The sequence below is a fragment of the Hymenobacter negativus genome, assembly GCF_017571495.1.
Lineage (GTDB): Bacteria > Bacteroidota > Bacteroidia > Cytophagales > Hymenobacteraceae > Hymenobacter > Hymenobacter negativus.
Window position 1 is genome coordinate 1 of the sequence record NZ_JAGETZ010000025.1, and the last position, 49128, is coordinate 49128.

Here is a 49128-nt window from a genome sequence, read left to right on the forward strand (position 1 = left end):
ATGGGGAAGTGAATAGCCAAATGTGCCATTCACTTCCCCATTCCGGCTTTCCGGCCTTCGTCTTTCACTTATTGCGTCAGGCTATAGCGCAGTTGCACCCCCCCTTCGGTAGTGGAGTTACGGAAGGCATTGCTGATGCGCGGCGTGGTGATGGTCTGACTGTAGTAGAGCTGCAGATTGAGGCGGGTATTGAGCAGGTAGTCGATGGTGGGGCGTAGCTGGAAGGTTTTCGAGCCGTTGGTAATCTGGCCCTGCGCGCGGCCCACGGAGGCTGGCAAGCCCTGCGGGTTGCCGGGGTCGGCCACGTCGATGATGCTGCGCTGAATGGTGATGTTGTCGCGGATGCTCAGGTCGAGGCGGGCAGTGAGGTTGTTCTTAAGCACGCGCTGCTCGCCGCCAACCCGGAAGGGCAGCTTCAGGCTGTTGGTGGCATAGCCGAAGCCCACGATGATTTCGTTGGTGTACAGCTCTGTTACCTGGGCGTTGGTGGTGTTCAGGGCAATGTCGCGGCTGGTGCGATACTCCAGACGGCCGGTAGCCCGGCTCACGGTCTGGAAGTTGACCCCAATGAGCGGGGCAAGGCGTTCAGAGATGCTCACCTGACCCACAATGTAGTAGGGCACGAACTGGCCCGTGCTATTCTTCAGGTTGGGGAAGTCATTGTCACCGTTGAAGTTCGACTCATAATCGGTGGCCGTGGTGTAGCTGCCTACGCTGTAGATGGAGGTGTAGGCGTGGTTGAGCGTGAAAGATGAGAAATACTTTTTCACGAAGGGCAAGTCGGCAAAACCGTTGTAGTCCACGCGCCAGTTGGGCAGCGGTATCATGGAGAAGGGGTCGAAGGGCTTGGCCTCGTAGCCATCGGAGGAGCGGCCGTGGTAGGCATCCACAAAGCTCTGAATCAGGACTTCCTGCGAATTATAGCCGTATGCACCTGACTTATCCGTGTTGGCAGCGGCCAGCTTGCCACGCACAATGGGCCGGTTGTTCACGAAGCGTGTGAAGGCCTTGGAAGTCTCACCATTGGCCCCCAAATCGCCAAACAAGGTCTGAATGGTGATGGTCGAGGTCTGGAACGAGCCCGTGCCAAACAGCGGGTGCGGGGCTAGGGTAGTTAGCCCGGTAACTGCATCACGCACGGGCACCAGGGTGGTATCGTTCACTTGGTTGCGGTAGTACACCTCTCGGTTGCGAGCTAGCTGCTGGCGGGCATCTACCTGAATGTTGAAGCCACGGAAGGGCTCCAGCGCCGTGCGTAGTGTTATAGTCTGGGTCAGTAGAGAGCTGAGCGGCGTGTTGAGGTACTGGCTCTCCGGAGTGTACCAGCCTTTGCTGTTAGCAGTGTTATAAAGCTCATCGAGGCTGCTGGGCTGCTGGCCGATGATGAAGGGCAGGCCAGGCGCAGTGAAGCCGTGGTCGAAGCCAAACAGGTTGGTTTTGGGCAGGTAGCCGGGCAGCAGCGTGCCATTGGAGCGCACGTAGGTGAAGTTGATGGAGCGGGCCGTCATCAGGGAGCGCAGCACGGCTTTCACGAAGCGGTTTTTCTCCTTCGTCGTGTCCGGTACTGAGGTAGCGGGGCGCGACTGTGCATCGCCAGTCCGCAGCAAGTCGGCCGTGCGGGAAGCTTTGGGCTTGGCCATGGGCGGCGACGCGTTGTTGATGATGTTCAGGAACTTCACTTTGTTGTAAAGCTTCACCAGGTCAATCTTGCCGTTGGCACTGAGCTCGGCATTGTTCTGAATGGTGTTGCCCAGGTTCACCTGATAAGTAGCCGTATCGGTGGCACTGGTGGGGTTGCGGAGGGCGCGCTGGCCCAGCGAGGCGGCCTGCCAGTTGTAGGTAGCCGCGTAGCGCGTGTCGGCGCTCAGCCAGTCGGTGAGCGGGAACTTGTCGAGCGGCAGCCGGTAGGTCACAGCGGCCACCTGATTGAAATTGACGGTACGGCCGCCCTGAATCAGGTTGCGCTGAAGCTGGCTGCGGTTGTCGATAGCCGTCTGGCTTTCGCCGATGGTGCGGCCGGGCCCTTCGTCTACTACACCCCGGTTGGTGGCGGTGTAGTCGAAAATCAGGCTTTTGGTCAGGTCCCATTTCAGGTCGTAGATGCGGCTCACGTAGAACGACTTCTGAATGATGGCGTCGCCGGCCAGTACCGGCAGCGTACCCGGCTCCAGCACCCGCTGCAGGAACCGCTCATTATACCGCCGGTCCAAGTCGGTGCGGAACGAGAAGCGGGAGGGCAACGGCGTGAAGTTGATAGCCTGAAAAATCTTGAGATAGGGATTATCCAGGGCCTTTATCGAGGCCAGCGGGGTGTAGTTCTTGGGCGTGGTCTGGTACACGTAGGCCACGGCGGCAGTATACGACTTGGTGTAGTCGCGGTCGGTTCGGATATCGGAATGCAGGCGGTCGGTGATGGAGTAGCTCAGGGCCACGTTCTCAATGTCCCAAGGCTTGGGTTTCACGACGGGCGCGCCGGGCTTGGGCTGGCCGCGTTCCTTGCGCACGTTCAGCACGGCAATGCTGCGGCTGGTGGTCTGGTCGATGACCAGCTTGCGATACGCCGCCTGAGCCGCCGCATTCTCGCTGTCGGTGCCTTTGTTGAATTTCAGCAGGCTCTGGTCCAGCTTGGTGTCGGGGTCGAGCGGGTCGTAGAGGGGCGAGCGGCTTTCGCGGCCCACTTGCAGCAGCACCGGCACGCGCAGGTTCAGCTGGGGCGGCAGGAATTTCTCCACGGCCACGGTGGTGTTCAGGTCGCCCCGGAACACGTTGTCAATCGAGCGCTGCTGCACCTTGTCCTGCAAGCCGCCGAAGCCCACGCTGGTGAAGCTGCCGGTCGCCGTCACGTTGGCCACATCGGCCAGCTTCACGTTGAGGCGGGCAGTAGCCGCATAGCCGGCCTGCTGCTCAAAGTCGAACACCCGGAACTCATCCGCCCACAGGTTTACGGATTTGGACGAGGTGGTGGGGTCGAGGCCGCCCACCGGGTTCAACACGCCTAACATCACGCCCTGTACGGCCGAGAAGTCCGGGTTGCCCATAATAGTAATGGTGGCACCGTTTGCCAGCACCACGGAGTAAGGGACTGTCAGTGAAACATGTTCTTGGTTACGCTTGGCCTTAGCGTCGATGAAGTCCTGAAAGGCTACATCAATCTGGTTGGCAACGGGCCACACTTCCTCAGGAGTCCGCTCGCCTTCTTTGGTCAGTGTTAGGGGTAGCGAGTATTGATAGTAGTTCTGAGTATAGTCGGTGCCGATGCGGATAAAGGCTTCGACTTCACCATCGCGTACAGTATTATCGTCGCTGTCGCCGTGCAGGTACAGGCGCAGGCGCTTATAACGCAGCATGTTGATGGTTATATTCTTGTAGGCCGCTTTGGCGTAGCCGTCGCGCAGGTTGACCACAGATAGGCGCAGACTCTGCTCGTTTTGGAGGCGCGAGGTGCTGCTGCTGCCATACTCCTTATCGCGCAGAATACCAGGCGGCGACACGTACGGAATTTTATTAGAGCCAATGGCCGTAGTCAGGCCATTCTCCTCTATGCTCACCGTCGAGATGTTGAAGGCATCAGCATCTGTAACCTGACCCGGAGGCAGGGTGTTACTCTGCCGGCTATCCACGATAGGGTAAAGGAAGCGGCGCCACTGGTTAGCCACAAACTGCGGCTGTACCAAGCGCAGCACCACCGGCTCGCTCCAGCCGGTCATGTACATGCGCAGGAAGCGGATGTTTTTAAAGCCAAAATCCCGGCCACCATTGCCCTGTATTCGTGTGTACTCGCGTACTGGAATACGGAACAGGTACCACGTTACCGCATCGCCGTTGATGGGCGGCGTGGTCACCTTGTCAATTATATAACGGGAATTGGGATTGCCTATGTCAAGCCCATTGGGCCGCAACTGCATCTTGTACTCGTAGTACTGCTCCACGTCCTGCACCACGTTGTCGCGGTTCAGGTCCTCCTTGTCGGGGAAAGCAGTGGAACTGAGCTGGCTGTTTTCGGGCGAGTTGCCTTCGTAGCCATTGTAGTCTTTGTAGCGGCCCAGCAGCTTGGTGTTGCTTTGGTCGTAGCTGGGGTCGAGGTGGTGCCGGAAGTTATCGGCTGAAGGGTCGGGTAACTGGGCGAATTGCGTACCATAGCTGGTAGCCGCTTTGGCCCGCTCATTATCGTCGTTCAAGCCATCGAGGCCAACATCTTGAGCTGTCCGCGCACCGGGCGCTGCGTTGAAGGCATCAGTCAGGAACTGCTGGCGCGTCACCCGTCCCCACACGGTAGGGTTACTATTGTCGGTAATATCCTGCGGGTCGGTGGTGGTAGGCAGGCCGTTTTCGAACTCGTGCTGGTTCTGGTCCTTCAACGCATCCTCGCTCACGTTGCCCAGGTTAATTATCAGGTCGCCACCGTGAGTATTAGGGGTCGGAGTCGGGTTGTCCGGGTCCAGCACCACGCCGTTGGCCGAATTGATGAACGGGTCCATCATCCAGAATTCCAGGTATTCGATGTTGGCGTTGTCAAAGTCCGTATCGAAAGTAATGGCCCGGCTGACGCCACCAAACTTGTCCTTCGGGTCTTCGACACTTAGATTAAAGCTTTTACCATCCGACCCGATGTTCGGGTTGTAGTTGTAAGGCCCGCGCTGCTTCGGGTAGTAGGCCAAGTCGAAGGTGTACTCGTAGCCGTTGCCGGTCGAGCCCAGGTCTTTGTTGGGAAATACCTCGTCGCGCTTCACTCCACGCACGTAGTGATTCAGCAGGTCGCCAGCGCCAATGTTAGCCGGAATACTCGACCCACCTGTGTAGTAGCTCTGGTCGATGGTGTACCAGGCCAGTTTGGCACGCTTGTAGTTGTAAGACAGCCCCACCGAGTTTCCGGCAAGGGGAGCCGGCGTTGAGGCCAGACGCCAAGCCGGAATGCTAGCCAGCCCGCCCAGCGTGTAGGGCGTACGCGCATTCTCAAAGTCGTCGACGTACGACACGCCGTTTTCGCCGTTGCCCAGCTGCGAGCGGCCCGGCAGCAGCTTAGCAAATTCGCCGCTGAAGGCAATGGTCGAAATCTCCTTTGTCGACACGAAGGGCAGCATGTCGAGGTACTTGGTCAGCACGCGGCTGTCTTTCCGGATGCTGCCGTCCAGGCCCACAATGGTGTTGTTACCCGGCTCGTCGCCAATGTTCACGCGGTTGATGCCGGGGGCCTGATTCTCCAACAGATGCAGCGCCGTACCGCCGATGGTCACGTCCTGGTTCAGCTTGTAGTCGAGGCGCACGCCCACCAGCTTACGTGGCTGCACCTGTACCAGGGCATTTTTCTCAAACTCTACTTTCAACTCGTTGGCCGAGTTCAGGTAGGCTGGATTCAGGATTTTCACCTTGGCCTGGTCGTAGAACACCTGATAGTCGGTGCCCTCCGTCAGCAGCGTCGAGCCCGAGCGCACCCGCACCGACCCCTGCGCAATGCCAATGCCCGGCAAGCTGATTTCGTCCGACCCCGCCCCGCCCTGGAAGCGCCCACGCAGGAAGAACTTATCCTTCTCCTGGCGCTGCTGGGCGTCGCTCTGGGTCTGGTTGTAGAGGTCCGAGTACACGTACTTGTCAATCAAGCCGGTTTCGGTGGGGTCGAACTGCGACTGCAGGTAGGAGCCAAACGGCTGCACATTCGGGAAAATGACCTTGCCCAGTTCCGTATCAATGGTGATGCCGGGGAAAAAGTCAAAGTTGCCATCCGGCAGCTTGTCGTTGTTGGAGTTCACCTTGTCGAGGTTCAGCACCTCAATCAGCGGCCGGTTGGTCAGCCGGGCACCTTCCTTCAGCGAAATCAGGTCGACGCCTGTGGCATCGTCCTTATAAATGATTTGCAGCTGAAAGTTGTCCCGGCTCAGCTGCGAGGCGTTCAGGGGATAGATGTTTTTCATCATCAAATCCCAGGTCGGCGTGTTGCGTGTCAGCAGGTTGGTGTTCTGCGGGTTCAGGGAGGGGTCGGCCAGGCCCACGCCGGGATTGCTGGCCCGCAGCATCTTCAGAAACACCACTTGGTCGGCGCTCAGGTTGCCGTAGGCCTCCGTGAGCTCGCCCACTTTATAGGTCTTGCCGTTGAAGAGGTAGGTGTAGCTTACACCGAGCACCTGGTCGGGCAGCAGAGCCGTGTTCAGGCTTAGATAGCCGAGCTGAGGGTTGAAGGTGTATTCACGTGGGTCGAGCTTGCGGGCGCGCACCCGTTCGTAGTCTACGTTTTTGGTCAGGCCCTGCCCTATCTGCAGGAAGTTGTCCACGCCCAGGTTGTCGCGGGCGGCGCTGCCGCCGCTCACCAGGGTTTGGAACTGGCTGTTGGCCGAATTGTCGGCGGGCGTGCGGATGCTGGGATTACCGACACGGTATTTACTGGCTTGGTAGATTCGCGCCGGCTCGGCCAGGTCCATCAACGTCACCACGTTGCGCAGGTTTTCGGTGGTGCGGTTGTCGTTGGTCACGTACACCTCCAGGCGCGTGATGCTCACGCCGCTCGTGATGGTGGGCAACGTGCGCAAGGCCTCGTCGTACCGGTCGCGGAAGTACTGCGACAGGAAAAAGTGCCGGTCCTTCTCGTACTGGCTGGCCTTGATTTCGTACTGCCGGCTCTGGGCCCCGTTCTGCACGCGCACCTCGTCGGCGGTACCACGCACGGTGGCGGCTACGGCTGTCACACCCAAGCGGCCAAACTGGGTTTGAACTTTGGCGCCGAACAGGTTTTGCCCGCCCTGCACCAGCGAGTTGGTGAGTGGCAGGCTCACATTGCCCAAGTCAACCTTCTTGATGATGTCCGTCTCCTCGCCCGCGTAGTCAAACTTCATCTGATTGTCGAAGTCGAACGCAGCTTTGGTATCGTAGTTGAACACCAGCTTCAGCTTGGTGCCGATGGCCCCCGTGAGGTTGACGTTGATGTTCTGCTCAAACAAAAAGTCGCCCACGCTTTGCTGGCGCAGGGTTAGGGCCGGGTTCTCATTCTTGTTGAAGCGGGCGCCAAACTTGAGCGTAACCGAGCCCGCCGGCCGAATGTCCACGTAGCTGCCCCCAAAAATTCGGTTGGCAATCGGGCCCATGTAAATCTTCGGAATCAGGCGCTGGGCCTGGGGCGTGCCCGCCGCCGCCGCTGGGCCGGTGATGCCACCCTTGGCTTTCTGGCGGTAGTAGTCGCCAATGGCCTGCCGCCGCTGAAACTCCTCGTACTCTTTATAGCTCACCACGCTGGGGTCGCGGTAGTCTACCTCGGCGCCGACTTTCTCCTTAACGTCAAAATTTTTCAGGCTATCGTCAACCGTCACCCCCAGCTTTACGTTCTTAGGCAAGGGCAACACCAAGGGCGAGTCGCGGTGCTGCTTGCCGAAAGGACTACCGGGCCGGTCGTGCGCGCGTACCCGGGGCCGGCGGCTCGGCTTGTAAGGGCCCAAAGTATCTGCCACCGCCCCAGCGGGCCGGGGGGTATCGGAGGCCAGGGTCCGGCTGGCGCGTAGCCACAGGCGGGTAGCCCGCGAGCCGGCAACGGGTGAGGCCTGGGCCCACCACGCCAGCAACGACGCAACCACAACAACCGAAGCGGGGAGTAATTTCTGTCCGGATTTCAAGCAGGATAGGTGGATAATGGCGCAGACCAACCGGCCCACGCCAGGCACGGCATATGTAGAAGTAGTACTGAGTAATCAGTGCCCGGCAATCCGAAATTCGGTAGTCAACTTTATGCTGACTACCTGATTCTGACTACCTCACCGAGACAACCCGTGCGGCGACGCGAGCCTCAAAATTCGCGCCACGACTCAATGCGACTTCAAAGCAAATTTAATCAATTCCTCCACGCTTAGCTCCCCACCGTGCTTCTGCTGAATCTGGTCCAGCAGCTTTTCGGCGGCGGCCCGCGCAAAGCCGAGGGTCACCAAGGCTTGCAACGCTTCGGCGCGCCGCGTATTGTGCTGGCGGGCGAGTGGCACGGTATCAACGCCGGCTTTGGCCAGCAGCTCGTCCTTCCGCATCTTGTCTTTTAGCTCCAGAATCACGCGCTGGGCCGTTTTTGGCCCCACACCTTTGATGCTCTGGATGGCCCGCACATTTTCACTTACAATGGCCTCGCGGATTTCGCCCACACTCATGCTGCTGACCATCACAATGCCCGTGCCCGGCCCAATGCCCGACACCGAAATCAGCAGCATAAACAGCGCCTTCTCGCTGGGGTCGAGGAAGCCGTAGAGCGTTTGCCCATCTTCCTTGATGTGTTGGTAGGTGTAGATTTTGGTGGCCTGGCCTTCGGCCGGAAGCTTGGAATACGTGGCCAGCGAAATGCGGACTTCATACCCTACGCCGAGAATATCGACAATGGCGAGGGTGGCGTCTTTGTATGCGAGTTTACCGTCGAGGTAGGCAATCATAAACCGGGGAAAGGGGAATCGAAAGAAATGCTACTGTGGCTGGGTAACATCAGTGACGGGCTTTTTATCTCCCAAATCTACTGGCTTTTCGGCCAAAAATGTTGGGCAAAATGAGGAAGCTGTGAAGGAATAAAAAAAGAACGTCCAACTGAGCAAAGCTCCGCCGGACGTTCTTAGATGCTACTATTTTTCTATCTACAGCCCCCGGCTGCCCGTTTGGGCATCGACTACGGCAATGGCGGCCATGTTCACGATGTCGCGCACGCTGGCTCCCAGCTGCAGAATGTGAACTGGCTTGCGCATCCCCATCAGCACCGGCCCGATAACCTCGGTGCCGCTGATTTCCTGAAGCACTTTGTAGGCGATGTTGCCCGACTCTACGTTGGGAAAAATCAGTGTATTAGCGCCTTTCTCAGCCAGCGGCGAGAAGCCGTAGTGCTCCTGCAGCAGTTGCGGGCTCAGAGCTACGTTGGCTTGCATCTCGCCGTCAATCAGCAAGTTGGGGAATCGGGCTTTGGCCAGCTCAGTGGCCCGGCGGGTTTTTTCGGGCAGCACGCCGGCATTCGACCCAAAGTTGGAGTAACTGATGACGGCAATACGCGGCTCGGCATCGAAGAAACGTACTGCCCGGGCTGTAAGGCCGATAATCTCCACCATTTCCTCGGCGGTTGGATTGATGTTCACAGTAGTGTCGGCAAAGAAGTAAGGACCTTTCTTGTGCTGAATGATGTACATCGACGACACGCGCTTCACCCCTTCCTCGGTACCAATCACTTGCAGCGAAGGAATAATGCTTTTGCCGTAGTCCTTGGTGAGGCCGGTGATGCAGGCATCGGCTTCACCTGTTTCCACCATCATGGCGGCGTAGTAGTTGCGCTCACGCATCAGGCGGCGGCCTTCGTAAAGCGTCATACCACGGCGCTGGCGCTTGTGGTAAAGCAGGTTGGCAAACTCCTCACGCTTGCCGTCGTGATTCAGAATGTTGATGATTTCGCAACCTTCAAGGTCGAGGCTGTTCTCGCGGGCAATGGCGTTTATCTTTTCCTCGCGCCCCAGCAGGATGGGCCAGCACACGCCTTCATCACGTAGAATTTGTGCTGCTTTGAGAATCTTATAGTTGTCAGCTTCGGCAAAAACCACACGCTTGGGGTTCGACTTCGCAGCCGAAGTCATGCGGTTCATCAGCTTCTGGTTCACGCCGAGGCGAGCGCGGAGCTGGTCTTCGTAGGCTGCCCAGTCTTCGATGGGCAGGCGGGCCACGCCACTTTCCATGGCTGCTTTGGCCACCGCTGGGCTGATGCTGGTAATCAGACGCGGGTCGAGCGGCTTGGGAATGAGGTAGGCCCGCCCAAAAGCTAAGGTATTGTCACCGTAGGCTTTGTTCACCATTTCGGGCACGGGCTCTTTGCTTAGCTCGGCCAGGGCGTGCACGGCTGCCAGCTTCATGGCCTCGTTGATTTCGGTGGCGCGTACGTCCAAAGCACCCCGAAAAATGTAGGGGAAACCCAGGACGTTGTTTACCTGATTGGGATGGTCGGAGCGGCCGGTGGCCATTATCAGGTCGTCGCGGGTGGCCATGGCCAACTGGTAACTCACTTCCGGGTCGGGGTTGGCCAGCGCAAACACGATGGGGTTGTCGGCCATTAGTAGCAGGAAGCCAGCCGGCAGTACGTTGGCCGCCGACAGGCCCAGGAATACGTCAGCGCCCTTCATGGCTTCTTCCAGCGTAGCCACCTCGCGGTCAGTCGCGAACTGCATCTGAATGGGGGCCAAGTCGGTGCGGGCACTGTTGATGATGCCGTCCTTATCGAACACTACCACGTTTTCCTTCTTCAGGCCCAGCGCCAAGTACAGGCGCAGGCAGGAAACGGCCGCCGCACCCGCGCCGCTCACCACTAGCTTCACTTCGTCAATCTTCTTGCCCACGATTTCCAGCGCGTTCAGCAGCGCGGCCGAGGTGATGATGGCCGTGCCGTGCTGGTCGTCGTGCATCAACGGAATGTTCATTCTCTCCCGCAGCTCGGTTTCGATACGGAAGCATTCCGGCGCTTTGATGTCCTCCAAATTGATGCCGCCGAAGGTGGGCTCCAGCGCTTTCACAATGCGAATAAACTCGTCGGGGTCGGTAGCATCAATCTCAATATCGAAGCAGTCGATACCGGCAAATTTCTTGAACAACACGCCCTTGCCCTCCATCACCGGCTTGCTGGCGGCCGGGCCGATGTTGCCCAAGCCCAGCACCGCCGTACCGTTCGAGATAACAGCCACTAGGTTGCCCTTGGCGGTGTATTTGTATACGTCGTCCGGGTTGGCGGCAATGGCCTTGCAGGGCTCGGCCACGCCAGGCGAGTAGGCCAGGGCCAGGTCAAGTTGCGTGCTCACGGGCTTGGTGGGCACTACTTCAATCTTGCCGGCGGGCTCCTGCGAATGGTAGTTGAGCGCGTCTTGCTTGTTTATTTTCAGCATCGGGAATTCTTCAAAATGGAAACGGCCGCGCGGGGCAGCGCGGCCGTCTAGGGCGAAATTAGCGCCAAATGCGCGGCAAGCCCGACAATTATTAGTTCGGGATGGGTTTTTAGCTCTGTGGTACCAGCAGCTTTTGGCCCAGTTTTACCTCGTCAGAAGTAAGGTGGTTGACCTCGCGCAGCTTTTGCACGCTTACTCCAAACCGCCGCGAAATATTGAACAACGTATCGCCGGGCTGTACCAGATGCACTTGGGAGGGTAGCGCCCGCTTATCCGCAGCCGGCCGCGATGTAGCGGCCAGAGCCGGTGCCGCCGATTTAGCAGCGGCTACCACTGGTGCCTGCCGTCGGGGCATTTCAGCCTTTCCCTCGCCCGAAGCCGGCGCACGGAAAACCAGCCGTTGGCCCAGCACTACCGTTTCCGATTCCAGGTCGTTCCAAGTCACCAGCTGAGCTACCGTAACATTATGCTCGCGGGCCAGACGAGTGAGGTTATCACCCTTGCGTACAGTGTAAGGAGTAGCATCGTTGGTGGCGACGGCTGGCACTTCATCGGCCTCTTCTTCCGGCTCGGGCGCAGCTGCTGCCGTGGCCTTGGCCTCGTTGCGCTTCGCATCGGCGAGCTGGGCCTGTGCTTGACGACGGGCCGCTATGCGTGCCTGGGCTTCGGCAGCGGCCTGTTGCACGGCCTGCCGTTGCCGGATGCCAGCCAGTCGTGCTTCCTGCATCTTTTCCTGGCGCGTAAGCTCTTGTAAGCGGGCTACTTCGCGGGCGTTGGCATCGGCCTGCTCTCTGCGGGCTGCCGCTTCTTCAGCCGAAACCGAGGACCGCGCCGGGTGGGGCGCGGCTGCCACCATGGGCAGAATCTCCGTAGCCGGCGGGGCAGCGGGGGCCCGACGCAGCGCGGCCGTTGGGAGTGGCACAAAAATCACCAGTTGTTTACCTGGCTTCAGTGCGCGGCCTTTGGGCAGCTCGTTCCACCGACGCAACTGGGTCTGGCTTACCTCAAACCGTTCGGCGAGGCTGGCAAGGGTTTCGCCGCGCTTCACCTTGTGCGGCACCCGCCGGAAACGCGGTGCTTCGTCGTCAGCGCTGGCACGAGGGCCCGCAGTGGCGGCCAGCTGCTGCCGGTTCACCCAAGGCTCCACGCCATCGAGGCGGGGCGGCAGAAACACCAATGGCTGAGGTAGCGCAGCGGTAGGCTGGCAATACTGGAGTAGCGTGGTTCGGTCCACATCGCCTAAGTGCCCGGCGGCCGATGCTGGATAGCGCACCACGTAGGGCCGGTAGCCGGCCGGCAGTGCGGCCCTACGCAGCTCCGGGTTGTAGCGCGTGAGGTAGAGCGAGTCGTCGTAGCCACAAGCCCGACTCAGGCGGCGCAGGTCGAAGGCATAGCCGCGCAAGTTGAGCGTATCCAGCTGCTCGGCATATTGGTAGCGCAGGTTAGATGTACGCAGGCCGTGGGCTTCGGCGTACTTCATGCTGTACATCACGGCCGTGAAGGTGGGCACGTAATTGCGCGTTTCGGCGGGCATGTTGGGGTACATGTCCCAAAAATTCTTTTTGCCGGTGCGTCGCATTACGCGCTGCACGTTGCCTGCGCCCCAGTTGTAGGCGGCCAGCACCAGTTCCCAGTCATGAAATACGCCATAGAGGTAGCGCAGGTGCTTGCAAGCGGCTTCGGTGGCTTTTTCAGGGGCCATGCGCTCGTCAATCCACTCGTCGCGCACTAGGCGTAAGTCGCCGGCCGTGGGGCCCATAAACTGCCAGAGGCCGGTGGCGCCAACCGGCGACTTGGCCGTCGGAATCAGCGAAGACTCTACCACAGCCAGGTATTTCAGGTCCGTGGGGAGGTTATATTTTGCCAGGTATTTCTCGAAAATGGGGAAGTAAAACTGCTCTCGTTCCAATACACGCTGCATGTAGGCGCGGTTGCGGGCCGTGAAGAGCGTCACGTAGGCCATCACTGAGTTGTTGAACTGGTGCGGCACATCAGTTTCGATGCAGCCTACCCGGTCACACACCAGGTCGCGCAGGGTGGGTGGCGTGCGCAGCCATTCCAGCCGCGCCGAGTCGATGACTGCAGGGCCTACCGGTGCTGCCACCAGCGAATCGGGCTGCAGTTCCAGGCGCACCCGTACGGTGTCGCCCAGCAGCGCGGGCATAGAAGCAGCCGAATCGGGCTGCGGTACCTGTTGGGCCTTGGTTTCAGTCGTCTGCAGCAGCAGCCAAGGCAGCGCCAGGGCCAGCCACAGCCGGCCGCCCTGGGTAGTTTTCACTTGCTTAATCCCTTGCTTCATAGCACTAAGGTAAGGCAGAGGTAAAGAACTTGTAGAGATAAAATAATTTTGCTTCTACGGAAAGCTGAGTTTGATGGTCGTCCCCTCTCGTTCAGGCGCATTTTATCCGATTACTTCCAAATATTAAGCTGCTCTGGGATGTATTTCCATCGAAACAAAGGCTCCAGTGAATTCCCCGACAGACTCAACCGGCCCGTTTTAGGCAAACCTTTTACCTTGCGGCATGCAGCTTCTCTATCTGGTCTTCGGCAAGAACGTCCAAGTTCATTTCCAGACCAACTTCTCCATTCTGTCCTTCCTCCGGCAAGGCCCCGGTATTATCACCAGTATCAAGCTTGTAACCGATTCGCCGGATTTCTACCGGCACTTGGGGTCGGCCGTAACGATAGAGGCCATCGACGCGGCCATTTTGAACGAATGGCAGGGGGAATACAAGTTTTTCTGGCGGGCCAAAATCAAAGCGTTGGAGCTCGTCGCGCAGCAGCAGCCGGATATTCCACTGCTCTACCTCGATACCGACACGTTTTTGCATGGTTCGCTCAGCCAGCTCAGCCAGCAGCTAGCAACCGGCACTGCTTTTATGCACGAAGCAGAAGGTTCTCTGGCCGCCCTAACCAGCAAAACGGAGCGCCTTATGTGGCAGCAGGTGCAGGGCAAGCCGTTCGGCGGTGTCATCATTCAGGAAAAGCACCAGATGTGGAATGCGGGCGTAGTAGCCTTGCCCGCTACGCACAACCTGGAGGCCATTGCTCTGGCGCTACGCATTTGCGACGAAATGTGCGCCCTTAGGGTTACCTCACGGCTGATTGAGCAATTTTCGCTGTCCGTCGCCCTCACTGAAACCTATCCCATGCAGGAAGCCCGGCCTTACATCGGCCACTACTGGAGCACCAAGGACGAATGGAATGCCAGCATCAGCACTTTTCTACTGGAGTCGCACCTCAAGCAACGCACGGTTGCAGAGGAACTGGCGGCGCTGGCGGACTTCAATTTTCAGCAGCACCCCATTAAAAAGAAAATTCGCAATACTGAGCACCGACTTCACCGGCTGGTAAGCAAGCTACTGCCCCCCCGCAGCATCGAATTCATTGCACCAAGCCCCAAAAAATAGCCGCCGTGCCGTAAGCTCAAGCTCACAGCACGGCGGTGATTGTATTCGAGAACTGCAGGCAACTAGGCCACTACTTCCTCGGTCAGCAAGCTAGCAAAAGCCAGCAGCTCGGCCTCGCGGAATGCGCCAGCCATTACCTGCAAGCCGATGGGCAAGCCGTTTTCATCCTCCCCTACCGGTACCGAGATGGCGGGCACCCCGGCCAGTGAAGCCTGCACCGTGAAAATATCGGCCAGATACATCGAAACCGGGTCCTGCTTCTCACCAATTTTGAAAGCCGTCGTGGGCGTGGTTGGCAACACGAGGAAATCGTACTGACGCAACAACTCGTCGGTTTTGTCCTTAATCAACCGGCGCACCCGTTGGGCTTTGGTGTAATATGCGTCGTAGTAGCTGGCGCTTAGCACGAAGGTGCCGAGAAGAATTCGCCGCTGCACTTCGGCTCCGAATCCCTGAGTCCGGCTCTTTTTGTAGAGCGACTCTAGGTCGGTAGCATCCGGTGCACGGTAGCCGTATTTCACGCCATCGAAGCGCCCCAGGTTGGAGCTGGCTTCGGCAGTAGTGAGGATGTAGTACGTTGGAATCATCACATCCAGGTAATGAAAATCGACCGGCTCCACTACGTGGCCCTGGCCGCGTAGCAGGTCGAGCTGCGTTTCCATGGCGGCTTTGATTTCAGGGTTCAGGCCTTCGCTGTCGACCGCGTCGGCAATGTAGCCAATGCGGTAATGCGACGCAGGCGTAAGCTGCTGGCTGTAGGCGGGTACCTCGCGCTGGCTAGCCGTGCTGTCCATGCCATCGGGGCCGGCCATTACTTGAGTCAGCAGCGCGGCATCGGCCACAGAACGGGTAATGGGACCAATCTGGTCGAACGACGACGCAAAAGCCACTAGCCCATAGCGCGAAATGCGCGAATAAGTTGGTTTAAAGCCAATCACACCGCAAAATGCCGCTGGCTGACGTACTGAGCCGCCCGTGTCGGAACCAATCGAAGCCAGGCACATATCGGCCTGCACGGCCACCGCCGAACCGCCCGACGACCCACCGGGCACCCGTTCAGCATCAGCTGCGTTACGGGCCGGGCCGAAGTAGGACGACTCATTCGAGCCACCCATAGCAAATTCGTCGCAGTTTTGGCGGCCGATGAGGATGGCATCGGCATCGAGCAGGCGCTGCACGGCTGTACCTGTGTACAAAGACTTAAAGCCATCCAGCATCAGGCTGCTGCTTTGCAGCGAATGGCCAGCATACGCCAGCACGTCCTTAATACCGATGACCATGCCAGCCAGCGGGCCAGCCGTGCCGGCAGCCAGCTTGGCATCTACGACATCGGCTTGGGCGCGGGCTTCATCAGACCAAACTTCCAGAAAGGCATTGAGGTGCTGCTGGCGCTCGATGTTGCCCAGATAATACTCAACGAGCTGACGACAGGACGTGGTGCCTGCCGCCAGCTCGGTACGAACTTCGGATAAAGACTGAAAACGCTTCAAACTATTTGCAGATTTAGGTGACCTAATCAGGGAGTTACGCGTCGGGCGCGGCGGGAATATAGGGCTGGCGGGGCTGCGTGCCTTCGGGTGCCATATTTGGCGGCAAAGCAGGAGCTACAAAGGGAGCGTCGGCCGTGGGTGGGTGCGGCTCGGTATGTGTGGTCGTTACGGCAGCGGCGGCGGGCGTAGCCCAAGGGTCGAAGCCCGAACCGGGCTCGGTAGCCGGAGCTACTGGCGGCGCTGGAAATTGCTGCTGAGGTGCGTAGTTAGGGTTTGGCTGCTGACCGTAGTTCGGCTGCTGGCTATAATTGTTCGACTGGTTGGGCTGCCCGGCCTGCTCGAACTCGCGACGAATCTCAGTGCTGGCATCCTTGAACTCACGAATGCCTTTGCCAAGGCCCCGAGCTAGCTCAGGAATTTTGTTAGCCCCAAAGAAAATGAGGATAACCACCATAATGAGCATCAGCTCCGAGCCGCCAATGTCGCCCAGAAAGAGGATGAAGGGGGTTTGCATGACTTCTACCTAATGCGTTAAAATAATAAATCGATTAACCCAGATTGTGGTTGGGGTCGTTCGGGTTGTAAGCCGACGGCGCGGGCTGCTGATAGCCAGGCTGGCCGGGCTGCGGGTGCTGAGGTGCGTAGCCACCCTGCTGAGGGTAACCCTGCGCAGGTTGCTGAGGATAGCCCTGTTGGGGATAGCCTTGCTGCGGATACTGCTGCTGGTACGGAGGAGCTGGCTGGTCGCGGTATTCGGGCTGCCGGTCCTCCGGCTTGGTGCTGGCGTCTTTGAACTCGCGCACCCCTTGGCCCATGCCTTTGAATAGCTCCGGAATGCGCTTGGCACCGAAAAGCAGAATAACAACGAAGAGGATGAGCAGCATTTCGGTGGTACCGAAGCTACCAAGCAGGAACAGGGAATGCAGCATGAGGATAAGGGCTTAGATGCCCGATAAGGGATGAGAAAAAAGGATATACGCAGCTAAGCGCCTTTTGGCGCATCAAAGATACCAGTTAACGATGTTTAAGGAGGTAGCACCCGCGGGCTGCAATCATTTTATCTGCGGTTGATAGGCTGATAGTGGAGGTTGAACGGGTATCAGTTGCCATTGAGCGGAATCCAGTATAACCAGATGGAGTACCGGAATTAGCTTTGCTTACCTTTTTTCCTGAGTTTCCACACTTTGCGCCTACTTTAGGGGTTTATTTGTTTTACTCATAAGCTTGTTTATAGCGCACTGGTTCCTTTTCACTATCAAGCCGTGAAGCCATCTAAGTCCCCCACCGACGCCCCACTACGCCAAGTAAATGAAGCCGAGCGCATGGAGTCGCTTGCCAGCTATCAGATTCTTGATACAGAGCCTGAACAGATATTTAACGACCTGACACAGCTCTCCGCTTTCATTTGTGGCACGCCAATGGCGCTGGTTTCTCTGATTGACGACGAGCGGCAATGGTTTAAGGCCAAGGTGGGCATGGAACCTAATGAAACGCCCCGTGAGCATTCGTTCTGCCAGCATGCCATGCGGGCCAGCGATGTATACGAGGTATACGACGCGGCTTCCGACCCGCGCTTTGCCGATAACCCACTGGTGACGGGCTCGCCCAATATTCGTTTTTACGCCGGTGCTCCCCTGCTTTCGGCCGAGGGACAGCCTTTGGGCACGCTTTGCACCCTCGATACTGTGCCCCGGCAGCTCAGCACTGACCAGCGTGATGCCCTGCGCATGCTGGCCCGGCAGGTAATGGCCCATCTGGAATTGCGCCGCATCCGCCTGCAATTGGAAGACGAGCGCCAGAAGCTCGACGGTGTGTTGCGCATGGCTAATAACACCGGCGAAGCACTTTATGCCAACAGCCGCAACGAGATTTTTGTGAAGCAGGAGCAACGCCTCGTGCGCGTATCCACTGCTGACTTGCAGTACGTGGAGGCCCTGGGCGACTACGTGAACCTGCACACCACTCGTGAACGCCTCACGGTGTATGGCACTATGAAGGACCTGGAAACCAAGCTGCCAGGCCGCGATTTCGCACGCATTCACCGCAAATACATCGTTCGGCTCGACCGCATTGTGGCCATTGAGGCTGATGCAGCGCTGCTCGATGGCAATGCCGTAGCAGGTCAGTCGCGTACGCCCGTACGGGTTCCCATCGGCAGCTCCTATAAAGCGGGGTTATTAAGCCGCCTGACGCTGGTGTAAAAGAGCCGCCACCGGTCAACACCTGACGTTCGCCGGGCGCTAGCCTCACTTCACCGAGTTGCCCGGAAAGCACTCTTCCGAAAGATGCAATTTTGTTACGGTTATCGGTTGCAGCACACCAGTTAATGGTCGTTGTTGCCGACAGCTAAGTTTGTTTTCATAGCTCAGAAAGACCCGCACCTTTGGAGCGGGTTTTTTTATTTTCGCCCGCTTCACAAAAGGCATCACTGCGCGACTCGAGAGTTGTTACTTATGACCCAGCCAGGATTCCGGATTTAGGTTGGCAGAATTGTGCCACACCTGAAACTGCACTTCAGAGGTGCCCTCCGAATCGGTAGCAACGGTGCCGATGACTTCACGGGCAGTCACGCGCTGGCCTTCGTGCACGTTCACGGAGCGCAGCTTGGCATACACAGTAAAGAAGTCGCCGTGCTGAATCATGACAATGGTATTCATGCCCGCGATGTTGGTCACGGTTTGCACCTTGCCATCGAAACAGGCGCGAACGGATTCTCCAGCGCCAGTCTGAATATCTACGCCCCGGTTCTCAACGGTTACGTGCTTGAGCACAGGGTGCGGGTGCCGCCCAAAGTGCTGACTGATGAAGCCGCGCGCCACCGGCCAGGGCAGCCGGCCCCGATTGCCGGAGAAAGACGACGACAGCTGCGCTGTTTCGGGGGTAAGGGCAATGCGCACGGCGCGGCGGTCGGCGGCGGCTTCGGCAGCCGTTTCGGGCGCATCCATCTCAGGGTTAGCCGTGGCGTTGTCGGCATCCGATGACTCTTCGGCAGTGCTGGTTTCGGGGTCGCGTTGCGTGCGGGCCGGACCGGCCCCGCCACCGGCGTTGCGGGCGGCAGCGGCCCGGCGGGCAGCACGAGCGGCGGCTACGGCGGCTTCGCGGCGGGCAGCCAAACGGGCGGCACGGGCGGCACGGGCAATTTCTTCCCGTACCCGGGCCGCAATGAGGTTGTCGAGGCGATTGACAGCTTGGCGTCGCTCCTCCAGTTCCTGGCGTAAGCCCTGCTCCTGTTGGCTGAGCTGCTGCACCATCTCATCCTCTTTCGATTTGAGGGTGAGAAGGTTTTTGTTCTCGTTAAGCTGGCTGTTAAGCAAGCTGCTCTTGCGCTGCTGCTGCTGCGTAAGGCCCGAAAGCTGCTGGTGCAGCCGGTACTGCGTGCCCATGATGCGGGCCGCTTGCCGCTGCCGCTCCTCGGTGTACTGCCGGATGTAGCGCAGCCGCAGCGAGAACTGGTTGAATGACTCCGAAGCAAACAAAAACATCAACCGGTTGAAGCCATTGGACGTTTTCGAAGCCGTGTAGAGCAGCCGGGCATACTCATTCTTGAGCTGGGACAGGGTGCGTTGCGTCTGGATGACCTGCTGAGCCGTCTGGTGTACGTTGGTTTCGATGCCGTGCAGTTGAGTCGAAATCCCCTGAATAACCTGCTTTTTTTCCGTCAGCTTTTCGGTGATGACGTGCAGTTGGCCCAGACTTACCTTTTTCTTTTCCTGGGTTTGGCTCAACTCTTGGCTGGCTTTCTGAATCTGCTCCAGATTGGCGAGGCGCTCACGCTCCAGCTGCTCCTTGCTCTTGGAACGGGTACCAGTCTGCCTTGGCTGGCGGGCAGTCGTTTTCCGCTTGCTCCTCTGTGTGGTTCTGGTGGGTTGTTTTTTGCGGCGCTGCTGGGCCATACCGGGCAGTGCCAGGCATAGCAGTAGCAGCGCAACGAGCCACCATTGCCCACGCACTAAACTAGCGGCGGATTTCTCCAACCTACTGCTGCCTCTACCCTGTTGTTTTTGCTTATTCAACGTGCGCCATTCAAAACCTAATCTGGCAAAATTAGCAGTTGGCAGTGAGTTGCTTACTAAAATCCCCAACTTCCGCTCCAACTCTCTGCCCAATGCGGCTTACTTCTGCCGCTTGTAGCCCTTCGGCACAGCAAACGGAAACGCCAGCCGCTCGCGCCCCACGTTCACTTTGCTGTAGTTGATGGCTGCCGTGACTACACCAGTCGGCTGCTGTGCCTGAATAAAGACCGAATTCGCAAACGGCAGCGCGCTGGCATCATCCAGGGGCTTGAAGTCGGAGTAGTCCACTGTAAGGTCGCGCTTGCTGGCGTCGTCGCTCACTTTTAGCTGCTGCACGCGGCCGGTGCCGGGCTGCAGCAGGCGCTCCACCAGCACACCGGCCAATGGGTAGCTCACGCGCTGGCGCCCAGCTTCCTCATCGGCAATTTTGGGCGCAGTACCAGTTGGTGCGGGCAGGTAGTCACCTAGCAGAATGGCCTGCATCTGGGCAAAGCTCACGGGCACGTTCAGCAGTTTGCTTAGGTAGTCATAACCGCCCGAGAAGTAGGTTTTTTCCAGGCGGTTCAGCACCCGCACCGAATCAGGGGTGAGCACGGCGCGCACGCCCTCAATGCCTACCAGCGAGGCCGAAACCCAGATAACGCTGTCGCGGCGCATGCGCAGGGCCAGGTTGGCTCCCTGCTTATTGCCTTTCATGTTGATTTGCGCCTTGCCCTTGGCGTTCATAAACAGAAACGAGGTGTTGGTGGCCCGTACGGTAGCCTCCGCGACCGGAGTGGAGGTACCAGGCCCGCTTTTCGAAACGGCGGGGGTGGCTTTGCGGGCGCAGCTGCCAACGAGCAGCCCCAGGGCCAGCAGCAAGGTCACTTTATTCATAGAGTTTTCGGTCTTTCAATTTGCGCTCCAGCAGGTCTGAGGTGCCGCCGAGCTTACGCGCGCGCTGCCATTCGGCTTCGGCCTTCTCCTTCTCGCCAAGCTGGTACAGCACGTCGCCGTAGTGCTCCGTGACAGAGCCATCCTTGCTGGTTTGCAGGGCCTTTTCCAGCGTGGTGCGGGCCCCGGCGTAGTCTTTCATCTTATACAATACCCAGGCGTACGTATCCAGGTAAGTGTCGTTGTCGGGAAACTGCTTCACCACTTTGCCCGACATCTGCTTGGCCTTGTCCAGCTTTTCGCCCCGCAACGACAGGAAGTAGCTGTAATTGTTCAGGACCTGCACATTATTCGGGTCCGAAACCAACGCCGCTTCGTAAGCAGCGTCGGACTTTTCGTACTCCTTTAATTCGTGGTAGGCGTCGCCCAGCTGCGCATCAAACTGGCCTAGCTGCTCCGGGTTGTTCACCACCAGCTTGCGGCCGTGCTCCAGGGCTTTCACGCCCTTGGCAGGCTGCTTTTTTAGCATGTGCGCCACGCCGTTGTAAAACCATAGCGAAGCCTGATTGGGAAACAATTCCAGCGCGCGGTCGGAGTGGACAAGCAGCGAATCCGTCTGGTTCAGTTCAGCATCAATCAGCACTACCTGCTGCCAGATTTGATATTTGGAATTATCGAAGCGCAGGGCTTGCAGGTAGGTATTACGGGCCTCTTTCTTGTGGTCGGTCAGGGTTTGGATATCACCGGCTACGGCGTAGGAGCGGGCATCCTTGGGGTACGATTTGACAGTGGCGGTGGCCAAATCCCGCGCCATTTGGTTCACCGATTCCTTGGGGCTGGGTAGCTGCTTGATGTAGCCCACCAAGATGCGGACCCGCGCATCAATGTCCAGCGCCGGGCTATCGAAGGCCAGGCGGACTTGCTGCGCCGCCTCTTCGGGCAGGTTCTGCTGGCGGTACACATCCGACAGAATCAGGTGAGCCTGTGGGTTGGCAGGGTCGAGGCGCAGGGCCTGCTGGGTCACCCGGATGGCGTCGGGCAGGCGGTTGTTGCTGGCGTACATCTCGGCCTGTACCAGCACGTAGCGTGGTTCGTTGGGGTTAGCCGCAATGAGCTTTTCACCCTCGGCCAGTGCCAGGTCCAGCTTGTTTTGCTTGAGGTAAATCTGCTGCTTCTTGAACGAAATCTCGTCCACCTGCCCAAACTCCTTCTCAGCTTGGTCGAGAGCAGCTAAGGCTTCAGGCAGCTTGTTTTGAGCCAGGTAAAGGTCCGCCAGATTAAATAAGTAGCTGCCCGAATTGGGTACCTGCTTAATGAGCGTGGCGTAGGTTTTGGTGGCACTGTCGTACTGCTTCTGGCTAGCTTGAATCTGGGCCAGCAGCAGGTAGTAGTAAGCATTTTTAGAGTCGAGCCGGGTAGCGGCTTCGGCGTAGTTAGTGGCGTCGCGCAGGTTGCCGCTCAGCAGGTTAGCTTCCGCAATTTTGTAATTAACAGCTGCATTATCCGGGTTAATGGCGTAGGCTTTCAGCAAGCGCTCCAACCCTTTGGGGTAGTCTTCGAGCAGCACATATTTCACGCCGTCCACAAACAGCGCTTCGCTCATCTCCTTGTCGCGCTCGGTGAGGGGGGGCGCAGCGGCGCGCTTGGCGCGGGCTTCAGCTAGTTTTTTGTCCAGCTCACGCTGCTCTTTTTCCAGGGCGCGCTGTTCCTTGCGGCTCAGCTTGGCAGGGGGCGCGGTGGTGCCCTCAGGGACCTGGGCCGCAGCCGTGGCCACCACTCCCACCCAAAACAGCAGATTCAGAGCAATTTGACGCATATACAACAAGGCCGGACTCCTGGCCCGGCCCACGAAATTACGGGTAATAATAGCCAAAGACGCGGCCCCCGTAAGAAGGCCGCGTCCCTGGTAACGCATTTCCGCGCTAAAATGTCACACGCGCAGCTGGTTATAATCGCCAAGACTCAGGTCGTCGGGCGTGCCCACCACACTGGCGAAGTTACCAATCATTGAGTTAGTGACCACAACATTCAGCACGGTAGCCGACTGTTGCACAATGGAATTCGACAGGCGCGAGTCGCGCACGTTAGATTGGGTGCCCACAGAAACGTGCGGCCCCACCACCGAATCGGTAATGATAGCGCCTTCGCCCACGTAAACTGGCTCGATAATAACGGAGTTAGTGATTTTGGCCGACTCGTGTACCAGCGACTCGCCGCGCTCCTTGAGGTATTCCAAATAGCGCTGGTTGGTAAATACAGTGGCGTCCTTATTGCCGCAGTCGAGCCATTCGGTCACGCGGCCGGGCACGAACACGGTGCCTTTGTTTTTCATGTTTTCGAGGGCGTTGGTGAGCTGGTACTCGCCTTTGTCCTTGATGTCGTTGTCGAGCAGGTATTGCAGCTCGCTGCGCAGGTACTCGCCGTCCTGGAAGTAGTAGATGCCGATGATGGCCAGGTCCGACACAAACTCCTGCGGTTTTTCCACAAACTCGGTTATCTGGCCCTGCTCGTTCAGCTTTACCACCCCAAAAGGCTTGGGGTCGTCTACTTTCTGCACCCAGATGGTGCCAGGCACGCTGGAATCCAGGGTGAAATCGGCTTTAAATAGCGTATCAGCAAAAGCAACTACCAGCGGGCCGGTCAGGCTGTCTTTAGCACACAAAATGGCGTGGGCTGTGCCCAGCGGCTCGTCCTGGTACACAATAGTGCCCTTAGCTCCCACCGACTCGGCAATTTTCACGAGGCTTTTTTCCACCTCAGTTCCGAAGCGGCCAATGATAAAGGCCACTTCGTCCACCGCTTCGCCGCAGACCTTGGCAATGTCTTCCACAAGGCGCTGCACGATGGGTTTGCCGGCAATGGGAATAAGGGGCTTGGGAACGGTGAGGGTGTGGGGGCGCATGCGCTTGCCCATGCCGGCCATCGGAACGATGATTTTCATGTGTTAAGTAAGGGTCAGGTATTAGAAGTCAGTTTTGTAGAATTTTGAAGGACGCCATCAGCGCCGCCCGAGCAGTTATTTGGCGACCCGAAGCTAGGGCCTGACCATGAACAACCGCTTACCGGATATTAGCTTTTTCCTGTACTTCCATACCCGCCCGCCCCGCGTTGGGTTGCGCTCAGGGCTTCGGCGGGCTGCCAGACGATGGTCTCGTGTTTGGCAACTACCAGTTGGGCAATACGTTCGCCATCGCTTACTACGAAATCCTCGTTCGACAAATTCACCAACAACACTCGAATTTCGCCCCGGTAGTCGGCATCAATCGTTCCCGGACTGTTCACAATGCCAATGCCGTGCTTCACAGCCAGGCCACTGCGGGGCCGTACCTGGGCCTCGTACCCCACTGGAATTTCCAGGCTCAGGCCCGTGGGAATAAGCTGGCGCTCCAGCGGCCGGAGCGTCAAGGGGCCTTGCGGCAGATGGGCGCGTAAGTCGAGGCCGGCGGCGTGGGGCGTCTGGTATTCGGGCAGCGGATGCCCGGAGTGATTGATAACAGGGATGTGCATGAGTTGCGCGGGGATGGCGGGCAAAGATATTCGTCGCATTATTAGCAGAGTTGAAAGGTGCGACTGTACGCTTCCCTAAATCGAGTGCCAGTTGAGAGTAGAGAAAGGCGTAACTTTCACTACCTGACGACTAAGAAATGAAAAAAGGACGATTCAGCGAGGCCCAAATTGTGGCAATTCTACAACAGCAAGCCAGCGGGCAGACGGTGGCTCAGCTTGTGCGCGAGCACGGCTTGAGCGAGGCCACATTTTAGGCCTGGAAAAGCAAATACGCCGGGGCCAGCGTGGCGGAGTTCACCCGGCTCAAGCACTTGGAAGAGGAGAATCGCAAGCTCAAGCAGCTGTTCGCTGACCTCAGCTTGGAGCACCAGGCCATCAAGGAGATACTGCGAAAAAAGCAAGTAGCTCTGCGGCGCGACGTCAGGCAGCGCAGGGCTTGGTGAGCAAAGGCTGGAGCCAGCGGCGGGCGTGTGCCCTAGTCGGGCTTGCCCGCAGTAGTTACCACCCGGTGGCGCACGGGCGCAATGACGAACCCGTGCAGGAGGCCCTGTGGGCGTTAAGTGGGCGGCACCCCGGCTGGGGCTTTTGGAAATTGCATCACCGCTTGCGCAAAAACGGACTGGTCATCACCCACAAACGCACGTTAGGCATCTATCGAGCACTGGTGTTGAATCTGCCTCGGCGCCTGAAAAAGCGCGTGCCCGCCCGCGTGAAGCAGCCCTTAACAGTGCCTGCGCCGGTCAACATGTGCTGGTCGCTCGACTTTACCAGCGACGTGCTGACCGATGGCCGTCGGTTCCGGCCCCTGAACGTACTCGACGATTACAACCGCGAGTTGCTGGGCGTCGAAATCGACTTCTCCTTGCCCGCCGCCCGGGTCGTGCAGGTGCTGACGCGCATCGTCGAGTGCCATGGGTGCCCCGCACAGCTGCGCACGGACAACGGCCCTGAATTTAGCAGCGCCAAGTTGAGTGAGTGGTGTGAACAGCAGGGCATTGCCTTGCACCGGATTCAGCCGGGCAAGCCGATGCAAAACGCCTATATCGAACGCTTCAATGGCTCGTTTCGGTGCGAGCTGCTCGACGCTCACCTGTTTTGCCCGCTGGCCCATGTGCGCCAACTGGTGGACGAGTGGATGCTCGACTACAACACCCAACGGCCCCACCAGGCCTTGCATTTTAGGACCCCACTCTAATTTTAAACAAGCAGCTTAACTTCTGCTCATCAATGGCTTACCGAACGGGGAAGCGTACAACCGATGCCCAGTACGAGCAGAAAAAGCTCACCTTCCGCCAGCAGGACCGGGGCCCCGTGTACCTGGTGCTGCGCGAAGTGGACGTGGACGAGGCCCAGAGCCGCCGCACCAGCCTCGAAGCCAGCCGCGCCGCCGTGGTGGCCCGCCGGACCCAACTATAAGCGGCCCTTGTTTGCCGGGAGAAACCCCGCGCCGTTGGCGTGGGATTTTTTTGTGGCGGGCTGCCCGCAGCAGGGGTTGCTTAATCTAGCGGCACTGGCACCACCAGCACCTCTGGCCCTTGCAAATACGCGGGCAGCGCCGCCGTGCCCGGCCCGGTGAGGACGGCTACCCGGATGCCCTGGCCCCGTAGTTCGCGGTATTCCGGCTCATTAGGCCGTTCCCAATACACGTTGCGCTGCGAATAAAACATGGCTTCAATGTCTTCAAACGGCGGGGCATTGAGAACCAGGTAGCCCGCCGGCACCAAGGCATCGAGCTGCCGATATACGGCCGTGTGCTGGAGCTTGCGCTGCCGGTCTTTTTGCAGCGCTGGAGTGGTGTAAGCGGTGTGGTGTTTGAGCAAGGAAGTGGGCCGTAAATTGAGGTACAGCACCAGCGCTGCCAGTAATGCGCCGCTCAGGTGCCACGCCCGGCTGCTGCGCTTCAGCCACTGCGCGGCTTCTGTCCAGGCCAATGCCGCCAGCAGCAAGAGGATGGGCGCGACGACATAGGTGTAGGACACCATTTTGGTAGCCGCCAGCGAGAAAAAGCCGAATATTGCGCCAGCGGCTATCAGCAACGGGCGCAACGGCCGCTGCCAAATCGCCGGGGTGAACAACAGCCCCAGTCCACCCGCAATCAGTAGCACCATCCACTGATACTGGTACCACAAATTGGTCAGGTAGAAATACCACGGCCCACTTTTATCTTCCAGCACCTCGCCAAAGTGCCGCGCCGCGTATTCCTGCTCGAAAGCGCTTTCCAGCGGGAACCGGTGGTGAATGTAGAGTTGCCAGGGTAGGACCACCGCCAGCGTCACCGCCGCGGCGGCCAGCAATTGGGCATATTGTGGCCCTTGCCTACGGCGGACGGTACACACTATTATATCAACTCCCCAGGCGGCGTACACCACCAGGCCCGGCAGCCACTTGCAAAGCACGGCCGCGCCGGCCAGCAGTCCCGTTAGCAGGGCCCAGCGCCACGGGTGGGCGGCCGCCTGCCGGTATTCGTAGTAGGCCCACAGACTGCCAGTCACGTAGCTTAAAAAGGCGACGTCGGCGTGGTCCACGCTTTGCCAGCCGCTGGTAAGCTCCAGCGGATAGTAGGCCAGCGCAAACAGCAGGCCGGCGTAGTAGCCCACCGCCGGGCTAAAGACGAGGCACCCCAGCCGGTATATCGGCCAGATGACCAACGCTCCCATCACAGCGCTGGGCAGCCGTAGCGCCAATTCATTCACGCCGAACAACCAGAAGCTCCCGGCTATCTGCCACAAAAACAGCGGCGGCTTGTGCAGCCACAGCGAGTTGCAGCACCAGTGGCGGTAGTCGTAGACCAGCACAGGCGTAGCACGCAGCACGGGTCGGGTCCAATCGGTCAGCAGGTTTTTGGCCACCAGCGCATGGAACCGCTCGTCCCAGTCATGCAGGAAAGGGTTGAGGCCCGCTATGCCGAGGCGCAAGGCCAGCGCAGCCGCCATCAAAACCACCACAGCCTGCGGCAGTTGGCCCCGCCGGTAGCGCCAACCACTCAGCACCAGCAACATGCCGCTCAGGGTAAGTAGGACCAGTTCCCGAACAGGCATAAATATCGGTGATTACAGTAAACCGGATGATTGACGTTTTCTTGCCGCGCAAGCTACGTAGGGCGAGTTGCTGGCCGGGGACGCTCTATCCAATAAAGAGCCGCCAGAAACGCCACCGTCAGCCCCGCGTGCCAAGCGTGGCGCACCCAGAATCCGGTTACTTCTACGCCCCAGCCCAGCGCCACCAGCAGCGTAGCAAACGCCAGCCACAGCCCCAGCCGCAGCGCCGGATACGGCACCGGAAAGTGCCGCTCGCCCAGCCGCCAGCACAGAATGGCCATGCTGAAATAACACACCAGCGTAGCCAGCGCCGAGCCCATGTATCCCAGCACCGGAATCAGCAGGAAGTTGAGCACGATGGTGAGCACGGCCCCCCCCGCCCCAATATAGGTGCCGTAGTACGTCTTATCAGTGAGTTTAAACCACACCGACAGGTTGTAGTATACCCCCAGAAACAGGTTGGCCAGCAGCAGCACCGGCACCACGGCCAGCCCTTGCAGGTACTCCGGCCGCCGCAGAAACAGCGGCCCGATGTCCTCCACATTCAGGCTTACCCCCACGAAAATCACGGCACAACACAGCGTAAACCACTTCAGAATCATAGCAAATGTGGCGGGCGAATTCTTATCCGTGCTTTGGGCAAAGAAGAATGGTTCGGCTGCGTAGCGGAACGCCTGAATTACGAGCGACATCAGGATGCTCAGCTTGTAGCAGGCCCCGTAAATGCCCACCGCCGTAAGGCTGCTCTGCCCTGGATAAAAGCCTTCCGGCAGCCACTTGGGCAGCAGAATACGGTCCAGCGTTTCGTTCACCATGCCAGCCAGTCCCATCAGCATCAGCGGGTATGCGTAGCTCAGCAATGGCTTCAGAAAGGCCAGATTCAGGCGAAAGCGAAAGTCCAGCAATTCCCGGCCCAGTAGCAGCAGCGTAAGGCCACTGGCAAACAGGTTTGATAGAAAGATGTAGCCTACGCCAACCGTGGGGTCATATACCCGCGCCACCAGCGGCTGCAGGGCTGGCAGCCACTTGCCGCTCATCACCGCTGGGCACAACACGATAAAAAACAGGTTCAACACCACATTGGCCAGAATGCCAGCCAGCTTGATACCAGCAAATTTGCGTGCCTTATTCAGCAGCCGCAGTCGAGCAAATGGTATGGCCGTTAACGCATCCAACCCCAGAATCAGAGCCACCCACACGGCATACCGCTCGTGGCCCGGCGGAATATCCAACAGCCCCAGCAGCGGCCGTGCCAGCAGGGCCAGCGCCGCCGTGAGTACTATGGTACTCACCAGCAGCAAGCTCAGCGTCCGGTCGTACAGGTCCCGCCGGTCAGTACCGGGCCGATTAGCGAAGCGAAAGTACGTCGTTTCCATGCCGTAGGTAAACACCACGTTCAGGAACGACACATAGGCGTACAGCCCCGTCACAATACCGTACTCAGCCGCCGAAAAGGCGCCCGTATAAATTGGTACGAGCAAATACGTGAGCACCCGGCCCACAATACTGCTCACGCCGTACACGGCCGTCTGCGACGCTAATCCTTTAACTACACTCATTCTTTGAGTAATGAATAATGAAGGATGAGGAATGAGGAATCGAAGGGGCCCCTATTAGCCATTCTTCACTCCTCCTTCCCCATTCTTCACTAGAAAGAAGGCTATTTCCCCGTGAAAACCGCTGGGCGCTTCTCCACAAATGCCGTGGTGCCTTCCTTAAAATCCTCGCTCTCGAAAGCCTGTTCGAAAGCTTGGGCTTCGGCTTCGTAGCCGTTCCGACCTTTAGCGTAGTGCGCATTCACACAATCCAGCACCAGTGCCACAGCCAGCGGCGCCTTGGTCAGAATCTTGGTCAGTAGTTGCGTAGCGAAGGCTAGCAGTTCGGCTTGGGGTACTACATGGTTCACTAGGCCCAGACGCAGGGCCTCATCAGCCTTTATCATATCGGCTGTCAGCAGCAACTCAATGGCCTTGCCTTTGCCGATAAGCTGGGGCAGACGCTGGGTGCCGCCGTAACCGGGGGGCAGGCCCAGGTTCACCTCAGGTTGGCCAAAGCGGGCATTGTCCGACGCAATGCGCATGTGGCAGGCCATGGCCAGCTCGCAGCCTCCACCCAACGCAAAGCCATTCACGGCCGCTACTATTGGCTTGGGGCTGGCTTCGATGCGAGCAAACGCTTCCTGTCCAGCCACAGCAGCCCGGCCGCCCAGTTCAGGCGTGAGCGCCGCCAGTTCGGCAATATCAGCCCCAGCCACAAAAGCTTTCTCCCCACTCCCCGTGATAATAATGCCGCGTACGGCAGCATCTGCCAGCGCCTGCTGCACTGCCGCATCAATGTCGGCGATGGTAGCTGCGTTTAGCGCATTCAGCTTGGTAGGTCGATTGATGGTAATGGTGAGGATGCCGCTGGCAGCATCCAAAGCGTAAAGCAAGTTTTCGAAAGATGTCGACATAAAGGCGCAGGAAGAATGGATTGAATTGGGCCCGTCAAAGATAAGGCTCACAGCAGCCGGACGTGTTGGCAACGTAGTTCGGCGCCCAGCCGCTTTGGCCCACCGAAACCACCCGGTAACATTTAGCATACCCGCGCACCTTTGCGGCATGTATCCGCGAAAGTATTTTTTTTAATATCTTACGTTTGCTGATTGCTCAACTTTCTTCACTTTTAACACCTTATTAATATGGGATTTGTTTCCGAATTCAAAGAGTTCATCTCTAAAGGCAACGTACTCGACCTTGCAGTCGGCGTTATCATTGGCGGCGCTTTCGGCAAAATTGTGACCTCGCTCACCGACGACATCATTATGCCCATCCTAAGCGTGTTCACGAGGGGCATTAACTTCAATGAGAAGTTTTTCACTCTTGATGGCAAGCACTATGACAATCTTAAGGCAGCCCAAGATGCGAAAGCAGCTACCATTGCCTACGGCAATTTCATTAACGCTATTATATACTTTCTCATCATCGCCTTCGTCATTTTCTGGGTAGTGAAGGCAGCCAACCGCTTCAAAAAGTCTGCTCCTGTTGTAGTAGCCTCTGAGCCCGTAGCTACCAAGGAACAAGTGTTGTTAGCTGAAATTCGGGACGCCCTACGCGCCAGTCGCGTCTAGACTTCGCGTTTTCTTTTAGCGTGAAAAAACCGCTGTTCACCGTGTTGTGAGCAGCGGTTTTTGCATTTTTTGCTTCAAGCACTCATTTTATTCACCTCGGTTAATTGCTCGATTCAAAATAAGTTGCGAACTTAGGGGCGACCTAATCGTAAACGGCAGAAATTTACCTGTCGCTGATGAACCACCCACCCTTCTCATCCGTTAGGTCGCAACTCCTCCCCACTCCACCCCCATTTCGCTGATATGAAAATGTTGCTTTTTGCCGCGCTTTTGGGCGGTCTGAGTCTGAGTTCGGTTTCGGCAGCTCACGCCCAAACCGGCCCCGCTTTCCCCACGCCCGGCCAGGGCACCAGCGAAGAGGGCGCCCGCCGCACTTCCGCTACCAACGCTCAGGAACTGGCCCGTAACCAGCGCCGCGCCGCCATGACGCCCGAAGAACTAAAGCGCGACCAGCAGATGGAACTGCTCGAAGCCCGCACCGGCAACACCAGCTTCGGCGGCAACGGTGGCCCTGAGCGGCAGTTCGACTCCGGCCGTAGTGGCAACGGCTTTGTGGTAAAGAAGTACAAGGCCAAGGCCGGTTTCCTGGAAGGCAAACGCGGCCAGAGCCATCCAATCGGCGGCTCAAATCCAGCTGGCAAACCCCTGGTTCACAAGCATAAGAGCAAGAATAAATTCCTTCTTTTCTAGCTAGCCATTAAGCTTGGATTCTTTATTAGCCTCCGGTTCTTCAGGAACTGGAGGCTTTTTTATTGGTCATCCGGAAAGTAAAAGCTGTCAATTACTCTACGGTCATCGGGGCGCACAGCCTGTAATGGGTGCGCCTCAGTCTGGCTGCTTTCTACTTGCCAATCCACATTAGGCGTAGTGCTGACGCGTATGGCCTCGGCCAAAAATTTCTCAAAATCAATCTTGCTGGTACCATCTTCCTGCACCTGCATCACCTTGTCATTCAGAATTACTGACACATAAGCATCCTCGTACGTCACCCGGCGCAAGCGAAGTTGTATCGAATAGGTTTGTCCTTCATTGGCGTCGGTAGCTTTTCCCATTGTTGTTTATTTCAGGTCGAAAAACAAAAGTGGCGCAAACTTCGGAAATCGAAGCCTGCGCCACTTTTGTTTTTCGACAACTGATGTTGCTTACAGTGTCCGCTTAATTTCTTTTTCTTCGAAGCCTTCAATGTTGTCGCCTTCCTGCAACTCATTAAAGCCTTTGATGGAAATACCGCATTCGTAGCCTTGGCGCACCTCACTCACATCGTCTTTGAAGCGCTTGAGGTCCTGAATATCACCAGTGTACAGTACGATACCGTTGCGCACTACCCGTACCTTGGTCTTGCGCGTCATGGTACCTTCCGTCATCATACAGCCGGCAATGGTGCCGACTTTGGTGATGTTGAATACTTGACGAACCTCGGCATTGGCCACCACTACTTCCTGCACCGTCGGGGCCAGCATGCCTTCCATGGCATCCTTCACCTCGTTGATAGCATTATAGATGATGCTGTACAAACGAATGTCAATCTGCTCGTTTTCGGCCAGTTTCCGGGCACTCTGCGAGGGCCGTACCTGGAAGCCGATGATGATGGCGTCGGAGGCGGAAGCCAGCAGCACATCGCTTTCCGAAATGGCACCCACCCCTTTTGAGAGGATGTTTACCTTCACTTCCGGCGTGCTTAGTTTCAACAACGAGTCAGAAAGAGCTTCTACCGAGCCGTCCACATCGCCCTTCACCAAGATGTTGAGCTCCTTAAACGAGCCGATAGCCAAGCGGCGACCGATTTCGTCCAGCGTGATGTGCTTCTTGGTCCGGATGGTTTGCTCGCGGGCCAACTGCAGACGCTGAGTGGCAATCTCACGGGCTTCACGCTCCGTCTCCATCACTTGAAGGCGGTCGCCGGCCTGTGGCGCACCGGTCAGACCAAGCACCTGCACCGGGGTAGCGGGTGGTGCGGTCTTCATTTTCTTACCGCGGTGGTCCGTCATGGCCTTCACGCGCCCAAAGTGCGGACCGGCCAGAATTACATCACCTACGTTCAGCGTGCCGGTTTGTACCAGCACGGTCGTCACGTAGCCGCGGCCTTTGTCCAGCGAGGCCTCGATAACGGTCCCGATGGCGTTGCGGTCGGGATTGGCTTTCAGGTCGAGCAATTCGGCCTCCAGCAACACCTTTTCCAGCAGGTCTTCAATTCCGATGCCTGATTTGGCCGAAACCTCTTGGCTTTGGTATTTACCACCCCACTCTTCCACCAGAATGTTAATCTGAGAAAGCTCCTCGCGGATTTTTTCGGGGTTGGCAGCAGGCTTGTCAATCTTGTTGAGGGCGATTATAATCGGTACCCCAGCCGCTTGCGCGTGGTTGATGGCTTCCTTCGTCTGCGGCATCACCGAGTCGTCGGCTGCTACCACGATGATGGCAATGTCTGTCACCTTGGCACCACGGGCACGCATGGCCGTAAAGGCTTCGTGACCAGGCGTATCAAGGAATGTAATGGGCTGGCCCGACTTGGTTTTCACCTCGTAGGCACCGATGTGCTGCGTGATACCGCCGGCCTCGCCTTTGGCCACACTCGCGTCGCGGATGTAGTCAAGCAGCGAAGTTTTGCCGTGGTCGACGTGGCCCATGATGGTCACGATGGGAGCACGGGGGCGCAGGTCTTCTTCGGCGTCACCAGCATCCACATCAATTTCTTCCTCTTCAGCCGACAGGAATTCAACGTCAAAGCCGAATTCATCAGCAATTACCGTGATAGCCTCGGCATCAAGACGCTGGTTGATGGACACGAACATGCCCATGCCTAAACACACCTTGATTACCTCGTTCACGTTCACATCCATCAGCGAAGCCAGGTCATTGGCCGAAATGAATTCGGTGAGTTTGAGCGTTTTGGCATCGAGCTCGTTCTGTGCACGTAGCGCTTCGCGGTCCTCCGCCAGCATGCTCCGCTTGTCGCGGCGATATTTGGCGCGGTTGGCCTGGCCGGTGGCTTTGTTGCCACCGAGCTTGGCCAGCGTGGCCTTAATCTGCTCCTGAATCTGCTTTTCAGCCTGTTCGGGCGTGAGAGCGGGTGCATTTGGCTTGGGTGCCGACTGGCCGGGACGGTTGCCTTGGCCACCGCCACCGGGGCGGTTACCCTGGCCGCCACCCGCAGGGCGGTTACCCTGATAGCCACCACCTTGGCCGCCTTGTCCACTGCCAGCCGGGCGGTTGCCCTGATAGCCGGGATTGGGTGGCGACGTAGTGCTGCCGGGAGGGCCAGGCAGACGGGTACGCTTTTTCTGACCGGGGCCAGCGGGTAGCCCGCGCTTGCTAACATCCGACGATGCAATGGGACGGGGGCCACGGCCGCCCGGGCCACGCCGGTCGTTATTAATAGCTGACAAGTCAATCTTGCCCAGTACCGTGAGCCCCTTCAACGTGTCCGATTTGGCCACAATGGTGCTGGTGTCTTCAGCCGGTGCTGGCGTTTCGGCCGGAGCAGCAGCAACCGGAGCAGGCGTAACTGCAGCCGCCACCACCGGAGCCGCAGGGGCAACTGGAGTTGGCGTTGCTGGGGCAACCGGTGCTGGCGTGGGTTCGGCTTTGGCTACGGGCGGCGCAACGGGAGTTGCAACAACCGGTGCTGGAACCTCAACTTTAGCCGGAGGCGGAGTTGGCGCAGCAGGTGCTTCCACTTTAGGAGCAACCGGCGCAGGAGTAGGGGTAGGAGCAGGCGTAACTACTGGAGCAGCCACAACAGGCGCTGGAGTTGGAGTAGCCGGGCGAGGCGGAACAACGCGCCCCCTGCTATCAAGCTCAATTTTGCCTAACACCTTCAGTCCGGGCACGCTGGGTGCTTCGACAACAGGTGTCGGAACAGCTATAGGCGCTACGGGAGGAGCCGGGGCAGCAACAGGAGTAGCCGGCGGAGCTACAGGAGTAGCTGGCGCAGGCACTTCTGCTACTGGAACAGCAGCTGGCTTCGGAGCGGGCACAGGCGCCGCCTGCACGGGCCGGGGGGCCGGAGCAGTGGGCTTGGGGGCCGCGTCGAGGTCGCTCTGGCGCTTGGCCTGAATGACTTTCTGGGCTTCCTGCCGGTCGTGGGCAGACGCAGCAAATTCTTTCTCAAGTGAAGCAACTTGCTCACCAGTCAGTTTGGTGGTAGGCTTGTTCTCTACTTGTATGCCTTTTTTGGCCAGGGCCTCGACCACCCTGTCCATACCAATGTTCAGGTCTTTGGCCGCCTGTTGTAGCCGTTTCGGGGTTGCTTCCGCCATTCTATCTTTTCTCGCGTACGATACGCTTCTAATTGCAAAGGTATTACATTAAATCTTGCCAGCAGGGCGCAAACCGCACCTGCTGGCACGATTTATTACCCTTGCCGTACCGGCCGCGCGGCCGTCATTGGGCTGGCTCGGCGGGAGAGCTGTCGCCCGCGTCCTCAGTTGTTGCCTCACTTTCGGAGGCTAGCACCGTGTGCTCAGCCGCCGTAGCCGTGGCAGAAGCGTGCGTTACTGCTGCTTCTTCATTGGTGTTTTTGCCAGCTGCAACGCGGTTTTTAGCCACTTCCAGCGTATTCTCGTCCAAGTCTTCGTCGTCGGCAAATTCCTGACGGATAATGCGGTACACATCATCCACCATTTCTTCTTCGAGCTCCGTGCGGCGCACGATGTCGTCTTTCTTCACAGCCAGTACGGCGCGCCCGGTATCAAGGCCAATTTTCTTGAGCTCGGCCAGTACCCAAGGTTCGATTTCGTCCTGGAACTCGTCCAAGGAGATGTCTTCCTCGTAGTCGGTGGCTTCGCGGAATACGTCGATTTCCATGCCGACCAATCGGCTAGCCAGTTTGATATTGGCACCGCCACGGCCAATGGCCAGGCTTACCTGGTCGGGTTTCATGAATACGGATACCCGGCCGTTTTCCTGGTTTATCTTCATAGAACCCACTTTGGCCGGCGATAGTGCCCGCGCAATATAGAGTTCCAGGTTATCGGTGTAATTGATGATGTCGATGTTCTCGTTTTCCAGCTCGCGCACCACTGGGTGGATGCGGCTGCCCTTCATGCCTACGCAGGCACCTACGGGGTCAATGCGCTCATCATAGCTTTCTACGGCTACTTTGGCGCGCTCGCCGGGCTCACGCACCACGTTTTTGATAACGATGAGTCCGTCGTAAATCTCAGGCACTTCTAACTCGAATAAACGTTCGAGGAAAGCAGGTGCGGCGCGGGACAGGATGATTTTCGGCGTGCCATTAATCACCTCCACGCGATGCACCACGGCGCGCACGGTATCGCCTTTGCGGAAACGGTCCTTGGGGATTTGCTCGCCTTTCGGCATCACCAGTTCATTGTCATCCTTGTCCATGATGAGGGCCTCGCGGCTCCACACCTGGTAGACTTCACCGGTCACGATTTCGCCCACCTGGTCCTTATATTTCTGGTACAGGTTGTCGCGCTCCAAGTCTTTTACGCGCTGAATCAGCGTTTGGCGGGCCATAAGCACGGCGCGGCGGCCGAAATCCTCCAGCTTTACGCCTTCGGCAACGGATTCGCCTACTTCAAAGTCGGGCTCGATTTTCTGCGCTTCGGCCAGCGGAATTTTGTCGTGGTCCCAGATATCCTCCGAGTTATCATCCACAATTTCGCGATTGCGCCAGATTTCCAAGTCGCCGTTATCGGGGTTGATGATGACGTCGAAGTTTTCGTCCTGGTCGTACTTCTTCCGAATCATGGTGCGGAACACGTCGTCCAAGATGCTCATCATCGTGGGCCGGTCGATGTTTTTGCTCCGGGCAAATTCGCCGAAGGATTCAATGAGTTCGTGGCTGTTCATTTTTTGAGCTGTTAGCTTTTAGCTGCTGGCTTTTAGCTTTTTTTGAATCAATACTGAACGTTTAGCTAACAGCAAATCGCTGTTAGCTAACGGCTCATTTAAAGGAGATAACAACCTTGGCCTCCTGAATGTCCCCGAAGGAATAGAAGGCAGCTGGCAGGATGGTTTTCTTGGTCTTTTGTTTAATAATTTCTTCGATTTCTACGCCGTCAGGTGTGGCAGCGGTAAGGGTACCGGTTTTCTCGGTGCCGTCGGCCAGCTTCAGCGCCAGGGAGCGGCCGATGTGGCGCGGATACTGGCGCGGGTCGGTGAGGGGTTGGTCGGCACCGGGGCTGGTGACTTCCAGCGAGTAGGCCGAGTCTTCGCCGTAGTGCTCGTCGATGCGGCGCGCTAGGCGGCGGCTGACGATGGCGCAGGTCTGAATGGGCAGGCCTTCAGGGCCATCGAGGGTCACGGTTACCTTCGGCATTACCGAATCGGAAACGGTGAGGCCCACGATGAACAACTCCTGGTCGCTGATGGCGTCCTGGAGCATTTCCAGCAGTAGGTTGCGGTCGAAGTGCATAGGATTTGAAACAAGCGGGCAAAAAAAGAGGGGACTGCGCGTCCCCTCTTTATCAGATTGAATACCAACTTCGGGGCAAAGATACGACATTCGACTGCGGAATGCAAGATGAGTGCATCCAAGCCGCTTGGGAAGGGCTGCAACTCCAGCGGTAATCAGCGTCTTTAGCAAACCTCAGCCGCTACCGTCGGGTTTGCGACTCAGCCGCCGATACTCATGGCCTTTATTTATCTTCATTTTCAGCTTTTAATTCCCATGAAATCATTTCTGAATTTTCGTACTGCCGCTTTTGGCTTCGCGCTGGCGCTGACTGGTGCTGCCGCCCACGCGCAAACAATGCCCGCTACCATGCCGGCCCCAGCCAAGGACGCCCCCAAGCCCAGCCCGGCCGCCACAGCCACCGGCAAGATTGGTGCTACCGATGTAACCATTAACTACAGCAGCCCGGGTGTGAAAGGTCGCAAGATTTTCGGTGGGCTGGAGCAATACGGCAAAGTGTGGCGCGCCGGGGCCAACGAGGCCACCACAGTGGAATTCAGCAAAGCCGTAACGGTAGAAGGCAAGCCGCTGCCAGCCGGCAAGTACGGCTTCTTTGTGATTCCGGCTGAAACCGGCCAATGGACGGTCATTTTTAACAAAGAGCCCAAGCAGTGGGGAGCTTTTAAATACGACGAGAAGCAGGACGCGCTACGCGTGATGGTGACGCCCCGCAAAACGGCAGCGGTAACCGAGCGACTGGCGTACGAGGTGACACCCACTGGCCTAGTGCTGCGCTGGGAAAACGTGGAGCTGCCGGTGGCCGTTAAGTAAGACTAGGTTCGAAAACCCCAGAAGCGATGCTTCGGCTCGCATTGAACGGCTTGTTCTGCCGGGCCGAAGTATGGCTTCTGGGGTACTCGTATCAGCTGATATGCGGCATCAGACAGCTCACTTTTGCACCTTGCCTGAGATTTAACTATATGGAATACAAGCTCACCCAATACAGCCACGGCGCGGGCTGCGGCTGTAAGATAGCGCCGGCTGTACTCGACCAGATGCTGCACACCAGTATTGCGCAGCCGCAGCACGAGAAGCTGCTGGTAGGCAATGCCAGCCGCGACGACGCAGCGGTGTACGACATTGGCGGGGGCCAGGCGGTGATTTCAACCACCGACTTCTTCATGCCCATCGTGGACGATGCGTACGATTTCGGCCGCATTGCGTCGGCCAATGCGATTTCTGATGTGTATGCCATGGGCGGGCGCCCGCTGCTGGCCATTGCCGTACTGGGCTGGCCCGTGGATAAGCTGCCGCCCGAAGTGGCCCGCCGCGTGCTGGAAGGCGCTCGCAGCATCTGCGCCGAAGCAGGCATTCCGCTGGCCGGCGGCCACAGCATCGACTCGCCGGAGCCCATTTTTGGGCTGGCCGTGACGGGCATGGTGAATATTGTGGACTTGAAGCAGAACGACACGGCCACAGCGGGCTCGGAGTTGTTTCTGACCAAGCCACTAGGCGTGGGCATCCTGACCACGGCGCAGAAGAAGGGCATTTTGCGGGATGAGGACGCGGCCATTGCGCCCGCCCAGATGATGCAGCTCAATAAAATTGGCGCAGAGCTGAGCAAGCTGGAAGCCGTGACGGCCCTAACGGATGTGACGGGATTTGGCCTGCTGGGGCACTTGGCCGAAGTGTGCGAAGGCAGTGGCCTCACGGCGGAAATTAATTTCGACAAAGTGCCGCTTATCGAGGCGGCAGAAACTTACCTGAAGCAAGGCAGTGTGCCCGGCGGTACCAACCGCAACTGGGCCAGCTATGGCCACAAGGTGGGACCGATTACTGACGAGCAGCGGGCCTGGCTATGCGACCCGCAAACTTCGGGTGGGCTGTTGGTGTGCGTGGAGCCCAGCGGGTACGAGGCGGTACAGGCCGTGTTTACCAAGCACGGCCTAGCGCTGGAAAGCTTTGGCCAACTGCGGGCTCATCAGGCAGATGAAGCTTGGGTGCAGGTGAAGGCATAGCTTTCGCGGCGCCTACTTATGAAATCGACTTTTTTACGGCCACTGCTGGAGGCGGCAGTGGTGCTGTTTATAATAATTGGGGCGGCCCGTTGGGTGACGGGGCTCTTTTCGAAGCGCACCCACGTGTACCAAACCACCGTGGCACGGCAGATGCGGCTATTGTTCTGGCCGCTGCTGGCGTTGGGCGCGGGCCTCAGCGTGCTACCAGCCGTGGCCATGGGTGAGGGTCCGGTCAGCGGGTTTGAGTGGGGGCTGACGGCCGGCTTCCTACTCTTCACGATGGCGCTTAGTGGGCCGGCAGTGCTGCTGCATCTGCGCTATTGGCTGTTAAATCACGAAACCGTGCTGGTTTTTCAGCCTACTGAAAACCGCTTTGAAGTGTACGAGGCCGGTCAACGTCAGACCTTCGAGCGGCGTGACCTGGCCAGAATATACCGCGTGACATGCCGGGCACGCCGCACCTTCTGGGCCAGATACGACTACTTGAGCCTGCATTTACACGATGGCCGCATCATCGTGCTCACCTCCCTGCTAACCGACCTGGAGCCGCTGGCTTCTTTCCTGCGCAGCTTGCCCACGGAGCGTTCCGTGCAGGCTTGGTGTTGGATTTAATATTAAGGCCGACGACGGTACAGGCCGGGGGTTGAGGTGGGCTCGTAAGCACTGAAAATATTGGGCAGCAGCTGCTGCAGGCGTGGTACATGGTGGCCTTGGTCGAGCAAATAAGCCGGGGGGGTGACGCCCATTTTTTGGGCTACCCGCACTACGGCAGCGTACTCGTTCAGGTGGCCGAAGTCAACTTGAGAGAGCGTCCAGTCGAGGTAAGGGGTGGCAGGGTGATTATTGAAATACGCCCGGTCATCGGGGCCGAGGATGAGGAGCGTCTGGCCACGCAGGGCGGCGTAGTGCGGGTCGGGCTCGATGCCGAAACGGCTTTCGGCGGGCATGCGCAACAGGCCTTCGAGGCGCGGCACGTGCGCCCGGTAGCGCAATACCACCACAGCATTTATAATGAGCAGTAATAGCAATTCCAGTAGCCAGCTTTGGCGGTAACGTTGCCACAGAAACAGGCTAAAATATGCCAGCGGCGGCAGCAGCAGTACCAACACGCCCGGCGCAGCACCGCGCTCCACGGCTGCCGCCGCAATGGCCACCACCAGCCATACCAGCATCAGCTGCCGAAACTTCACCTGAAACACCAGCCCCAGTGTAGTGCCCAGCGAGCGCAGCAGTGCCAAAACCAATACCACAACGGGCACTATCAGCAGACGCAACTGCAAGCCGGCTGGCAAGCCACTGGCAATAAGGTCGGTGAGGCCGGGCTGCAGGTGAAACTGCACAAACTCCGGCAGTGCCTCATTGTAAGACAGAAAGGTAGCAACCAGCGCATACGGGAAGAAAAAGCCACACAGCAGCAGCAGCGCACTCCGAAAGGAATTGGCCGCGAAGATGACCACGGCAAACAACCCCACCAGTACAAACAAGCTCAAAGGCAGGTAGCACATGGCCCCCAGCCCAATCAGGAAGCCAGCCCGGAATAGGCGACGGTTGTCGTAGCCCTCCCGCGAAGTGGGTAGCAGGGCGCTCAGGGCAAATACGATGAACGTATGCCCCAGCAGCAGCGGCGACAACGCATCCAAATCGGTACTCACGCTGCCCACCAATAGGTAGGTCAGCGCCACGGTGTAGCCACGTTCGGGGTGTACGTCGTAGCGGTTGAGCACGACATTGAGGCGCAGGGCTTGCAGCAGCAGCAGCAGCAACGCCCCCATCCGATAGAGCCACACCGGGCGCGCCAGCACGGCATCGAGCGCGGCGAAAACAGCAGCAGCCAGCGGCGCGGTACCATCGTAGAGGTCGCGGTAGGGCATGGCCCCGCCGTGCAGCCGCTCGCCCACCAGCAGGGCCCGCAGCTCGGCCGCCGTGAGGGGCAGGCCCAGCCACAGCAGTGGCAGGCGCAGGGCCAGCACCAGTAGCAGCAGCGCCAATAGCTGCGCTGGCAAAGAGCTTTTGAAAAAGCGGAGCAATAGATTTAAGGTATGAGGATAGGAAGTGTAAGGGCCGGAAAATTGGTAGGGTACAAGTTAATTGGGAGGGGCAAAGGTATTGTCTGATGGCAAGCCTGACAGTTATTTTCGACACTCGCCCTCTCCTATCCCACCCTCGCCTACCCTAAGCTTAAAACCTCCCGTACCTTTGCAAGTCATATGGAAAGCAAACGACAACAAAAAATGGCCAGCCTGCTTCAGCAAGAGCTGGCAGCCGTGTTGCAGCGCGACCTGCCGCACCTGTTCAGCGGCGGTTTGGCGCCCGGTATCAGCACAGTGAAAGTGACACCCGACCTAGGTCAGGCCCGCGTGTACCTCAGCCTACTGCTGGGCGGCGACGCGAATGAGCGCCTCGAAATCATCAAGGATAACGCCAAGGAAATTCGCCACGCCTTGGCCAAGCGCATTCGCAAGACGGCTCGTGTGGTACCGGAGCTTATCTTTTTCCACGACGACAGCGCTTCCTACGCCGCTCACATGGACCAAGTGCTAGGCACGCTCCACATCCCGCCCGCTCCGAAAGACGTCGACGACAGCGACGACGAGAAACCCACGCGCCCGCGCCTCTTCAATTAGCAACTGAGCAAAGGACTAAGTGAGTAATCTGCCTCGACTGGTCGTCGCGCTTGCTCATTTGCCCATTTGTTCACTTACTCATTTACTTATTCCACTTTGTATTACGACCCGATAAAAAAATCGCTTGGCCAGGTGTTTAACCGCACGCCGTGGCTGCGCCGGCTGTTCTACCACCTGCTCGACCTGCTTCTGCTTCGTACCTGGCACGTGCACCGCGAACTGCGCCAGTGGGCCAAGGGGCGCACTCAGGAGCCGCTGCACATTCTCGACGCCGGCTCGGGCTATGGACAGTACACGTACTGGCTCAGTGGGTTGAGCGCGAAATGGAACATTCTGGCCGTGGACGTGAAGGAGGAACAGGTGGCCGACTCCAATGCCTTTTTTCGGCAGATTGGGCGGCGCAACGTGCAGTTTGCCGTGCAGGACCTGGTGCTCTATCAGGAGCCTAATTCCTTCGATTTGGCGCTGTCCGTTGATGTGATGGAGCACATTCTGGAAGACGTAGAAGTATTCCGCAACATCCACGCGTCGCTGAAGGATGGCGGCATGCTGCTCATTTCCACGCCCAGCGACCAAGGCGGCTCCGATGTGCACGACGACGGCGAAACCAGCTTCATCGAAGAACACGTGCGCGACGGCTACAACATCCGCGAGATTCAGCAGAAGCTAAGCACGGCCGGTTTCGAGCGCATTGAAGCTCGCTACTCCTACGGCGAGCCAGGCCAGATTTCCTGGCGTCTCAGCATGAAATACCCCATTCTGATGCTGGGCAAATCGCGCCTGTTTTTCCTGGTGCTGCCGTTCTACTACCTCATCACGTTCCCGTTCTGCCTTCTGCTGAACTGGCTTGATGCCCGCACGAAGCATGATTCCGGTACAGGCCTCATCGTGAAAGCCTGGAAGTAGGCAAGTTTCCCTGGTTTCAAGACCACACGGTGCAAACCCGTACATTGCCTGTACATTCAAAAAAGTGCTGGACTTACAGACCACTAGTGGGGGACAGCTTTTATCAGCAAGCCGACTATCAACTCTATGCCTAGTACGTAGTTCGGTAATTCGACTGTTACTTTTAGAAATAAGCCCAGGTATGAGCGAGCAAAGCAGGATGTTGGCTAAAGTAGCTTTGAACCACGAAAAGTGCTTGAAAAGGCCTGGAAGCTTTAATGAACTACCTGCTGCGCAAAGCCGGCTAATCCTATTTTTCTGCCCGCTACTGCACCTGTGAACGTCCCTCTCCTCATTGCCCGGCGCTACTTCCGCTCCAAGAATAAGCGCAACATCATCACAATCATTTCCAACATTTCGATGATTGGGGTGGCGGTGGGCACGGCTGCGCTCATTATTGTGCTGTCGGTGTTCAACGGGCTGGAGGACTTGGTGCGCACCCTCTACGGCAAATCGGACCCTAACCTCGTCATTTCTGCCGCCAAAGGCAAAGCTTTCCCGGTCGACCGTACCTTTCTGATGAAGCTGGAAAACACGCCCGGCGTGGCCCTGCTCACCGAAGTCATCGAGGACAATGCCCTGCTGCAATACCACGACCGTCAGATGGTGGTGAAAATGCGCGGCCTGAGCGACAACTACTTCGGCCAAAGCCAGATTGACGCCAACATCCGCGAGGGCGACCACCGCCTACGCCGCGACAGCACCGAGTTGGCGCTGGTAGGCGCTGGTGTGCAGCACGAGCTTAGCATCACCCTCAACAACCGCCTGGCTCCCATGCGCCTGCTCTACCCGCGCAACACGCCAGGCAAAAAATCCCTCAGCATTGACCCCAGTAAGGCATTCAACGAGGAAAACTTAATTGCGGGCGGGGTATTCCTCATCGAGCAGCACATCGACGATAGCTACATTTTCGTGCCCCTCACCTTTGCCCAACGCCTGCTGGGCTATGGCGCCCGGCGCACGGCCCTCTACGTGAAAGTAGGCCAGAGCTTTGAGATAGAGCAGGTGAAGGAGCAGCTGCGCAAGCAGCTCGGCCCCACTTTTAAAGTGCAGGATTCGGATGAGCAGCACGTCAGCTTGTTCAAAGCCATTAAGGTGGAGAAGCTGTTTGTGTTCATCACCTTCACACTGATTCTGCTCATTGCCTCGCTCAACATCTTTTTCTCACTGTCGATGCTGGTCATCGATAAGAAGAAGGACATCTCGGTGCTGCTGGCTATGGGTGCCAGCCAAAAGGCCGTGCGGCGCACTTTTCTATACGTGGGGGCCATCGTGGCGCTGGTGGGTGCTACCGTGGGACTGGTCGTTGGGGTCAGCCTGTGCTGGCTTCAGCAGCGCTTTGGTTTCGTAAGCATGGGCATGGCAACGAGCGTAGTTGATGCTTATCCTGTAAAAATTCAGGCCGCCGACCTCATTTTCACCTGCCTCTCCATCATCTTTATCACGCTAGCCGTGAGCATCCGTCCTGCCTTGAATGCCAGTCACTTGGATTTACGCGAGAATTTATAGCATCTCGTAGATTCTATGGCTGTCGGCGAGGCCAAGTATTCCTACGCACTGCCGATGACGAAATAATGCACCGTCATATTCCGCTTTCGGCCTTACCTTGCGCTTTCCGCGTGCCCGGCTATGAAAGTATCTACCGCTGAACCGTTTCAAATCGTCTACTCGCTCTTCGAGCACGAGTTTCTCGGCCACCTGTTTGCGGCCTATGTCGTGCAGTTGGGTCCTCGGGGCCAGCTAACGCTGCAGCACCAAACCGTGTCGGGCAAAAATGCCCACGAGTTTGCCGTTGCCCTAGATGACGTCGACTTTGAACTCGTCGAGCTCTGCGACCAGATTCAGCAGGAAGCAGTCGTCAAGGAATTCTGGCCCCGCAAAATCGCTACAGCCGAGTTTTTCCTGAAGACCTACAACGCGGAAAAGGGCGACAAACTCATGCAGGAGGCCATTGCCAAATACGTACAGGCGCGCATGGCTACCGTGCTTGCCCGCCTGGCGGGCAAGCGGGTGTTCATCATGGGCCGCGACGGCGAGCCGACCTGGCGCGAGATTGGGATGGCTCCAGCTAAGGCGTCCATCCTGTTTCACTTCCGCCGCAACGAGGAAGGGACCCACTACTTCCCCACCATTCAATATCAGGGGCAAAAGCTTGACTTTCAATACAAAGATGCCGTACTGGTGTGTTTGCAGCCGGCCTGGCTGCTACTCAATGACCTGCTTTATTCCTTCCGCACTGAGGTAGACGGTCGCAAGCTGTTGCCCTTCTTGAAGAAGAAGTTCATTGTGGTGCCCCGGCAAGTGGAGGAAAGCTACTTCCAGAAGTTCGTGGCCCCGCTCATGGAGTCGTTCGAAGTACACGCGCGCGGTTTTGACATCCGTTCGGAGCGCTACGTGGCGCGGCCCCGTCTTACGTTCAGCGACGCTATTCCGGCTCCGGCAATGCCTGAAGTGCCGGTACGCCCGCCCGGCCCACCCCGCCGGGGCCGCATTCCGCTGCCCAAGCCCATTGCCCCATTGCTCACTGGTGCCGAAACAGAGCAAATTCATTTTGAGCTTAGCTTCCGCTACGGCCCGCACCTTATGCCGCTGGGCAACGACAAGCCGGTGAGTGTGCGCCTCGAGAAAACCGCTGACAGCTACGTTTTCCATCGCCTGCTACGCAACCCCGAGCAGGAAATCAGCACTGTAGACGAGTTGCGGGCACGCCAGCTTTCCGTCGACAAAGGTCACGCAACGCTGCCCAAAGGCCAGGCATTCAAGTGGCTGCATGATAATGCCGCCGCCCTCACCGAGCTGGGCTACACTGTAGAAGCGGCTAGTACGGCCAGCAAGAACTACTTCATTGGGCCCACCAGTGTGCAGGTGGGTATTCAGGAAGCCGGCGACTGGTTTGACGTGCGCGGCACGGTACGCTTCGGCGACATTGAAGTACCATTTATCCGGTTGCGGGGGCACATTTTGCAGCGCCGCCGCGAATTCAAGCTGCCCAACGGCCAGATTGCCATCATTCCGGAGGAGTGGTTTACCGATTACCTAGAGTTGTTTGCCTTTGGCGAGGAAACCGAAGACGGCCTGAACCTGCGCCGCCATCACCTGGCGTTGGTGGCTGATTTGCAAAGCAATGAGCTAGCTACTGTGCGCATGGGCCGCAAGCTGGCCAAGTTGCGTGATTTTGCCGAAGTAGAAGACCATCCGCTGCCCGCCGGTTTTCAGGGCGAGTTGCGGCCTTACCAGAAGGCAGGCTACAACTGGCTGCGCTTTGTGCAGGACTACCATTTTGGCGGCTGCCTGGCCGATGACATGGGCCTGGGCAAGACTGTTCAGACCCTGGCTATGCTGCAGCACCGCCGCGAAAGTGGCGAGGCGCAGGGCGCTGCATCCCTACTGGTGCTACCCACTTCACTGGTATTCAATTGGCTGAATGAGGCACAGAAGTTTACGCCCGACCTGCGCGTACTGGCTTACACGGGTACCTACCGCGACAAAAATCCCGACCGATTTGCCGAATATGATGTAGTGCTGACTAGCTATGGCATTGTGCGCCTCGATACGGAGTTGCTGGCCAGCTATAAGTTCGACTACGTGATTCTGGACGAGTCACAGGCCATAAAAAACCCATCGAGCACCACTTCGCAGGCTGTGCGCCAGCTGCGCTCCAAGCACCGGCTCATCCTCACGGGCACGCCCGTGGAGAATAGCACCATGGACCTATGGTCGCAGATGTCATTCATCAACCCCGGCTTGTTGGGTACTCAGGCATTTTTTCGCAAAGAATTTCTCAAGCCCATTGAGAAAAATCAGGACGAAGGCCGCACCCGACGGCTGCATGCGCTCATTAAGCCCTTTATCCTGCGTCGGCATAAGGCACAGGTAGCTAAAGAGCTGCCAGCCAAAACAGAGCAGCTCAGCTACTGCCAGATGACGGAGGAGCAGGCCCACGCCTACGAAGAAACCAAGAGCTTCTATCGCAACAAGATTCTGCGTAACCTCGACGAGCATGGCCCGGCCAGTACCCAGTTTCTGCTGCTGCAGGGCCTCACGCGCCTGCGCCAGATTGCCAATCATCCGCGCCTAGCCGACGAAACCTACGCGCACGAATCGGGCAAGCTGCGCGAGGTGCTGCGCATGATTCGCAACGTAGTAGCTGAGGGACACAAAGTCTTGGTATTTAGCCAGTTTGTACAGCATCTTGCGTTGGTACGGGCCGCTCTCGACGAGCGGCAGATGGAATATGCTTATCTCGATGGCACCACCCGCGACCGCCCGGCTGAGGTAGCGCGCTTTCAGGAGGACGAAGAACTTAAAATCTTCCTCATCAGCCTGAAGGCCGGGGGTGTGGGGCTCAATCTCACGGCGGCCGACTACGTCTTCATCCTCGACCCGTGGTGGAACCCGGCTGTGGAGGCCCAAGCCGTAGACCGTGCTCATCGCATCGGGCAGCAGCGCCCAGTTTTCACCTACAAGTTTATCACGCAAGGCACGGTAGAGGAGAAAATCCTGGCCCTGCAGCGGCGAAAATTGGCGCTGGTGAGCGAGCTTATTGCTACAGATGAGGCCGTCATCAAGCACCTCACGCGAGCAGATATTGAGGAGCTTTTAGGCTAGGGCTAATTGAATTTGGCGGAATGGGTAGATTGGTATCTTCAACTATATACCGCTACCCCGTCATGCCTTATTTGTGAGTAAGTACTCACAAACCTGAATTATAAATTTAGCCCGTGCATCGATACAGAGCAGAACAGGACTTTTTCATCTGGGCTTAAAAAAATTTTGTCCTTCTATTACTTATTATCCTCAATCAATTGGATTAAAAAGAGTATGGCGGGAGTATGCTACCTTTCCTGCACGTTCAGACAAATTGAGACATTGACTAAAAAATCCTATTTATATAAATTTGACAATCAGGCACAAAGCTATATAATTCGTCCATTTACGCTACTTCAGCATGGTACATAATGCAGAATAATACAAAGGATTATAGCAAGCAGAAAGATGCTGGATTGCTTACAGTGCGTATGTAACTATACAAAGTATCTATTAATAAAATACTATTTTTGCTTGCATAAAGCTTAATACTATACGGATTTTTATCCGATTTTGGGAATTTTTCCTCGCCTTGGTTTTGATTTCAAAATCTAGCCCTATAACTTAGTAGAATTGTATCCTACCAATACATTAAAATTTGCTTAAAATCTATTATTTACTTTAAAGTACCATTTTTCTTGAAGCAGTTTATTATAGTGCTGTGCTTATTAGCAAGCAAGTCTGTTTTTTATGCGGGTGCTCAGGCACCCACACAAACAGCCAACGACTATGTGCGTCCATATACAGAGGCCTTCCAATACGGCACCAATATGGGATATTATAATAGCAACTGGTCCGATGAGAATCTGGCTTCTATTGCCGAAAACTTGGGTGCCCATTCTATCCGGCCTTCGCTGCCTGAGTATTTCGTGGCGCAGTATGGGTATAACATTCGGGTGCCTGCTTTCAACTCCTATGTAAACACGCACGGCATGAGAGAACTGACCTGTTTTGTGGAAGGCCCGTCGGCAGCGCACCGCGAAACAACGACCTACCCGGGCGCGACTGGTCAGTCGAAGATGTTTGCCAATCTCTATGAGCCCATCTGGAACGGCGACGGTACAGTCAACCAGAATAACTACTACGCCTATTACTTATATCAGCTGCTAGCTGTTTACGGGGATAAGGTGCGGTTTTGGGAAATCGTGAACGAGCCGGATTTCTCCAACAGCGCCAATGTGAACGATTGGAGCAACCGGGCTCCGACGCCCGGTGAGCTCGTTAACATTCAGGCCCCGATTTTTAGCTACATCCGGATGCTGCACGTCAGCTACGAGGTTGTTAAGAAATATCGCCCGGATGCTTATGTCACGACGGGCGGGGTTGGCTACTCCCAGTTTGTGGATGCGCTCATGCGCTACACGGAAAACCCTAACGGTGGCGCCGTAACGACCCAATACCCCAACACGGGTGGTGCTTACATCGATGCGCTGAGCTTTCATAGCTACCCGGCATACTCGCTGCACTACTGGGACACAGTGCTGAATGGCTTCCGCTACACCCGCACCTCGGACTACGCCGCGAATAAGGTGATGGAGGACCGACAGGGCTTTGCCGATGTGCTCACGCGCTACGGCTACAACGGTGTGACGCGTCCAGCCAAGCACATTCTGATGTCAGAAACCAATATTGGTCGTCGCACGTCGGACGACCGCACGGGCTCGGATGAAATGCAGCGCAACTTTGGCATCAAGACGCTGGTGCTCTCCCAGAAGAAAGATATCAAGCAGCTATACTACTACCAGCTGGGCGAGTCGGTGACTGCTCCTGCGGCCAACCAGTTGGTTTCGGGCAGTGATGAGATGGCCCTGATGGGCCTGTATGAGAACCTGATGCGCGACGCTCCCGGCTCGGAGCACACTACGCAGCTGGGCAAAGCCTTCGCCACAACGTCGAAACTGCTTTATGGCGCCCATTACGACGCAGCCCGTACGGCGGCCCTGGCGCTACCAGCTGGCATAGACGGTGCGGCCTTCAACAAAAACGGCACTTATACCTATGTACTATGGGCCAAAGCCTTAGTTGATAATGTAGAGTACGCTACGGGGGTTTATTCGTTTCCGCTGGCGCTGAGCATGGGCAACCTGCAGCGCTACGAGTGGGACTACTCTAGTACGAATGCCCGAACCACGCAGACCCCGCTGCTCATTGCACTGGGCACAGCTCCCTCCTTCTTCACCGATGCCCCCTCGACAGGTTCAACCACGAACCCGGGGTCTAGCACGGGCTGTTCGGGGACGGGCAGCCTGACGCGCGAACAGTGGAGCAACCTGGGCGGCACGGGCCTGGCCGCCACC

The 49128-nt window shown here is 57.6% G+C and carries 32 protein-coding genes and 2 pseudogenes; 14 read left to right on the forward strand and 20 right to left on the reverse strand.

What is annotated here, in order from left to right; translation table 11 throughout:
• Window positions 1–68 precede the first annotated feature (68 nt).
• From sprA to J4E00_RS28580, 4 genes are all read right to left on the reverse strand, one after another.
• Complete coding sequence (gene sprA / locus J4E00_RS28565; RefSeq protein WP_236050335.1) at window positions 69–7595, reverse strand: cell surface protein SprA; 7527 nt, start codon at window positions 7593–7595, stop codon at window positions 69–71.
• Window positions 7596–7784: 189 nt separating this feature from the next.
• On the reverse strand, window positions 7785–8390 hold the full coding sequence (ruvA, locus tag J4E00_RS28570; protein ID WP_208178778.1) for a Holliday junction branch migration protein RuvA: 606 nt from the start codon (window positions 8388–8390) through the stop codon (window positions 7785–7787).
• A 195-nt stretch (window positions 8391–8585) separates the two neighbouring features.
• The gene (locus J4E00_RS28575) at window positions 8586–10856 is read right to left on the reverse strand and encodes an NADP-dependent malic enzyme (protein WP_208178779.1); all 2271 of its coding nucleotides are present in this window, start codon (window positions 10854–10856) and stop codon (window positions 8586–8588) included.
• Window positions 10857–10965: 109 nt separating this feature from the next.
• Window positions 10966–13155: a lytic transglycosylase domain-containing protein gene (locus tag J4E00_RS28580; RefSeq protein WP_208178780.1), complete on the reverse strand. Its 2190-nt coding sequence runs from the start codon at window positions 13153–13155 to the stop codon at window positions 10966–10968.
• A 223-nt stretch (window positions 13156–13378) separates the two neighbouring features.
• On the opposite strand from J4E00_RS28580, the gene J4E00_RS28585 reads away from it, so the two are divergent.
• Entirely contained in the window at window positions 13379–14266 is an 888-nt protein-coding gene (locus tag J4E00_RS28585; RefSeq protein ID WP_208178781.1) for a hypothetical protein, read from the forward strand.
• Between the two features lie 62 nt (window positions 14267–14328).
• On the opposite strand, the gene gatA is transcribed toward J4E00_RS28585, so the two are convergent.
• Genes gatA through J4E00_RS30165 form a run of 3 tightly spaced genes read right to left on the reverse strand, consistent with a single transcriptional unit; the run spans window position 14329 to window position 16685 of the window.
• Window positions 14329–15756, reverse strand: a complete 1428-nt coding sequence (gene gatA, locus J4E00_RS28590) for an Asp-tRNA(Asn)/Glu-tRNA(Gln) amidotransferase subunit GatA (RefSeq protein ID WP_208178782.1) — start codon at window positions 15754–15756, stop codon at window positions 14329–14331.
• A 34-nt stretch (window positions 15757–15790) separates the two neighbouring features.
• Window positions 15791–16270: a twin-arginine translocase TatA/TatE family subunit gene (gene tatA, locus J4E00_RS28595; protein WP_208178783.1), complete on the reverse strand. Its 480-nt coding sequence runs from the start codon at window positions 16268–16270 to the stop codon at window positions 15791–15793.
• A gap of 34 nt (window positions 16271–16304) precedes the next feature.
• Entirely contained in the window at window positions 16305–16685 is a 381-nt protein-coding gene (locus tag J4E00_RS30165) for a twin-arginine translocase TatA/TatE family subunit (protein ID WP_208178784.1), read from the reverse strand.
• Between the two features lie 333 nt (window positions 16686–17018).
• On the opposite strand from J4E00_RS30165, the gene J4E00_RS28605 reads away from it, so the two are divergent.
• Window positions 17019–17957: a GAF domain-containing DNA-binding protein gene (locus tag J4E00_RS28605; protein ID WP_208178785.1), complete on the forward strand. Its 939-nt coding sequence runs from the start codon at window positions 17019–17021 to the stop codon at window positions 17955–17957.
• 246 nt (window positions 17958–18203) lie between these two features.
• Here the strand turns inward: J4E00_RS28605 and J4E00_RS28610 are convergent, their stop codons facing one another.
• The 5 genes from J4E00_RS28610 to dut form a co-directional block, all read right to left on the reverse strand.
• Window positions 18204–19649: a murein hydrolase activator EnvC family protein gene (locus tag J4E00_RS28610; protein WP_208178786.1), complete on the reverse strand. Its 1446-nt coding sequence runs from the start codon at window positions 19647–19649 to the stop codon at window positions 18204–18206.
• Window positions 19650–19868: 219 nt separating this feature from the next.
• The gene (locus J4E00_RS28615) at window positions 19869–20645 is read right to left on the reverse strand and encodes a DUF4292 domain-containing protein (protein ID WP_208178787.1); all 777 of its coding nucleotides are present in this window, start codon (window positions 20643–20645) and stop codon (window positions 19869–19871) included.
• Window positions 20638–22458 carry a tetratricopeptide repeat protein gene (locus J4E00_RS28620; RefSeq protein ID WP_208178788.1) on the reverse strand — a complete coding sequence of 607 codons (1821 nt, stop codon included), beginning with the start codon at window positions 22456–22458 and terminating at the stop codon, window positions 20638–20640. Before J4E00_RS28620 ends, J4E00_RS28615 begins: the two co-directional genes overlap by 8 nt.
• Window positions 22459–22572: 114 nt before the next feature.
• Window positions 22573–23583: a sugar phosphate nucleotidyltransferase gene (locus J4E00_RS28625; RefSeq protein ID WP_208178789.1), complete on the reverse strand. Its 1011-nt coding sequence runs from the start codon at window positions 23581–23583 to the stop codon at window positions 22573–22575.
• 128 nt (window positions 23584–23711) lie between these two features.
• Window positions 23712–24149: a dUTP diphosphatase gene (gene dut / locus J4E00_RS28630; protein ID WP_208178811.1), complete on the reverse strand. Its 438-nt coding sequence runs from the start codon at window positions 24147–24149 to the stop codon at window positions 23712–23714.
• Window positions 24150–24286: 137 nt separating this feature from the next.
• Between dut and J4E00_RS28640 the strand changes: the two are divergent.
• Both J4E00_RS28640 and J4E00_RS28645 read left to right on the forward strand, forming a co-directional pair.
• Window positions 24287–25344 (forward strand): annotated as a pseudogene (locus tag J4E00_RS28640) (IS3 family transposase).
• A gap of 32 nt (window positions 25345–25376) precedes the next feature.
• Window positions 25377–25565 carry a hypothetical protein gene (locus J4E00_RS28645; RefSeq protein WP_208178792.1) on the forward strand — a complete coding sequence of 63 codons (189 nt, stop codon included), beginning with the start codon at window positions 25377–25379 and terminating at the stop codon, window positions 25563–25565.
• An 80-nt stretch (window positions 25566–25645) separates the two neighbouring features.
• On the opposite strand, the gene J4E00_RS28650 is transcribed toward J4E00_RS28645, so the two are convergent.
• The 3 genes from J4E00_RS28650 to J4E00_RS28660 form a co-directional block, all read right to left on the reverse strand.
• The gene (locus J4E00_RS28650; protein ID WP_208178793.1) at window positions 25646–27187 is read right to left on the reverse strand and encodes an ArnT family glycosyltransferase; all 1542 of its coding nucleotides are present in this window, start codon (window positions 27185–27187) and stop codon (window positions 25646–25648) included.
• A gap of 53 nt (window positions 27188–27240) precedes the next feature.
• A complete protein-coding gene (locus J4E00_RS28655) occupies window positions 27241–28746 on the reverse strand; it encodes a lipopolysaccharide biosynthesis protein (protein WP_208178794.1) in 1506 nt (501 codons plus the stop codon).
• A 101-nt stretch (window positions 28747–28847) separates the two neighbouring features.
• A complete protein-coding gene (locus tag J4E00_RS28660; RefSeq protein ID WP_208178795.1) occupies window positions 28848–29639 on the reverse strand; it encodes an enoyl-CoA hydratase/isomerase family protein in 792 nt (263 codons plus the stop codon).
• Window positions 29640–29867: 228 nt separating this feature from the next.
• On the opposite strand from J4E00_RS28660, the gene mscL reads away from it, so the two are divergent.
• The gene (gene mscL, locus J4E00_RS28665) at window positions 29868–30296 is read left to right on the forward strand and encodes a large conductance mechanosensitive channel protein MscL (RefSeq protein ID WP_208178796.1); all 429 of its coding nucleotides are present in this window, start codon (window positions 29868–29870) and stop codon (window positions 30294–30296) included.
• A gap of 243 nt (window positions 30297–30539) precedes the next feature.
• Complete coding sequence (locus tag J4E00_RS28670; protein ID WP_208178797.1) at window positions 30540–30986, forward strand: hypothetical protein; 447 nt, start codon at window positions 30540–30542, stop codon at window positions 30984–30986.
• A 59-nt stretch (window positions 30987–31045) separates the two neighbouring features.
• Here the strand turns inward: J4E00_RS28670 and J4E00_RS28675 are convergent, their stop codons facing one another.
• The 4 genes and pseudogenes from J4E00_RS28675 to rimP form a co-directional block, all read right to left on the reverse strand.
• The gene (locus tag J4E00_RS28675) at window positions 31046–31348 is read right to left on the reverse strand and encodes a hypothetical protein (RefSeq protein ID WP_208178798.1); all 303 of its coding nucleotides are present in this window, start codon (window positions 31346–31348) and stop codon (window positions 31046–31048) included.
• Between the two features lie 90 nt (window positions 31349–31438).
• On the reverse strand, window positions 31439–34555 hold the full coding sequence (gene infB, locus J4E00_RS28680; protein WP_208178799.1) for a translation initiation factor IF-2: 3117 nt from the start codon (window positions 34553–34555) through the stop codon (window positions 31439–31441).
• A gap of 325 nt (window positions 34556–34880) precedes the next feature.
• Window positions 34881–36113: pseudogene (nusA, locus tag J4E00_RS28685) on the reverse strand (transcription termination factor NusA); the annotation flags it as partial.
• Between the two features lie 94 nt (window positions 36114–36207).
• Window positions 36208–36678, reverse strand: a complete 471-nt coding sequence (gene rimP, locus J4E00_RS28690; RefSeq protein WP_208178800.1) for a ribosome maturation factor RimP — start codon at window positions 36676–36678, stop codon at window positions 36208–36210.
• A gap of 255 nt (window positions 36679–36933) precedes the next feature.
• Between rimP and J4E00_RS28695 the strand changes: the two genes are divergently transcribed.
• From J4E00_RS28695 to J4E00_RS28705, 3 genes are all read left to right on the forward strand, one after another.
• Window positions 36934–37488, forward strand: coding sequence for a DUF2911 domain-containing protein (locus tag J4E00_RS28695; protein WP_208178801.1), 555 nt, complete (start codon window positions 36934–36936; stop codon window positions 37486–37488).
• A 149-nt stretch (window positions 37489–37637) separates the two neighbouring features.
• On the forward strand, window positions 37638–38675 hold the full coding sequence (selD, locus tag J4E00_RS28700; protein WP_208178802.1) for a selenide, water dikinase SelD: 1038 nt from the start codon (window positions 37638–37640) through the stop codon (window positions 38673–38675).
• Between the two features lie 18 nt (window positions 38676–38693).
• Window positions 38694–39287: a hypothetical protein gene (locus J4E00_RS28705; RefSeq protein ID WP_208178803.1), complete on the forward strand. Its 594-nt coding sequence runs from the start codon at window positions 38694–38696 to the stop codon at window positions 39285–39287.
• A 2-nt stretch (window positions 39288–39289) separates the two neighbouring features.
• On the opposite strand, the gene J4E00_RS28710 is transcribed toward J4E00_RS28705, so the two are convergent.
• Window positions 39290–40702 carry a hypothetical protein gene (locus tag J4E00_RS28710; protein ID WP_208178804.1) on the reverse strand — a complete coding sequence of 471 codons (1413 nt, stop codon included), beginning with the start codon at window positions 40700–40702 and terminating at the stop codon, window positions 39290–39292.
• A gap of 204 nt (window positions 40703–40906) precedes the next feature.
• On the opposite strand from J4E00_RS28710, the gene J4E00_RS28715 reads away from it, so the two are divergent.
• The 5 genes from J4E00_RS28715 to J4E00_RS28735 all read left to right on the forward strand — a co-directional run.
• The gene (locus tag J4E00_RS28715) at window positions 40907–41299 is read left to right on the forward strand and encodes a ribosome-binding factor A (RefSeq protein ID WP_236050337.1); all 393 of its coding nucleotides are present in this window, start codon (window positions 40907–40909) and stop codon (window positions 41297–41299) included.
• Window positions 41300–41395: 96 nt separating this feature from the next.
• Window positions 41396–42205: a class I SAM-dependent methyltransferase gene (locus tag J4E00_RS28720; RefSeq protein ID WP_208178806.1), complete on the forward strand. Its 810-nt coding sequence runs from the start codon at window positions 41396–41398 to the stop codon at window positions 42203–42205.
• Between the two features lie 315 nt (window positions 42206–42520).
• Window positions 42521–43753: an ABC transporter permease gene (locus J4E00_RS28725; protein ID WP_208178807.1), complete on the forward strand. Its 1233-nt coding sequence runs from the start codon at window positions 42521–42523 to the stop codon at window positions 43751–43753.
• Window positions 43754–43873: 120 nt separating this feature from the next.
• Window positions 43874–46852, forward strand: a complete 2979-nt coding sequence (locus J4E00_RS28730) for an SNF2-related protein (RefSeq protein ID WP_208178808.1) — start codon at window positions 43874–43876, stop codon at window positions 46850–46852.
• Between the two features lie 710 nt (window positions 46853–47562).
• On the forward strand, window positions 47563–49128 hold a 1566-nt coding region (locus J4E00_RS28735), incomplete at its 3' end, for a hypothetical protein (protein ID WP_208178809.1).

What these genes read in the sequence shown, in the direction of transcription:
- mscL (WP_208178796.1), top strand. Translation starts at nt 29,868, where the DNA reads ATGGGATTTGTTTCCGAATTCAAAGAGTTCATCTCTAAAGGCAACGTA.
- J4E00_RS28675 (WP_208178798.1), bottom strand. Translation starts at nt 31,348, where the DNA reads ATGGGAAAAGCTACCGACGCCAATGAAGGACAAACCTATTCGATACAA.
- ruvA (WP_208178778.1), bottom strand. Translation starts at nt 8,390, where the DNA reads ATGATTGCCTACCTCGACGGTAAACTCGCATACAAAGACGCCACCCTC.
- J4E00_RS28645 (WP_208178792.1), top strand. Translation starts at nt 25,377, where the DNA reads ATGGCTTACCGAACGGGGAAGCGTACAACCGATGCCCAGTACGAGCAG.
- J4E00_RS28670 (WP_208178797.1), top strand. Translation starts at nt 30,540, where the DNA reads ATGAAAATGTTGCTTTTTGCCGCGCTTTTGGGCGGTCTGAGTCTGAGT.
- J4E00_RS28575 (WP_208178779.1), bottom strand. Translation starts at nt 10,856, where the DNA reads ATGCTGAAAATAAACAAGCAAGACGCGCTCAACTACCATTCGCAGGAG.
- J4E00_RS28660 (WP_208178795.1), bottom strand. Translation starts at nt 29,639, where the DNA reads ATGTCGACATCTTTCGAAAACTTGCTTTACGCTTTGGATGCTGCCAGC.
- J4E00_RS28730 (WP_208178808.1), top strand. Translation starts at nt 43,874, where the DNA reads ATGAAAGTATCTACCGCTGAACCGTTTCAAATCGTCTACTCGCTCTTC.
- J4E00_RS28610 (WP_208178786.1), bottom strand. Translation starts at nt 19,649, where the DNA reads ATGGCCCAGCAGCGCCGCAAAAAACAACCCACCAGAACCACACAGAGG.
- tatA (WP_208178783.1), bottom strand. Translation starts at nt 16,270, where the DNA reads ATGCAAACCCCCTTCATCCTCTTTCTGGGCGACATTGGCGGCTCGGAG.
- J4E00_RS28620 (WP_208178788.1), bottom strand. Translation starts at nt 22,458, where the DNA reads ATGCGTCAAATTGCTCTGAATCTGCTGTTTTGGGTGGGAGTGGTGGCC.
- J4E00_RS30165 (WP_208178784.1), bottom strand. Translation starts at nt 16,685, where the DNA reads ATGCTGCATTCCCTGTTCCTGCTTGGTAGCTTCGGTACCACCGAAATG.
- J4E00_RS28580 (WP_208178780.1), bottom strand. Translation starts at nt 13,155, where the DNA reads ATGAAGCAAGGGATTAAGCAAGTGAAAACTACCCAGGGCGGCCGGCTG.
- infB (WP_208178799.1), bottom strand. Translation starts at nt 34,555, where the DNA reads ATGGCGGAAGCAACCCCGAAACGGCTACAACAGGCGGCCAAAGACCTG.
- J4E00_RS28655 (WP_208178794.1), bottom strand. Translation starts at nt 28,746, where the DNA reads ATGAGTGTAGTTAAAGGATTAGCGTCGCAGACGGCCGTGTACGGCGTG.
- J4E00_RS28650 (WP_208178793.1), bottom strand. Translation starts at nt 27,187, where the DNA reads ATGCCTGTTCGGGAACTGGTCCTACTTACCCTGAGCGGCATGTTGCTG.
- J4E00_RS28705 (WP_208178803.1), top strand. Translation starts at nt 38,694, where the DNA reads ATGAAATCGACTTTTTTACGGCCACTGCTGGAGGCGGCAGTGGTGCTG.
- J4E00_RS28615 (WP_208178787.1), bottom strand. Translation starts at nt 20,645, where the DNA reads ATGAATAAAGTGACCTTGCTGCTGGCCCTGGGGCTGCTCGTTGGCAGC.
- J4E00_RS28585 (WP_208178781.1), top strand. Translation starts at nt 13,379, where the DNA reads ATGCAGCTTCTCTATCTGGTCTTCGGCAAGAACGTCCAAGTTCATTTC.
- selD (WP_208178802.1), top strand. Translation starts at nt 37,638, where the DNA reads ATGGAATACAAGCTCACCCAATACAGCCACGGCGCGGGCTGCGGCTGT.
- J4E00_RS28625 (WP_208178789.1), bottom strand. Translation starts at nt 23,583, where the DNA reads ATGAAAATCATCGTTCCGATGGCCGGCATGGGCAAGCGCATGCGCCCC.
- rimP (WP_208178800.1), bottom strand. Translation starts at nt 36,678, where the DNA reads ATGCACTTCGACCGCAACCTACTGCTGGAAATGCTCCAGGACGCCATC.
- J4E00_RS28695 (WP_208178801.1), top strand. Translation starts at nt 36,934, where the DNA reads ATGAAATCATTTCTGAATTTTCGTACTGCCGCTTTTGGCTTCGCGCTG.
- J4E00_RS28715 (WP_236050337.1), top strand. Translation starts at nt 40,907, where the DNA reads ATGGCCAGCCTGCTTCAGCAAGAGCTGGCAGCCGTGTTGCAGCGCGAC.
- dut (WP_208178811.1), bottom strand. Translation starts at nt 24,149, where the DNA reads ATGCACATCCCTGTTATCAATCACTCCGGGCATCCGCTGCCCGAATAC.